The sequence below is a fragment of the Bradyrhizobium sp. Ses1 genome, from assembly GCF_059512365.1.
The window spans coordinates 114351-159291 of record NZ_JCAMOQ010000016.1 but is presented as its reverse complement, the minus strand read 5'-3'; the positions used below and the strand labels follow the sequence as shown (position 1 = coordinate 159291).

36 protein-coding genes and 1 pseudogene are annotated in these 44941 nt (G+C 60.8%); 22 read left to right on the top strand and 15 right to left on the bottom strand.

All coding sequences use genetic code 11. The annotated features are described in order from the left end of the window. Positions 1-537: 537 nt before the first annotated feature. The 5 genes from AC5ZG5_RS20280 to AC5ZG5_RS20260 all read right to left on the bottom strand — a co-directional run bounded on the left by AC5ZG5_RS20280 (position 538) and on the right by AC5ZG5_RS20260 (position 4114). Positions 538-738 carry an HGGxSTG domain-containing protein gene (locus AC5ZG5_RS20280; RefSeq protein ID WP_456643727.1) on the bottom strand — a complete coding sequence of 67 codons (201 nt, stop codon included), beginning with the start codon at positions 736-738 and terminating at the stop codon, positions 538-540. 146 nt (positions 739-884) lie between these two features. Beyond that, the gene (locus AC5ZG5_RS20275) at positions 885-1454 is read right to left on the bottom strand and encodes a peptidase S14 (protein WP_456643718.1); all 570 of its coding nucleotides are present in this window, start codon (positions 1452-1454) and stop codon (positions 885-887) included. 301 nt (positions 1455-1755) lie between these two features. Next, positions 1756-2415, bottom strand: coding sequence for an outer membrane protein (locus tag AC5ZG5_RS20270; RefSeq protein WP_028161675.1), 660 nt, complete (start codon positions 2413-2415; stop codon positions 1756-1758). Between the two features lie 472 nt (positions 2416-2887). Next, positions 2888-3154, bottom strand: coding sequence for an HGGxSTG domain-containing protein (locus AC5ZG5_RS20265; RefSeq protein WP_456643717.1), 267 nt, complete (start codon positions 3152-3154; stop codon positions 2888-2890). A 279-nt stretch (positions 3155-3433) separates the two neighbouring features. Then, positions 3434-4114 (bottom strand): MarR family winged helix-turn-helix transcriptional regulator, encoded by a 681-nt coding sequence (locus AC5ZG5_RS20260; RefSeq protein WP_456643716.1) that lies wholly within the window; start codon positions 4112-4114, stop codon positions 3434-3436. Positions 4115-4258: 144 nt separating this feature from the next. Here AC5ZG5_RS20260 and AC5ZG5_RS20255 point away from each other — a divergent pair, with 144 nt between their 5' ends. The 4 genes from AC5ZG5_RS20255 (at position 4259) to AC5ZG5_RS20240 (ending at position 7465) form a co-directional block, all read left to right on the top strand. After that, entirely contained in the window at positions 4259-5230 is a 972-nt protein-coding gene (locus AC5ZG5_RS20255) for a tripartite tricarboxylate transporter substrate binding protein (RefSeq protein ID WP_456643715.1), read from the top strand. 129 nt (positions 5231-5359) lie between these two features. After that, complete coding sequence (locus tag AC5ZG5_RS20250; RefSeq protein WP_456643714.1) at positions 5360-6598, top strand: aromatic ring-hydroxylating oxygenase subunit alpha; 1239 nt, start codon at positions 5360-5362, stop codon at positions 6596-6598. Beyond that, a complete protein-coding gene (locus tag AC5ZG5_RS20245) occupies positions 6591-7121 on the top strand; it encodes an aromatic-ring-hydroxylating dioxygenase subunit beta (protein ID WP_130222980.1) in 531 nt (176 codons plus the stop codon). The genes AC5ZG5_RS20250 and AC5ZG5_RS20245 overlap by 8 nt, the downstream gene beginning before the upstream one ends. An 11-nt stretch (positions 7122-7132) precedes the next feature. Continuing rightward, on the top strand, positions 7133-7465 hold the full coding sequence (locus tag AC5ZG5_RS20240; RefSeq protein WP_456643713.1) for a non-heme iron oxygenase ferredoxin subunit: 333 nt from the start codon (positions 7133-7135) through the stop codon (positions 7463-7465). A 112-nt stretch (positions 7466-7577) separates the two neighbouring features. Here the strand turns inward: AC5ZG5_RS20240 and AC5ZG5_RS20235 are convergent, their stop codons facing one another. After that, the gene (locus AC5ZG5_RS20235) at positions 7578-8264 is read right to left on the bottom strand and encodes a TetR/AcrR family transcriptional regulator (RefSeq protein ID WP_456643712.1); all 687 of its coding nucleotides are present in this window, start codon (positions 8262-8264) and stop codon (positions 7578-7580) included. Between the two features lie 179 nt (positions 8265-8443). Between AC5ZG5_RS20235 and AC5ZG5_RS20230 the strand changes: the two genes are divergently transcribed. From AC5ZG5_RS20230 to AC5ZG5_RS20180, 11 genes are all read left to right on the top strand, one after another. Then, entirely contained in the window at positions 8444-10165 is a 1722-nt protein-coding gene (locus AC5ZG5_RS20230) for a thiamine pyrophosphate-binding protein (protein WP_456643711.1), read from the top strand. Between the two features lie 2 nt (positions 10166-10167). After that, positions 10168-10962, top strand: coding sequence for an SDR family NAD(P)-dependent oxidoreductase (locus AC5ZG5_RS20225; RefSeq protein WP_456643710.1), 795 nt, complete (start codon positions 10168-10170; stop codon positions 10960-10962). After that, positions 10959-11906 carry a zinc-dependent alcohol dehydrogenase gene (locus AC5ZG5_RS20220; RefSeq protein WP_456643709.1) on the top strand — a complete coding sequence of 316 codons (948 nt, stop codon included), beginning with the start codon at positions 10959-10961 and terminating at the stop codon, positions 11904-11906. The genes AC5ZG5_RS20225 and AC5ZG5_RS20220 overlap by 4 nt, the downstream gene beginning before the upstream one ends. A 37-nt stretch (positions 11907-11943) precedes the next feature. After that, positions 11944-13095 (top strand): ABC transporter substrate-binding protein, encoded by a 1152-nt coding sequence (locus tag AC5ZG5_RS20215; RefSeq protein WP_456643708.1) that lies wholly within the window; start codon positions 11944-11946, stop codon positions 13093-13095. Between the two features lie 115 nt (positions 13096-13210). Then, complete coding sequence (locus AC5ZG5_RS20210) at positions 13211-14086, top strand: branched-chain amino acid ABC transporter permease (RefSeq protein WP_456643726.1); 876 nt, start codon at positions 13211-13213, stop codon at positions 14084-14086. Next, positions 14083-15021, top strand: coding sequence for a branched-chain amino acid ABC transporter permease (locus AC5ZG5_RS20205; protein WP_456643707.1), 939 nt, complete (start codon positions 14083-14085; stop codon positions 15019-15021). The genes AC5ZG5_RS20210 and AC5ZG5_RS20205 overlap by 4 nt, the downstream gene beginning before the upstream one ends. Continuing rightward, positions 15018-15779 carry an ABC transporter ATP-binding protein gene (locus tag AC5ZG5_RS20200; RefSeq protein ID WP_456643706.1) on the top strand — a complete coding sequence of 254 codons (762 nt, stop codon included), beginning with the start codon at positions 15018-15020 and terminating at the stop codon, positions 15777-15779. The genes AC5ZG5_RS20205 and AC5ZG5_RS20200 overlap by 4 nt, the downstream gene beginning before the upstream one ends. Before the next feature lie 50 nt (positions 15780-15829). After that, positions 15830-16531, top strand: a complete 702-nt coding sequence (locus AC5ZG5_RS20195; protein WP_456643725.1) for an ABC transporter ATP-binding protein — start codon at positions 15830-15832, stop codon at positions 16529-16531. A 101-nt stretch (positions 16532-16632) separates the two neighbouring features. Continuing rightward, entirely contained in the window at positions 16633-17085 is a 453-nt protein-coding gene (locus AC5ZG5_RS20190) for a nuclear transport factor 2 family protein (protein ID WP_456643705.1), read from the top strand. Positions 17086-17104: 19 nt separating this feature from the next. Continuing rightward, a complete protein-coding gene (locus tag AC5ZG5_RS20185; RefSeq protein WP_456643704.1) occupies positions 17105-18721 on the top strand; it encodes a linalool dehydratase/isomerase domain-containing protein in 1617 nt (538 codons plus the stop codon). 7 nt (positions 18722-18728) lie between these two features. Continuing rightward, positions 18729-19268: an SCO family protein gene (locus tag AC5ZG5_RS20180; protein ID WP_456643703.1), complete on the top strand. Its 540-nt coding sequence runs from the start codon at positions 18729-18731 to the stop codon at positions 19266-19268. On the opposite strand, the gene AC5ZG5_RS20175 is transcribed toward AC5ZG5_RS20180, so the two are convergent. Both AC5ZG5_RS20175 and AC5ZG5_RS20170 read right to left on the bottom strand, forming a co-directional pair. Then, positions 19265-19945: a TetR/AcrR family transcriptional regulator gene (locus AC5ZG5_RS20175; protein ID WP_456643702.1), complete on the bottom strand. Its 681-nt coding sequence runs from the start codon at positions 19943-19945 to the stop codon at positions 19265-19267. The genes AC5ZG5_RS20180 and AC5ZG5_RS20175 overlap by 4 nt on opposite strands. A 507-nt stretch (positions 19946-20452) precedes the next feature. After that, positions 20453-21040: a DUF308 domain-containing protein gene (locus tag AC5ZG5_RS20170; RefSeq protein WP_456643700.1), complete on the bottom strand. Its 588-nt coding sequence runs from the start codon at positions 21038-21040 to the stop codon at positions 20453-20455. 119 nt (positions 21041-21159) lie between these two features. On the opposite strand from AC5ZG5_RS20170, the gene AC5ZG5_RS20165 reads away from it, so the two are divergent. Further along, positions 21160-21744, top strand: coding sequence for a TetR/AcrR family transcriptional regulator (locus AC5ZG5_RS20165; protein WP_130223065.1), 585 nt, complete (start codon positions 21160-21162; stop codon positions 21742-21744). Between the two features lie 95 nt (positions 21745-21839). Here AC5ZG5_RS20165 and metG read toward each other — a convergent pair whose 3' ends face one another. Both metG and AC5ZG5_RS20155 read right to left on the bottom strand, forming a co-directional pair. Then, a complete protein-coding gene (metG, locus tag AC5ZG5_RS20160; RefSeq protein WP_456643699.1) occupies positions 21840-23513 on the bottom strand; it encodes a methionine--tRNA ligase in 1674 nt (557 codons plus the stop codon). Positions 23514-23982: 469 nt separating this feature from the next. Then, the gene (locus AC5ZG5_RS20155) at positions 23983-25125 is read right to left on the bottom strand and encodes a DUF3047 domain-containing protein (RefSeq protein WP_456643698.1); all 1143 of its coding nucleotides are present in this window, start codon (positions 25123-25125) and stop codon (positions 23983-23985) included. 446 nt (positions 25126-25571) lie between these two features. Here AC5ZG5_RS20155 and AC5ZG5_RS20150 point away from each other — a divergent pair, with 446 nt between their 5' ends. The 3 genes from AC5ZG5_RS20150 to AC5ZG5_RS20140 all read left to right on the top strand — a co-directional run bounded on the left by AC5ZG5_RS20150 (position 25572) and on the right by AC5ZG5_RS20140 (position 29191). Beyond that, positions 25572-26558 carry an AraC family transcriptional regulator gene (locus AC5ZG5_RS20150; RefSeq protein WP_456643697.1) on the top strand — a complete coding sequence of 329 codons (987 nt, stop codon included), beginning with the start codon at positions 25572-25574 and terminating at the stop codon, positions 26556-26558. Positions 26559-26740: 182 nt separating this feature from the next. Then, complete coding sequence (locus tag AC5ZG5_RS20145) at positions 26741-27343, top strand: hypothetical protein (protein WP_456643696.1); 603 nt, start codon at positions 26741-26743, stop codon at positions 27341-27343. Between the two features lie 207 nt (positions 27344-27550). After that, positions 27551-29191, top strand: coding sequence for a Na+/H+ antiporter (locus tag AC5ZG5_RS20140; protein WP_456643695.1), 1641 nt, complete (start codon positions 27551-27553; stop codon positions 29189-29191). 6 nt (positions 29192-29197) lie between these two features. On the opposite strand, the pseudogene AC5ZG5_RS20135 reads toward AC5ZG5_RS20140, so the two are convergent. Continuing rightward, positions 29198-34015 (bottom strand): annotated as a pseudogene (locus AC5ZG5_RS20135) (NAD-glutamate dehydrogenase). A 626-nt stretch (positions 34016-34641) separates the two neighbouring features. Here AC5ZG5_RS20135 and AC5ZG5_RS20130 point away from each other — a divergent pair. Continuing rightward, positions 34642-34983 carry a hypothetical protein gene (locus tag AC5ZG5_RS20130; protein ID WP_028161687.1) on the top strand — a complete coding sequence of 114 codons (342 nt, stop codon included), beginning with the start codon at positions 34642-34644 and terminating at the stop codon, positions 34981-34983. A gap of 99 nt (positions 34984-35082) precedes the next feature. Here the strand turns inward: AC5ZG5_RS20130 and AC5ZG5_RS20125 are convergent, their stop codons facing one another. Both AC5ZG5_RS20125 and AC5ZG5_RS20120 read right to left on the bottom strand, forming a co-directional pair. Continuing rightward, positions 35083-36666, bottom strand: coding sequence for a glucosamine inositolphosphorylceramide transferase family protein (locus tag AC5ZG5_RS20125; RefSeq protein ID WP_456643693.1), 1584 nt, complete (start codon positions 36664-36666; stop codon positions 35083-35085). Positions 36667-36705: 39 nt separating this feature from the next. After that, on the bottom strand, positions 36706-37893 hold the full coding sequence (locus AC5ZG5_RS20120) for a glycosyltransferase family 4 protein (RefSeq protein WP_456643692.1): 1188 nt from the start codon (positions 37891-37893) through the stop codon (positions 36706-36708). Positions 37894-38173: 280 nt separating this feature from the next. On the opposite strand from AC5ZG5_RS20120, the gene AC5ZG5_RS20115 reads away from it, so the two are divergent. Beyond that, positions 38174-40306: a GumC family protein gene (locus AC5ZG5_RS20115; RefSeq protein ID WP_456643691.1), complete on the top strand. Its 2133-nt coding sequence runs from the start codon at positions 38174-38176 to the stop codon at positions 40304-40306. A gap of 16 nt (positions 40307-40322) precedes the next feature. On the opposite strand, the gene AC5ZG5_RS20110 is transcribed toward AC5ZG5_RS20115, so the two are convergent. After that, positions 40323-41669: a lipopolysaccharide biosynthesis protein gene (locus tag AC5ZG5_RS20110; RefSeq protein WP_456643690.1), complete on the bottom strand. Its 1347-nt coding sequence runs from the start codon at positions 41667-41669 to the stop codon at positions 40323-40325. Positions 41670-42199: 530 nt separating this feature from the next. Here AC5ZG5_RS20110 and AC5ZG5_RS20105 point away from each other — a divergent pair. Beyond that, positions 42200-43420: an FAD-dependent oxidoreductase gene (locus tag AC5ZG5_RS20105; RefSeq protein ID WP_456643689.1), complete on the top strand. Its 1221-nt coding sequence runs from the start codon at positions 42200-42202 to the stop codon at positions 43418-43420. Between the two features lie 15 nt (positions 43421-43435). On the opposite strand, the gene AC5ZG5_RS20100 is transcribed toward AC5ZG5_RS20105, so the two are convergent. Further along, positions 43436-44143: a GNAT family N-acetyltransferase gene (locus tag AC5ZG5_RS20100; protein WP_456643688.1), complete on the bottom strand. Its 708-nt coding sequence runs from the start codon at positions 44141-44143 to the stop codon at positions 43436-43438. Positions 44144-44941 lie beyond the last annotated feature (798 nt).

Genomic DNA, 44941 nt, shown 5'->3' with positions numbered 1-44941 from the left:
CGCAAAGTCCTTCTCGCAAAAGAACTTTCGCTGATTCGCGCCCCGATGCGCCTCAACACCGTGAGAAATGCGGGCTAATCATCCCAACTTGCTGGTGTTCGATGAGCCGCGGCAGCAGTCTTCTTCGAAGGTCAGTTTCGAGGGCCTGCTGAAGCGCGCATCGGAGTCGAAGCGTCACAATCAGCAGGTTATTTTCTCTACTAGCGAAGACCTGGAAACGCTTCGGCAAATAACCGGAAAGATTGATTGTAGCGAGGTGATCTTTCCGGGTTACATCCTTCAGAAGCTTGAGTGAAGGCGACGGCGGCGTCCGTTTAGCTTCCGATTGTTCTTGTTTCTCCTTAGCAAGCGACCATGACTACGCATTGCATCCAGCATTACGTCGCGAAGTTCCAGGCCGGTCGCCTGGGACTTCTTGCTCTCTCACTGCACTAGCCTAGCTTTATTCGATATTTGCTTTTTTGCCCGGCACCTGGCGCTTTGTCAGCGCGCTCTTTGGGAAACAATCACTTCATCTCCTCCAGCAGCTTCCGCGCCTCACCCAGCAACTCCCGAATCTGCCTTCGCTCGGCGATCGCATTCCTGGTGAACAGGCTTGCGCGCGTTCTGGTTTGCCCTTGGCGCGCCGGATCCCTGGGCGCCCCCGTGCATGCGGCAGCGCTTTTTGCCGTGCGCCGCCGGCGAGCGGCGTGCGCCACTGCTGCGGGTTTTGGCGCCACAACGCGGGCTCGCCGGCATCGGGCCGGTATGTCTGATGTGATCGCTCATGGCTGTGCGTCGCGCTTGGCATCAGCGGAAGCTTGCCCTCGCTTGGAGCCCGAGGTCTTCGGCGGCTTCCGCGCCGCGGATGCCGGCCGATGCATCATCTGCTCTCGTCGCTTGCGTCATAACACCCCCGCGATTAGCCCGAGCTTCAGCGCCTCGTTCGCCTCGACGTACCAGTTCGATGGGGCGCGGCGGATGACTTCCTCAAGCGTCACGCTCGAACCGCTGATGAGGTTCTGAAACCCCTCGTTCTGGATATCGATCGAGCACTGAATTTCGTTGATGATCGCCTGCACGTTGGCAAGGCACAGGGTGAGCGGCCCGTCGATATTCAGGGTCCGCGTCAGTTTGCGCTCGTGGATCATGAGGCGGGAGCCGCGGGTCAGATAGCGATTCTCGCGGGCGAAGAAACTCATAAAGGTCGTCCCGGCTGAATAGATCGCAGCCTTGCCGAGGAATACCAAACGCCGCGCCGGCTCCATCTCGCTCGCATAGCGGATGTCCTCGCCCATCATGCGCGCTACCTCCGGATCGCCGCCAAGGGTCGAAAGTTCGATCACGACGAGATGCTGGCCTGCCGCATTGTCGAATTGCTGGCGGAAGCTGACATACATGCTGTAGTCGATCACCCCTGAGAGAGCGACGGCGGGATTCCGGAAGGCGGATGCCGGAAGGATATCGGCGGACATCCTGATCACCTCAATATCGAAGAAAACCAGCAGAAGATCGCGGCGCAGCACCCTGCAACGCGATCTGAGCCTCAAGGTTCCGTTGAAAGCCGGGAATCGATAACCCAGCCTTCTCATTCCAGTTCGAACAGGCGCCGCCGCTGTGGCTGCACGAAAAAATCAAGGCGCAATAAAGAGCTCCGCTATCCGAACGCTATAACGGGGCCGGTCTTGGGGGCGAGGCCTTGGCGGCCTCGCCTCATTCGCCGCAAAACAAAAGGCCGGCAGATGCCGACCTTTTGCCTTCGAGCTGTCGCTCGGGTTAGTACGTCACGAGGCCGGGGCCGCCCAAGTTGAAGCGGTAGTTCAGGCCCGCCTTGACGGTGTGTTCGTCGTTGCGGAAGCTGCCGACCGGCAACCCCGCCAAGAACACATCGACGTTGCCGAAGTCATAGTACTGGTATTCGAGCTTGGCGGACCAGTTCTGGGCGAACATGTATTCGAGGCCGGCACCGACGGTGTAGCCGTTGCGATCATTGTCGCCGTTGAAGCCATTGGTGAAGCGCGTGTCAGCCCAAGCATAACCGCCTTTGACGTACAGCAAAGCCGGTCCCCAGGTATAGCCTAGACGGCCGGTCACCGAGCCGAGGCCACGATTGGCGAAGCTGCTGTTGGTATCGAGAAAACTATAGTTGGCTTCGAGGCCGAATACCCAGTTCGGCGAGAACTGATAGTCAAAGCCAACCTGTCCACCACCCATGAACGTGCCGTCGTCGTTGTTCCCGAAGCTCGGATCGAGGACGTTGCTGTCACCACCGAAGGCTCCACCAATGTGACCACCGATATAGAATCCGGTCCAGTTGTAGACCGGAGCGACCGCGGGGGGCGGGGCCTTCGTGTAGGGACGGGCGGCAAGATCAGCGGCCGAAGCAGTACCCGCCAACATAAGCAGTGCGGCGGAAGTCAAAAGAGCGCGTTTCATACGTTTCTCCACTAGCAAGCTCTAACTTGCACGGGCTAACGCGCCCAACGCATTTTCGACAATCGGAACCACCCGACTTTTGACAAATCACCTGAAGTGTGGCGCTGTTGCATCATACCTGACAGAGGAAGCCGAGAAGCTCGTTGTACGCTGAAACGCGCTCGGACGATCGAACTATCCGCTGAATGGCGCCTGAAGCGGGCTCACACTGAGGTTAAGATCTGACGCACCCGAGCTTCAGGCGCGTGAAGGAACTGTTCTCGTGATTCAGTTCCGCCAGGTGCGATTAGCTGCAGCCGGGTATGCGAGGACCATCCGGACAGGCCATGGCTGGGAGATCGCGCGTGCGATTGCGGCGGAGCCGGTGCGCCCTGCCGCTACCAATCCCAATGACGAAGAGACCCTACCGATATGTCGGCAGGGTTCAAAGCGGATCCAGTGGAAGGCGCGATGATGAATCGTCGCCTGCAAGTCACTTCATCTCCTCCAGCAGCTTCCGCGCCTCCCCCAGCAACGCCTGAATCTGCCTTCGCTCGGCGATCGCATCCCTGGTGAACAGGCCGTGCTTGCGCGCGTTCTGGTTTGCCTTTGGCGCGCCGGAACCCGGTGCGCCGCCGTGCATGCGGCAGCGTTTTTTGCCGTGGACCGCCGGCGCGCGGCACGCGCCACTGCTGCGGGTTTTGGCGCCACAACGTGGGCTCGCCAGCATCGGGCCGGTATTTCTGATGTGATCGCTCATGCCTGTGCGTCCCGCTTGGCATCAGCGGAAGCATGCCCTCGCTTGGAGCCAGCGGCCTTCGGCGCCTTCCGCGCCGCGGATGCCGGGCGAGCGCGCGCGGTTCGGCCACGCGCAGGCCATCGTTCGCCCCGCGGAGCCGGTGCCATTTCAATTGTGGGTGAGGATGCGGGTGAGGATTCCTGGGCCGCAGGTCGCAACCGACGCGCCCGCTACTCGCGGACCGACGGGCGTTACAAGCTTGCGGAATGATCAAGGAATGCCCCTGATTTGCCCGACGTGTCAAGTTGCCATTCGAGCGCTAGCTGCCGCCTGCACCTTTGCATGGGGTTGTTTTCGATATTCGGGCTCTTTGGTCACGTCGAAATTCGAGGAGGGACATTCATCATCCTTGTCCATGAAGGCGATGCGGCTCTCCAAATGCTGAGCGGTGAGGATGAAGTCCTCAATCTGCTTTCGACTAAGGCCTCCGAGCAGCCTGTCGTGTCGCTTCACGATCTCGACGAAACATCGATCGTTGAGTTCTTCGCCTTGACGCGTCAAGGCAATGACGGTCCGCCGCCGAGAGCTTCCGGACACGTTCTTGATCGTGACGATCTTGCGGTCGGACAGAACGCGAAGCGCGCGACTGACGGCGGCCTTGTCCAGACTTCCAAGCGTCCAGATATCGTAGGCGCTCGAAGGCCCCTTTGCCGCAAGAAACGATATGATCCGCCAGTCCAGCCGCGTTATCCCGAACCGTTCATCGAAAAAGATCTGGGCCGATGCCCTCAAGCGGGTCATGAGGCGCGAAACGACAGTGGGAATGTAACGGTCGAAGTCGATGATGCGCCTATCGTGATCGATCGACGGCCCGAGGTCCCGGGGCTTCCGCTTCATCGTACTTGTCGCAGAGGACTTCTTCGCTTTTGCCATGACTATCGCCAATTTTCTGTCTGCGCCTTGGAGCGGCCGCGAGACCATGTCCCGGGTTCTGCTGGCCTGACGGCTCAACGTACCGGATCGGTCATTCTTGCAATAGGTGTAAAAGCAACTATGGTGCCTCGCGAAGTGCCCCGACCGAGAGGGCGTACGCGGCCGTGTGACGGCCCGAAGGTGAGGAACAGTATGATAGACCGTCGACGGCTTCTCGCTGTAATGTCGGCTTTCGCCGGGTTTTCCGGCGCCAAGGCATCGGCGCAGGATCGGTTTCCTTCGCACAACGTCCGTTTCATCGTGCCATTCACCGCTGGCGGGCCGACCGACGTCATCGCTCGAATCATTAGCGATGCAATGGCCGCAAAATGGTCCGTACCCGTGATCGTCGAGAACAAGCCGGGCGCGGGCACCTTGATCGGTACGGACGCCGTCGCCAAGTCGGCTCCGGACGGACACACCATCGGCGTGGTCATCACCGCCCATGTCATCAATCCTGCGGTGCGCGCCCAGATGCCGTTCGACACCGTGCGCGACCTGCGCGGGCTTACCCAACTGGCCGAGGCCCATATGGTGGTCGTGGCCAATCCCTCGTTCCCGGCCGACGACATTCCCGGCCTGGTGAAAGCCGCCCGTACGCAGAATGAGCCGCTGGCCTACGCCACGCCGGGGCCGGCGACCGCTACTCATATGGCAGCCGAACTGTTGCAGAAGATGGCCGATATCAAGATGCTGCACGTTCCCTACAACGGGAGCGCAAACGCCCTCACCGACGTGCTCGCCAACCGCGTGCCGTTGATGTTCGACGTGTGGCATTCCGTACAGCAGCACGTGCGGGAGAAGACCATCAAAGTCCTGGGCGTCACCAACGCCACTCGCATTCCCAATGCGCCGCAGTATGCCTGCATCGGCGAGACCTATCCCGGCTACGAGGCGAACTCGATGTTCGGGCTGGTGGTGCCGGCCAAGACTCCGGACCTGGCAGTCAACGCCTTGTCGAGCGACCTGATTGCGTTCGTCAAGTCGCCGGGCTTCGCTGCCAAGGCCGAGGCTTTCGGCATGCAGCCGGTCGGTTCGACCCCGCAGGACTTCGATCGCTTCGTGGTCGGTGAAATCGACAAATGGAAGAAGATCGCCTCCGATGCCAACATTCGGCTGAACTGACCGACGAAAAAGGAGCCGACAATGACTGTTCACCATCGTCCCGAATGCCTCGTCGATGACCGTCCCGCGGACAAGGCGTTTCATGTATCGCGCGATGCCTTTACCGATGCGGAGATCTTCGATCTGGAGATGAAGCACATCTTCGAGGCGACATGGTCGTTCGTCGGCCTCGAGTCCCAGATTCCGCGCCCGCACGACTATGTCACCACCTTTATCGGCCGTCAGCCGGTATTGCTGATGCGCGACGGGGAGGGCAGGATCGGATGCTTTCTGAACACCTGCCGACACCGCGCCACCGTCGTTTGCCCTTTTAAGCGAGGGCGGCAGAAGTTCCATGTCTGTCGCTATCACGGATGGGCTTACGACAGCGCGGGTAAGAATATCGCGGTGACCGACCGGGAGGATGGTCAGTACCCCGCCGGCTTCGACGGAGCTGATCGCGACCTCGTTCCGGTCGCGCGGCTGGACAGCTACCGCGGACTCATTTTCGCCAGCCTGTCGGCCGACGTGCCGTCGCTGCCGGAATACCTCGATGACGCCAGGACATTTATCGACCTCGTTGCCGACCAAAGCCCCGTAGGCCAGCTCGAGTTCGTGCCCGGCGACATCACTTACACTTTCGACGCCAACTGGAAGCTGCAGTTCGAGAACGGCCTCGACTATTATCATTTCGCATCGACGCACAGTTCATACGTCGATATTCTGGCGCAACGCGTCAAATCCGGCGATACCGTCGGATTCACGAGCGAGAAGCCGGACGAAGTTGAGGGACAAGGGAGCTTCAATTTCAAGAACGGCCACGCGGTCAACTGGTCGATCAAGCGACAGATGCGCTACGGGCGTGCGCTGGCTGCAGATCCGGCAGGCCTGGCTGAAGTAAAGAGCCGGGTCGGCGACATCAGATTGAAGTGGATGCTGCGGCAGCGCAACCTTACCATCTTTCCAAATTTGCAGATCATCGACATCAGCTCCGCGCAGCTGCGCACATGGAGGCCGCTGTCGGTCGACAAGACGGAGATGACCTCGCATTGCCTGGCACCGGTCGGCGAGAGCGCCGATGCGCGTCGTTTCCGTATCAGGGCATACGAGGATTTCTTCAATCCAAGCGGGCTTGCGACCTCCGACGACAACGTGATGTACGAATTCTGTCAGACCGGATACGCGGCGCAGGCCGGTGACACGCTTGGGCATTTGAGAGGTCTTGAACCCATGGGGGTGGCCGGCGATCACGTGAGCGAGCTTGGCATCTCGCCGCAAGAGTACGCATTCGGTAAACCCGGCTTCGGCGGTGAAACCAACTTCCATTCGGGCTACCGGGAATGGCGCCGGTTGCTGGAACTCGCGACCAAGGGGGCGAACAATGCCTGACGCTGCGCCCCTCAATCATCGTTCGGCATCACTTCACGATCATGCCGAGGTGGAGCGGCTGTTGTTCGTCGAGGCGCATCTTCTCGACGACAAGGCGTGGGACGCCTGGGCCGAGCTCTATCGCGCCGATGCCGTGTTCTGGGTGCCGTCGTGGCTCAACGAATACGATCTGGTGACCGATCCGGATACCCAGATATCCTTCATCTATCACACCTCCCGAGCCCAGTTGCAGGAGCGGATCGGCCGCATCCAGTCGCGCAAGTCGATCACGGCATTGCCGTTACCTCGTACCCTGCACGTTATTACGAACACAGTGTTGTCGGAGCGGGACGAATCTTTCGTCGAGGCGCGGTCCTCTTGGACAACGCACGTGTTCGATCCGCGAACGCGGCGGCAGCATCTGCATTTCGGGGTCTACGAGCATACGCTGGTTCGCAGCCCCGAGGGCTACCGCATCGCTCGCAAGAAGATTGTCATCATGAACGACTGCATTCCAACTGTCGTCGATTTTTACAGCATCTAGGAGGCGTTTACATGACCGTCGAAACGACGAACGGCACGTGGTGCGTGGCAGTGGCGGTGACGGATGTTGCGGTAGACGCGCCCGCTGCCTGCAGTGTGGGGCAGCATGAGATCGCGGTCTATTTGGTTGACGGAACATACTACGCGACGTCGAATATCTGCACGCATGCCTCGGCGCTGCTCACCGATGGCTTGATGGAGGGCTGCGAGATCGAGTGCCCGCTTCACAACGCTCGCTTCGATATACGGACCGGAGAAGCGCTGAGCAGCCCCGCCGAAGTTGACCTTGAAACGTTCATGACTCGCGTAGTCGGTACCAATGTCGAGGTGTTGATCCCAAGCTAAGAGTTCGCGTCGGAGAAAGTGGACGAGAATAGCGGACTTGGCGAAGGTACCTATTATCTATCTCGCAACGCCGCTTCGCTTGTCCAAGCCCACAAGGCATTTTGCGGCTGCATTATGCGCGATCCTGACAAGGCGGCCGCCGCCACGAGTCGATAAGGGAAGTGACGACGAATTCCGTCATTTTCAACGGGTCTGTCCAATTCATCGTGCGCGTGTAAATCGGAAACGCGACGATCCCGTGTACGGCCGCGATCAGGCTGTCAACCGCGCACTTGGCGTCGAGCGAGGAGGAGCCGCAGTCGGCGAGCAGATCCCTGACTATTCGATCGTAGAGAGAATAGGAGCGTGCCACGATCGCAGAGCGTCCGAAGGGGACTCCCGTTGCGTCCTTGACCGCAATCTTGTGTGGCGGAAGAGAGAACAGCATTTGATAATGGTCGAAATTGTCGAGCCAGTACCGCGCTACTCCAAGGAAGACTTTGATCACCCGTTGCTCGGGGTCTGGCTCGCTCGCGGCGATTCCCTCGAAGGCGACTACGGCCGACAGCATGTCCTCTTCGCGGATTGCAAGCAGCAGCGCGCGATGATCGTCAAAGTATTGGTAGATCGTTCCGGGCGAATAACCGGCTGCTGCCGCGATACTGCGCAGCGACACGTTTTTTGATCCCCGATCAGCCAAAAGCTTACGACCTGCTTTGATGAAGGCCGCTCGAAGCTCGTTCCTAGCCTTGTTCGTGTTGGCGCGGGCTCGCGGCTCTCGCCGGGCCTTCGCAAGCTTCGCTGGACGTGTCTTGCTCAAGTGGACCTCTGGATGTGCCGCCTCTTTTATCCGGTGAGGAAGCCTTGCCGCAACAAGCCGTGCCCAAATAAATAAACGCGTTCATTTTTGTGATTGACATTATTGAACGCGTTCAGATAGTTTTTCGAAAGCTTCGGCGGTCGGTGCGGCCGTCCAAAAAGAACGATGGGAGGCTCGCGGTGGCTCAAATTGATGGTGGGCAGGCTTTGGTCGCAACGCTGAAGCGGTTCGGCGTAGACACCATCTTCACCCTGCATGGCGGTCACCTCGACTGCGTCTATCAGGCGGCGGTGGCGGAAGGCTTCCGCATCATCGATCATCGACACGAACAGGCGGCGGGGATTGCCGCGACCGGATATGCGCGAACGACCGGAAAGGTCGGTGTGGCAATGGTTACCGCGGGTGGTGGCATCACGAACGTGGTCACGGCGGTCGCCAATGCCTATTCCGACTGCGTCGCAAGCGTGTTTCTCGGAGGGGCGCCGCCATTGCGAGACTTCGACGCACTGCCGGTCAACAGCGGCTACGACCAGTTATCGGTGATGGGGGGCATCACCAAATGGTCTCATCGTGTCACGCATGTCGAGAGGTTGCCAGACCTCCTCGGGCGGGCTTTCCACATCGCGCGAGAGGGGCGGCCCGGGCCGGTTTATCTCGATCTCCCGAGCGACGTGTTGTTCGCTCTGGTCGAAGAGGGCGATGTGGCTTATCCCGATGGCGAGGCGAGGGTATCGCGGCCCGCGCCGTCAACGGCCGCGGTGGCGGACGCGCTCGAATTGCTGCGAAGTGCCGAGCGTCCCGTCATACTCGCCGGTGGCGGCGTCGCTTATTCGGGAGGCGGCCCTCTACTGACGCGGTTTGCAGATTTGTCCGGCATCCCCGTCGCGACCAACAACAAGTCGCGTGGCGCGCTGGCGACCGACAATCCTCTCTGGGTGCGGGGTTTCGGAACGCTGGGCGCAGCCGCAGCCCGCGGAGCCGGGCAGCCCGATGTCGTGCTGCTGCTGGGCGCGCGGCTTGGTCTCTACACCGGAGGCCGTCGCAAGTCCGTCATTCCGGCTGACGCCAAGATCATTCAAGTTGATATTGCGGCTGAAGAGATCGGCCGCGTGCGCGGCGTGGAGCTCGGCATCGTGTCCGACTGCCGGGAAATGCTGGAGGCGCTGATCGCGCAAGCAGGCAATGGCCCGTGGCCCGACCGCCGCGAGTGGTTGGCCGGCCTCCGAGGGGATCATGCGCCGAGACCTCCGGCTCCAAGCCCGGGTGAGGGGCTCACCCCTGCATTGTTGGCTTCCACGCTCGCCTCGGCGGCTCCGGACGATGCGATCTTTGTGCTCGATGGTGGCGAAACGCCGGCCTGGTTCGATGGCTTCGCCGCAAGCAGCAAGCCCGATCGTTGGCTCGGTCATGGCTATATGGGGATCATGGGCGAAGGTATGCCGCTCGCCGTCGGCGCGCAGGTCGCCCATCCCGACAAGCGCGTGATCTGCTTCTGCGGCGACGGTGCCGTCGGGTTCAACTTCGCGGAATTCGACACGATGGTGCGTCACAATCTCCCGGTCGTAGTGGTCGTCAACAATGACCAGCAGTGGGGCATGTCCGCCCACGGCCAAGATCTGATCTATGGGCCTGGCAAGCGCGTCGCGTCGGACCTTGCCGCGACGCGCTACGATCTCGCGGCCGCCGGGTTCGGAGCGCACCCGGAATACGTAACCAGCTTCGAGCAACTGGGGCCGGCCTTAAAGCGTGCACTCGCCGCCAACCGGCCGGCCTGCATCAATGTAATGACCAAGCCGGTGATGAACCCGATCACTCAGCGCTTCATGGGACTTGCCGCGCAGGGCCTGCGCAGTCCCGAAGGCAAAGCGCGCGTTCCCTATGCCGACGTTTTGGAGGTGTGACGATGGCATCTAACCCTCGTTTGGATGGCAGAGTCGCAATGGTGGTCGGTGGGGGATCCGGCATGGGGCAGGCCGTCGCGCGCCGACTATCGCAAGATGGAGCGCGCGTTGCGGTGGTTGACCGCGACCTCGACGCAGCCAGAGTTACGGTAGGTATGTTGAAGGGCGAGGGGCTGGCCCTCGCCGCTGACGTGGTCAGTGAGGCCGCCGTCGCGAATGCGACAGATGCAATCGCGAAATCGTTCGGACGTCTGGATATCGGCATCAATGCTGCGGGAATCGGAATCAGCTTGGCGCTGACCGATCAGACGCTTGAGCAGTGGCAGCGCGTGCAAGACGTAAATCTCACCGGATTGTTTTTGTGCTGCAAATACCAGGCGCTGCAAATGAAGGTGCGGGGCGGAGTCATCGTGAACTTCATCTCCACCAATGCCGAGCAGCCAGGTGAAGGTCTGTCCGCCTACTGCGCCTCGAAAGCCGGCGCGGCGATGCTGACGCGAGTCGCGGCCATGGAATTGGCAGCGCACAAAATTCGCGTCGTTGGGATCGGGCCAGGGCTCACCGAAACACCAATGGTCAGTCGGCTGCTGTCGTTGCCACAGGCTCGCGCCGAGTTCGTCGACAATATCTTGCTGGGCCGTCCCGGTCAGCCCGATGAGGTGGCGGCTGTTGCGGCGTTTCTGGCGTCGGATGAAGCAAGCTATATCACCGGCGATACAATCTATGTCGACGGCGGTGCGCTTAACCGTCGCTATCCCAGCCTGGCTTCCCGGTCGGCTCCGAGGACCGCCTCATGAAGGCGCTAATCTACGCAGGCGACCACTCGGTGCGCTTCGCCGACATTCCTTCGCCGCGACCGGCCGCAGGCGAGGAGATCGTCGACGTCCTGGTCGCCGGGGTCTGCGGAACCGACCTCGGTGCGGTCCGAAGTGGCCGGCCAGCGCTACCGATCGGCTTGACCATCGGACACGAATTCGTCGGTCGCAGGCAGCGGGACGGTGCGCTCGTCGTCGCTAATCCGATCCTGTCCTGCGGAGAATGCCGTGCCTGCCGCGAGCGGTGTCGCCATCTCTGCGAGAAGCGTCAGGTCTTGGGTGTTCATCGCAATGGCGCGTTCGCCGAAAGCGTTTTGGTCCCGGCGCCTAGTCTCGTCGAAGTAAGCCAGCTAGACCTGACGCGGGCCGCAATGGTCGAACCGATCGCGACGGCGCTGCACGCGTGGCGGCTGTCGCCGATGCCGCGGCGCGACGTTGCCGTGCTGGGTGCCGGACCGATCGGCATGTCGCTGCTTCACGTGCTCAAGGAGAACGGAGTAGCGAACATTACCGTCACGGATATCGCCCCTGAGCGGCGGGCCATGGCATTACAATGCGGTGCCGATGTCGCCACTGAGACGGCGGAAGGCATCTACGATGCGGCCTTCGACACAGTCGGCGCCGTCACGACACGCCGAAATGCAGTCGAAAGTATTCGCCCGGGAGGCACAGCCATCCTGGTCGGTCTGCATTCTCCCGAATTTGCGGTCGCGGGCGGGCCTGTGGTTGCAGGTGAACGCACCATACGAGGCTCCTTCGCCTACTCGCACGACGAGTTCGTCGAATCGATAGGCCTCGCCAAAAGCCTCGACACACGCTGGATCGCTTCCGTTCCATTCCGTCGGAGTGCGGACGTATTCGCCGCACTTTTGATGGGAGCCGGAGATCCGGCCAGCGTCAAAGTGCACTTCAGCATCGCGGACTAAGCCGACGGAAGATCGGAACCAATCGGGGGAAGGAAAAATGAAGAGACTGTTTAAGAATCTGTTAGCGGCGATGGCTGTGGTTGCCGCGTCGCATGCTGTAAACGCGGCGGACGATCCCATCAAGATCGGCATTCTGCTGTCGACGACAGGAGTCGTTGGCTTCATCGGCGATCCCGAACAGAAGGCCGTTGAGCTATATGTCAAGAAGATCAACGATGGCGGCGGGGTGCTCGGACGCAAAGTCGAACTCGTATCGTACGACGACGCATCCGAACCTGCTCGGTCGAGCTCACTGACCAAGCGGTTGATCGAGTCGGACCGTGTGGACCTCATCATCGGAGGAACTATCACGCCGAGCGCAATGGCAATGATACCGCTGGTCGAACGGGCTGAGATTCCCTACATTTCGGTCGGCGGAGGGCTGCCGATCGTCGATCCCGTGAAGAAGTGGGTGTTCAAGACACCACACACCGATCGTCAGGTCGCTCAGCGCATTCTTCAGGACATGAAGGCGAAGGGCTACACGAAGATCGGCCTTCTGTCCGAAACGGCCGGCTTCGGGCAATCCGGCCGCAAGGAAATCCTGGAGAATGCCGCGAGCTACGGCATCACGGTGGTTGCCGACGAGAAGTATGGTCCGAAGGACACCGACATTACACCGCAGCTAACGACGATCAAGAATGCGCCAGGAGTTGAGGCTCTGTTGATCTTCTGCGGCGCCGGCACCAGTCCGGCGATGGCGGTCAAGAACAAGGCAAGACTGGATATCAAGCTGCCGCTCTACCTGCCGCATGCCGTCGTCAATCAGGAATTCTTGAACCTGACGGGGAGCGCTTCCGAAGGCGCGCGGATGCCGACGGCTGGCTTCGTCGTTCCGGATGGCGTCGCAGCCGACGATCCACAGAAGCCCGTGATCGACGGCTTCTACGCCGGCTACAAGGAGATGTACAAGGAAACGCCGTCGCCATTCGCCGGCAATTCGTACGACGCCATTGTCATCGCAGTCGACGCGATCCGCCGTGCAGGCTCGACCGACAAGGCAAAGGTACGCCAAGCGATCGAGGAAACACGCAAGCTCCCAGGCCTTAATGGCGTGTTCACGATGTCCGAGACGGACCATCTGGGTCTCGCGTTGACGTCCTTGCGGATGCACGTCGTCAAACACGGAAAATTCGTGCCGGAAAACTAGTTCGATCCGCGAAACGGCTCGCCGACATCCCCTGATGACGGGATGCCGCGGCGTCGACGCAGCGGCCGATGTGTGCGCGCTGAAGAACGCCTCTTCAGCGCCTACGGAGCAACCAATGCTATCGCAATTCCTTCAGTTCCTACTGGCCGGCCTGACCGTGGGGGCGACCTACGCACTCGCGGCTCTCGGCTACACCCTCGTCTATAACGCGAGCGGAATGATCAATTTCGCCCAGGGTGAATTCATCATGCTGGGCGCGATGACGGCCTCGGCGTTGGTCGCAGCCGGCTTTCCCTTGTCGAGTTCGCTTGCCATCGCTATCGCGTTCACCACGCTCGTCGGCTTCGCTATGGCCAAATTCGCTGTTGAACCGGCACGTACGACTTCGATGACTTCGCTGATAATCATCACGCTTGGAGCCGGCCAGGTAATCCGAGGCGCTGTCGAAATCGGGCTAGGCAAGGGGAACCATGCCTTGCCCGGGCTTTCCGATGACCGCCCTCTGAATGTCCTTGGCGCTGCGCTGGCTCCGCAGGCGCTTTGGATCATGGGGATTTCACTCGTCATCGTGATTGCCCTGTTCTGGTATTTCAACGCGACTATGCACGGCAAGGCTCTGGTCGCCACCTCACACAATCCACTGGCCGCTCAGCTCGTTGGCATCAACACGATGGGAGTGCTGACGCTTTCGTTCGCCCTGTCGGCGGCGCTAGGTGCGATCGGGGGCGTGCTGCTCGCCCCGCTCACTTTCACCAGCTACAGCGCCGGCACCATGCTTGGACTCAAAGGCTTCGTCGCCGCCGCCTTCGGTGGCCTCGGTAGTTCGGTCGGAGCGGTCGTGGGCGGATTAGCCCTCGGCGTGATCGAGGCGATGACGGCCGCGTACATTTCCGCCGCCTATAAGGACGCGGTCGCCTTCGTCCTGATCATCCTGCTTTTCTTTCTCGCACCGCACGGCCTATTCGGTGCCAAGACCTCGGATCGCGTATGAATATCTCACCACGCTTCGCCGGGCTCGGAGTCTTGGTTGCTGGGCTCGCGATCTTTCCCCTGCTGGGACCCAACGCCTTCGTCTACGATATGGCGATCCGAACGATCATCAACGCGGTCGTCGTGATCGGGTTGAACCTGCTGTTCGGCTACACCGGACAGATCAGTCTCGGCCATGCCGGCTTTCTGGGCCTCGGCACATACGCTTCCGCGATCTTGACGACGCATGCCGGCTTGCCGCCGCATGTCGCGCTCGGAATGGGCGCAGCAGGTACCGGTGTCCTGGCCTTCGTGATCGCACGGCCGATCTTGAGCCTGAAGGGCCACCACCTGGCGATGGCAACGCTCGGCATGGGCATCATCGTCTCCATCGTGCTCAACAACGAGATGCAATATACGGGCGGGTCGGACGGTATGTCCGTTCCGGCATTGGCGATCGGCCAATGGCAACTGAGAGGTGACCGCAACTGGTATCTTCTGGTCTCCACTCTGTTGCTGATCGCCGTCTGGGCGGCGACAAACCTCGTGCACTCGCCCGCTGGACGCGCCCTACAGGCGATCCGTGGCTCGGAAGTAGCCGCCCGTGTCGCCGGCGTCGACGTCACCAACGTGAAGGTAAAGGTATTCGTACTTTCCGCCATTGTAGCGAGCGTCATGGGGAGCCTCGAGGGGCACTATCTGGAATTCGCGACGCCCGATAGCGCGGGCTTCGTGCGTTCGATTACGCTGATGGCGATGGTAATCGTGGGCGGTATGGCATCTATCGCGGGCTCCTTGATCGGCGCGGTCATGCTGACCGTGCTTCCGCAGGCTCTTTCAGCCTTCGAGGGCGGCGAGACAGTGGTGTTCGGCATCATACTGGTCGCAACCATGATCTTCATGCCCAATGGCCTCGTGCCGACGGTGCGCGATCTGGTGGCGAGGGTCCAGACATGAACTCGCTCGAGGTCAGAAATCTATCGAAGCGGTTCGGCGGTGTTACGGCGGTCGACGATCTGTCGTTCACGGTCGAACCCGGATCCATCTACTCGATCATCGGGCCCAACGGAGCCGGCAAGACGACGGTCGTCAACTTGCTGTCGGGAATCTATGTACCTACTGCGGGCACGATCACCATGATAGGTGAGCCTACCTCGGGTCGATCGCCGGACAAGCTCGCCAGACTGGGTCTTAGCCGCACGTTTCAGAACCTCCAGATATGCATGAACATGAACGCCATCTCCAACGTGATGATCGGCGGCCATATCCGTTTGGATCCAGGCTTCGTGAGTGCGCTGTTGCATTTGCCGCATATCCGCAAGCAAGATGCGGATTTGCGCGCAGAAGCGGACGCACTGATGGCCTTCGTTGGTTTGTCCCAGTACCGGAAAGCGCAGGCATCGCAAATGCCGTATGGGGCGTTGAAACGCCTTGAAATAGCGCGGGCGCTGGCTGCGAAGCCGCAGATACTGCTTCTCGACGAGCCGGCCGCCGGGCTCAATCACGTCGAAACGGAAGAAATCTCCGTCTTAATCGAACGCATCGCGGCGACAGGAGTGACCATCGTTCTCGTCGAGCACGACATGAAGCTGGTGATGCGGGTATCGACGCGCATTTTGGTCCTCGACTACGGCAGGAAGCTTGCCGAAGGCCGACCGGAAGACGTGCGGGCTGATCCGCAGGTCATTGCGGCTTATCTCGGAGCTGCCGCATGAGCGTTATTCATCAGTTGGCATCCGCCATGCCCTCCACAGAAGACGAGCCGCTGCTCGAAGTTAGCGGGCTCCAAGCTCGATACGGACCGATCGAAGCGCTTCATGGACTCGATTTCGCCGTGGCGAGGGGACAATTGGTCGCGCTGGTGGGTGCCAACGGCGCCGGCAAGACGACGCTCCTGCGCGTCCTCTCCGGCGTGCATCGTGCGGCAACCGGGACGATCCGCTTCGAGGGCGCCGACATTTCGCGGCTTGCGTCCCACAAGCGCGTGGCACTCGGCATCTGCCAGGCTCCGGAGGGGCGCCAAGTCTTCGGTCCGATGTCCGTCGAGGACAACATCCGTCTCGGTGCCTATCGCCGGCAGAACGGTCAAATCGACCAGCGCATGGAGCAGGCCTATTCGCTCTGTCCTGTGCTGAAGGTGAAGCGCAAGTTGCCGGCCGGAACGCTTTCGGGCGGTCAGCAACAGATGCTTGCGATCGCGCGCGCCCTGATGGGCGAGCCAAAGCTGCTGCTGCTCGACGAACCGTCGCTCGGACTTGCGCCGCTTCTCGCGGCGGAGATCTTACGCGTGGTGGATCGGCTGCGACAGGATGGCATAACCATTCTCCTGGTCGAGCAGAATGCGCGCGCTGCATTGGCGATCGCCGACGTCGGTTACGTCGTAGAGACCGGCCGGATCGTCAAGTCGGGATCCGGACCCGACTTGCTGCAGAGCGATGACGTGAAGCGCGCATATCTCGGAATGTAGTGTAGAGGCTCAGGTGATAGACATCGACCATCGTATCATCAAAGCGGGACTCAGGTCGTTCTCCAAGCACCAAGGATGATGAAAAAGGGAGAAAATTCGGCGTGACCAGATTGGACAAACAGACGCTGGAGAATGTCGGCCGGTCCTGGGTGGAGGGATGGAACAAGCACGACGCCGACGAGTTCGCGCGCCTCTTCAGAGAAGATGGTGAGTACATGGATACGGCCTTCGGCGCGTTGCGTCGCGGCCGCGACTTCATGAGGCGTCATCATCAACTCTGGCATCGCGCCATTTCCGGCTTTCGAATGGTCCCCGAGAGAATCATAGCCGGTGATTCTGTTGTGGTGGTTCAAGCAGTCGGTCAGGGGACCTTCGACGGCGAGAGCCTCGGCGGAGGCAAAGTAGTCGCAACGGGCAAGACCTTTCGTGCTCGTCTGTGCGCCGTATTGGCCATCGCAGACGATGGCAAAATAGCCAGGTGCTCGGAATACTACGACAGAAGCCTGATGCCTGATGGTCGGCAGGCCCCATTTCGCGATCTCGACCACATCTAGGAACCGAAGGAGCGATAACATGCCGGCTTCGAAGCTAGCAAAGGTCAATCGGAAGGCGCCCGACGTTTCGCGGTTTCCTGTCCTCGATCCGCTGCAACTCGGCCATTTGCGTCATATTCAGAATCTTGCCAGTCAGCCCGACGGCGAATGGTCCAAAATGGGTATCCCGGACCCTGGGCAGGAATGGCTGGACTCCTATCGCTATCAGCTTGCGCAGATGGCTTATGCGATCGGCTTGGCCCATTATCACCGATTGCCGGCGGCGCCCGCAGCATTTCGCGGCACTTTCGACAGGCTGATCCGCAAGATGCTGCGCCGCGAGGTCTGGGGGTACTGGAAGGACACGAGCCAGTCGGGGCTGTACGTCAATCCGGACATCAAAGAGCTGCGACAGGGATGGACCGATCCGGTGGTCCGCGAGAACATTATGTATAGCGGACATTTGTCGGCCATGGTGGGCATGTATGGCATGCTGTTCAACGACGACAGCTACGATCAGCCCGCCGCATTGACCTTCGTGCATAACCCGATCTTCTGGGGGATGGGGCCTGAAAAGTTCGAGTATAGTCGCAGCTCACTCAACGAGGTCATCTACTGGCAGATGGTCGAAAACGGCTGGCTGGGCGTAGCCTGCGAACCGAATTGTATCTTCATCGTCTGCAATCAATTTCCCATGCTTGGTTTCCGTTTCTCGGACGTGCGCAAAGGGACCTCGGTGGCCGACGAAGCAACGCGGAGCTACCGCGCGGCTTGGGACAAGAAAGGCATCTTCTCGGCGGAAGGTTGGTTTCACGGTTGGTGGCGCGTCGAGCAAGATGATTTCGTGCCGCCGAAAAGCGTCGGTTGGACAGCATGGGGCGGTGCAGTCATGAACACATGGAACCGCGATTTCGTACACGGCATCTATCGGGATCAATTGCGGGGAGTCCTGAAGTACGGTCGTGACGGCCTAGTATCGCTTTACCCGAACTCCGTGGTGCCGCAAGTGCGCAAGGCGCTCGACAACGGTCGTTCGGTCGATGGCATCGAGGATCGCGCCTATCCATGGCCAATGCCGGATTTTGGTTACGTCGCCATGCTGCTCTCCGAAATGGGGGATAGCGACCTGAAAGGTCTGCTCGCGCATGCCGACCGACACATGTCGCCGACCTGGAGCGACGGCGGCCTCTACTATCCGCGCAGCGATCAATCCTATGATGAGGATGGCAACCTCATCCGTATGGATCGGCTCACCGGCAACGCGATGCTGGCCTACGCTCGTCTCAACGTGCCGGACGGGCTTTGGGCTCTTTATAACAAGCCTTGGAACGGTGAGCATTTTGCTCTTCCGGCCCTGCGGCGGATCACGTCCGCTGTCGACGTAACGCGCGCAGTGTACGATCAAGTTGAGAGATGTCTGGTCGCGACGCTTCAACCGAGAGACGCAGGTGCGCTAGATGTTGACCTTGACATTGGACCACTGGCGCCGAATGCGAGTTGGACCCTCTTCATCGACGACGTCGCTGTCTCCGACAGTCGCGACGGGGCGCTCGTGAGTGCGGATTCCGTGCACGTCGCAGCGCGCGACCAGACTCTTGCCGTGGGCCTCCGGCTGGAGAAGCCGACCACGCTCATTCTTGAGATTGGCGATGTCTGACTGTTGTATGGGAGAATCGGGCAGCGGTCAGACCGCCCGGGTCGGAGGTTCCTTCGATCTGATCGATCATTACGGCAACCCCGTAACCGATGGTAGCTATCGCGGCCAATTCATGTTGCTGTTCTTCGGTTTCACCCATTGCCGGGCCGTGTGCCCGGCGGCTCTTTCATGTCTATCGCGGGTCATCGACCGACTCGGGCCGTTGGCCACGCACCTCCGACCGCTCTACATCACGGTCGATCCGGAGCGCGATACTCCGGCTGTCATGAAGGCCTTCCTGGAAGGCAAATTCCCGCATTTCACCGGCTTGACCGGCTCGCGGGACAACATCGAGCACGTCAAAAGGCTCTATAAGGTCTTCGCGAGGCGCGCGGCGGATCCGGATGACGCGGCCGGGTATCAAATGCCCCATACCGCTTTCACGTATCTGGTCGGACCTGACGGCAAGTATATCACGCATTTCACCGATCCGAGCGACGAGGACGAATTGGTTCAACGTATCGGCAGGCACATCCGCTGCACATCTGCTATTTGCGGAAATGTCTAGCGTTCGTGCCGAAGCCAGGTGGAGAGGAGGGCATCGAGCACCTCTTCCGCCATCTTGATCGGGCTGGACCATTCGAGAGTGTGGGTGTGCAGGGTGAAAGCGACGATTCCGTGGGTCGCGGCGATCAGAGTGTCGGTCGCCACGCGTGGCGAGCATGGGGGCGTAGCGTATGGAGCAAACAGGTCGTCTACGAGCTGCCGATAGAGTGAGTAGGACCGGAGCACTACAGCCGAACGTCCGAACGGCGACCGGCCCGGCTTGGCGGACTGTTCAGGACGAATTGAGAACAGGACCCTGAACTCTTCGGGTCGTTTCAGCCAGTGCCGGATGGCAGCGAGGAAGACCGTCCGCAACCGCTGTTTCGGGTCGGCAACCCGCTTCGCTATCCTTTCCAGATTGTCCACCACGCGGGACATGTCCTGTTCGCGTACCGCGATGAATAGCTCGTGCTGATCCCTAAAATACTTGTAGACCGTCCCTGGTGAGTAACCGGCCTTGGCTGCAATCTTGCGCAAAGAGACTGTCGATGGATCCTCGACAGCAAACAAGTGCCGTCCGACAGCGATCAGATTATCTCTGACATCCTTTTTCTGTTCGTCAGTCCGCGCCCGCGCGCCTGGCGCAGGCCGTCTCCCGAGGACAGGTCTATTTTCGTTGGTCGATTGTTCGCGCTTCATGTTTGGGCTCTTGCAGCAGGGTCTCGGCTCGCAATCAGGAGCTTGCTCGATTTACCTGTAGAAGCGATCTTTGCAAATGGCAGTTCGGCGCCGATTTGCCTCGAAGCGCCGACCAAAACAGCCCGCTGGACGCAGCGGACCATCGTTCGGCTCCGTTTGACATCACTTGCGAGCGTGGAAGGCGGAATAGGACGATCAAGTATTGCGAGAAGTTCGTCGACGGATTTGAAAAAAACTTTGCCAAGGCTGTACAATGGGACGATGGCAAGCTGATCGTGAGGGGCGGCTGATGCAGTTGGTGGCTCGGCGAATTCGATCCGCGTTCGATCAGATTGTCTCACAGCGTAATCCCGCGCCCGCTTCGCACCGAGAGCTGAAGGCTGACCGATAAAGCCTTTTTTCGACGGGCATCCGCTCCTCGGAAACAAACCCATGAGCCGACGCCTACTCGGCGCGCTGCCCGTTACGCGTCGAGCAACGCTCCGTTTCCCGTTAGGGCGACCGTCCCTACGCGGCGGTATGGATCGTTCCGCGACGAGCGTCCCTTACCGTCAGCCAGATCGCCGAAATTAGGAAGTAGAAGGCGCCAAAGGCAGCGTAGGGTGCGATGTCGGCGATGCTCGGCACGTTCGCGCCGCCCGCTGCGTGAATGAAGAACACTCCAGCCAGGGCGGATTGCGCGCCGCTCAGAATCATCGCCCATTGTGCTCCATAGGATTTCCAGCGGCGGACGCCCGTCGCGAGTTGGAATGCGCCGGACAGAACGGCCCACACACCGAAGACGGCCAGAACGGCGTTCATGCTTTGCGTAAGCGCGGCGGCGACACCGAACATCGTGAGTGTACTGACCACGAGATTGAGCGTCTGGCTCGGGTTGCCGACGAGGCCGCCGTTGCTCGCCGCATCCACATAGTTCGCGGCCGCGTCCCAAGCCGGGTAGACAATCAACATGACCGCAGCGACTTGCGGAACGTGGCGTCCAAGGGTGAAGGCGAGAGCTACCCAGATCAGCGAAAAGGCCGCGCGAACATAGTAATATCCCTTCAACCAACCAGACGCCGAGACGGTCGGAACTTGCGATCGTTGACTTTGCATGTTTGATAACTCCGCTATTTGTCTTCCTACTAGTAGGTAGGATAACGACTGTCAATAGCCGCAAACCACGCCGCTTTCAGCGATTGACAGTCTACCAACTAGAAGGTAGTGACACCAGCATGAGTAACCTATCCACCACCGCAGACGACATCCTGGCTTGCGCGCGGACCCTGATCATAGCCGGTGGCTACAACGGCTTCAGCTACGCCGACATTGCGGAGGTTGTCGGCATTCGCAAGCCAAGCATTCATCATCATTTCCCGACCAAAGCGGATTTGGTGCGTACGCTGATCGCTCAATACCGGGAGGAGGCCGTCGCCGGTATCGCACACCTGGAACGACAGGCTTCCGATCCGCTCGAACTGCTTCGGAGCTATACGGGTTATTGGGCGGCCTGCATCAGAGACGCCAGCGCGCCATTCTGTGTGTGCGCTCTCTTGGCGAGCGAACTTCCCGTTCTCCCGGCGGAAGTGGCCCTCGAAGTAAGAGCCCATTTCCGGGCGCTCTCAGCTTGGCTGACCTCGGTCCTCGCGCGTGGCCAGCGAGAGGGAAGATTTGCGCTGACTGATGCTCCCCGAATTGAGGCGGAGGCCTTCATGGCGACCGTTCACGGAGCAATGCTGTCGGCGCGTGCCTATGACGATCCCAAGATATTCGGCGCTGTCACCGATCGGCTGATCGATCGACTTTGTAACAGACAGTGAGAGCCGGTTTGAGCTCTCGCGACGAAGCGGCTGCTTAGCATTCACCAGGGCGCACTTCGTGGACCGGGGGGTAAAGCCGCCCGATCGCGCACGCTCTATCCGCCGAATTTCTGACGCTGCGAAGCTGCCCACTCGGCCCCGAGCTTCGCGAACAGTGGTCCGGGATGGCTAATCCGGCGACCGGCCGGAATTCGGGTCAGGTGATCCGTCGAAGGGAACGCTGGCACCGCTTCCAAGTCGCCGATCGCTTCGAGCGCCTTTTCCGCAGCATCCGGAACGATCGGCCAGGCGGCGCGCGCGCAAATGCCGATGAGATTCACGGCGGTTCTAATCACCAAAGCGGCCTCGTCCGGATCTGAAGCGATAAGCGACCAGGGTGCTTTTGCGACGAGGTAGGCGTTCGCCGTCTTCCATATCGTGCGTACGGCATCCGCGGTGCCCCGCAGGGCCAGAGCTTCCTGGCGCTCGCGCAACTGACCGACTAAGGCCTCGATCCGGGCGGAGAGTTCGCCATCGACCGGATCGGAAACGCCGCCTGGGACCACGCCGTCGTATCGCGAGACCACGAAGCTCAAGACGCGCTGCACGAAGTTGCCGAACGTGTCGGCAAGATCGTGATCGACGTCAGTCGCGAACCGGGAGAATGAAAAATCGACGTCGGATGTTTCCGGCGCGTTGGCCGTCAGCCACCATCGCCATCGGTCCGCCGGCAGCAATTCAAGTGCCTGATCGAGAAAGATGCCGCGACCCGAACTGGTCGAGAACTTGCCGCCCTCATAGTTCAGCCAGTTCACGCCCTTGATAACGTCGACGGTGGTCCAGGGCTCGCGGGACCCCAGCAGGGTGCAAGGGAAGCTGACGGCATGAAACGGTATGTTGTCCTTTCCCAGGAATTGCACATATCGAACGTCCGACGCGTCCAGCCACCACGATCTCCAATCCCTCCGCTCGGGGTCGGCATCCGACCACTCCTGGGTCGCTGCGATGTACGCGATCGGCGCATCGAACCAAACGTAGAAGACCTTCCCATCGTAGCCCGGTTTCGGGACCGGTATTCCCCATGAAAGATCCCGGGTGATGCAGCGATCGCGGATGCCTTCGTCTAACCACTTGTTGGCGATCGAAGTCACCAACGGCGGCCAGCCCGAACGCGAGGATAGCCATTCGCGTAGATCGGCTTCAATGGTGGTTTGTCGGAGAAAAAGATGGCGTGTCTTGCGCACTTCCAGATCGGTGGCGCCGGATATCGCCGAGCGCGGCGCGATCAGATCCGTCGGATCGAGCTGTTGCGCGCAGACTTCGCATTGATCGCCGCGAGCGCGGCTCGATCCGCAATGCGGGCAGGTGCCGACGACGTAACGATCGGGCAGGAAGCGATCGTCCGTCGCACTGAACACCTGATTGAGCGTGCGCTCCTCGATGAAGCCGTTCCTATCGAGTTGCGAGAAAAAGTGCTGCGTCAAGGAATGATTGCGGCGCGACGACGACCTTCCGAAGTGGTCGAAGGATAGATGAAGTCGACGATAGAGGTCGCGCTGAACGAAATGCTGATGCTCGCAGTAGGAGGCGACATCGCAGCGTGCTTCCGCCGCGGCGAGTTCCGCCGGCGTGCCGTGTTCGTCGGTGCCGCAAATGAAGAGAACATCCGCGCCGGTCTGTCGTCTGAATCTGGCGTGGACGTCCGCGGGGAGCAGCGAACCCGCAAAATTCCCGAGATGCTTGACGCCGTTTATGTAGGGTAACGCGCTTGTTATCAGATACTTCGTCATGACGCACTCCGTGTGGCCGAGAGGACGCGGACACTAAAAAGCCCTCCGCAGGATGGGAGGGCTCGGGTCCGCTTCGTCCGAACGGCGCGTGTGCGCGCTTAATCCCTCCAGCAAATCTCCTGCGGGACGGGCATTCGCATCTCGAATTTCGCGAAGAGGAAGGTCATGTGCTACCTTGTATCTTGGCGACCATATAATTTCGAATCTTTTCCTGCGCAAGCGGCGATGCTTGACCGATCGGCCCGGCATGCCTGCACTGCGTTGGCCTCGATGATCTCGAGTTTCTGCCGGCGGGCGATGCCTTGCTCACGCGAACAGTGCCCGATATGCCGTCGTCGTGCGCTTCAGCAGGACGCCCTGCCGCTCGAACGACAGGGCCTGCTGGTCGAGCCTCGGGCCTTAAGCGCTTTTCCACGTCCTAAGAACTGCTAGCGGCGAGCCGATTGAACCGGTTCACTCCCGCGTTGTCTCAGAGCTTCAGGGTTCCGGCGCCCGGTTGCGAGATCTGCATGTCGGCGAAACGGCACGAGCCGCTGCGGCGCTGGAAGAGAGAGACGCCCAGCAGCCAGATGTTGACGACGGTTCTGGCAGGGCCGCCGATGTGCTCCTTGTAGTCCGCGTAGATGTCGCGCTCGTCGCTGACCCACTTGCCGAGATCGGCGAAACCGCTGCGGACCGCCATGTGCGACTCGAGCGGTGTCCAGCGCGGGATCGGGCAGCGGAACGCGGTGCCGATCGGCAGGCTCGAACTCCAGAAGTAGGTGAGGTCCTGGCCGTCGTCGAACTCCGCGGCGATGGAGAGGTAGTCGTGCGAGGTGAGCTGGTTTTCCGGTAGCCGCGACGGCAGCTCCTCGACGATCCAGCGCCAGCTCAGTTTGGTCTGCGGCTTCAGTTCGATGCCGACGGGGCGCTGCAGAATACCGGCGTTCTTCAGCGGCTCGACGGCAATCGAGCCATTGCCGATATCATTGAAGATGACCGGGCCGCCGCCCAGCATGAAGAAGTTGCGCCAGCCCGCGGGCAGCTTGCGGGGCGACTGGAGCCGCGCCAGTTCCGCGGCAACGATGCCGTCGACGTCGCCGTGGCTGAGCAGGCTCGTCAGGCCGGCGAGTGCGTTGCCGCGCCAGACCAGCGCCACGCCGTAGATGTGCGCGTCCGCCTTGGCGTACTCGTCCTTCGGCACCGCCAATTCGCCATCCGTATCCTTGAACTCGACGAGCGATCGCGCCATTTCGAGGGCACCGTCGGCGGCGGCCGTCATCGTCCCGGTGTTGCTCATCGGATTGAACATGGGGCGGGCGCCCCGGGTGCGTACGTGAAACGCAACGCCAGGCTCGACCCACAGATCCTGTTCGCGGGCGAGCCACACGCGGCCGCCGAGCAGGAACGTCACTTCCTGCCCCTTGGCGAGGGTGATCCCGAGGTCCTTCCACGGTAACTCGCTGCCGGAGAGATCGAAGACGCGGGCCTCGCGGAGCTCGGGGGATTTGGCCCTGGCGATGAGCGCCGTCATGCCGTCGATGAGCTCCGCGCGGTCGAGAAAGCTAGTGGCCCCCATGGCCCTGCGATCGAGGACGAGCGTGGCAAGCGGAGCCGTCAGGCCCAGGGCCATGAGCCTTTTCAGCATGTAACAGCGATTGAGTCCGCCTGCACCGTGAGAGCAGCCGGCATGGTGAGGCAATGTGCACATATGTTCCTCCCTGGCTCTTCTTTCGCGTGGTTGTGGCGCGGAGATCCTGCACGCGCGGCAATAGCTCAGAGAGGAAGGGTGGGCTCGGGATGGTTGCCCGACGATCGCCGGGAATATTACCCGAGGTGACGGAGCGGGTCGGCGTGGACGGACTAACGAAGTTTCGTCTCTTGTGTCCGCAACGCGGTGAACGTGGTCATTGCCCAGCCGTGCTATTTGCGGATGGGCATTGTGTTCTGTGCTCAAGTTGCGGAAGAATTGGTCTAAACAGAGCGTTCGAATGATCGCGCGATCTTGGTCCGTTGCAGCGTGCCTTTGATCTTGGAGCAGAAGCGCCGCCCGCGCGTCTTGCCGATGATGGGGTTGAAATGAGCGATTCGGGACGGCTTGCGCCGCTCACTGTGTCGACTGATGAGTTTCCGGAAACCAAGCGCCTTGCGATGTGGCGCGAGATCTATGGCCGCAACATTGCGAATGTCGATATCGAACCAATCGACGACGCTCCGTTCCAGGCGAGCGTGACGTTTCAGGCCTTGCCTGGGGTCGGGATTGTTTCCGGATCCCGCTCCGCAGCCCATTATCACATCACCCGAGAACATCTCGCAAAATCGAAGGATCTCGTCGGCCTCTCCGTTCTGATCAGCGGCGCATCGACCACCTCGCAGTTCGGCCGGGAGATCGTGGGCCGTGCCGGAAGTGGTGTCGTTCTCTCGGCCACCGATCCATCGGTGAGCACCATGCATTGTCATGGCAGTTTTCTCACGATCGCGCTCCCGCGACCAGATCTCGCCGCCCTGGTCCCGGATCTCGGTGCTGTATATGCACGCCAGATTCCGCCGGACAACGATGCGCTGCGGCTGCTGATCCGGTATGTCGAGGCGCTGCGGCAGGGAGGGCCGGCCGAAGCACCGGGTCTCACGCGAACCGCCGCAACCCACGTTATCGACCTCGCCGCGCTCGCAATCGGTGCGACCCAAGACTTCGTCGAGGCAGCCAGGGGCCGTGGACTGCGCGCCGCGCGGCTCGAGGCCATCAAGGCAGATATTGAGGACAATCTTGGCCGGCCTGACCTGGATATTGGCGCTATCGCGCAGCGTCAGGGAATCTCGCCGAGCTATATCCGCAAGCTTTTCGAGGCCGAGGGAACATCGTTTTCAGCTTTCGTGCTCGAACAGCGCCTTGCTCGCGCGTATCGCATGCTCAAAGACCTGCGGTTTGCCGACAGAGCCATCAGCGCAATCGCCTTTCAGGTCGGATTTGGTGATCTGTCCTATTTCAACCGAACCTTCCGCCGGGCCTATGGTCTCACTCCTTCCGATGTACGTGCCATGGCCGTGCGAGCGGGACTGCGGTAGTTACCGGATCCCCGCGCAACCGCGCCGGATCCGCGCGACGAACCACCGCACGATGCGCGCCCTGACCGCTAGCGACTTATTAATCTCCCGTTGCTTAGGTCCAGACCTTCGCATGTCGAATCCGCAGTTACGAGTGATGCGGTCCCCCAAGCCGCCTGCCAGCCTGCGACTTGGAGAGCTTGATGTTAAATACCGCCGCATTTTCCCTGGTCCTCTTCAGCTGGGTGAAGGAGATCGGGGAGATCCTGCTTCTGATAGGGTTGAGCGGTGAGGTTGCTCTTCTGGTTCTCGGGATTTCGAAAGGCGCCTGGGAGCGAGGACTGGCGATCACATTTGCCGCTCTCGTCCTGGTCGGCGTCGCTCTGGCATATTGGGCCGACAGCCCGCGGACGTTCGGCCCCGCATCCCAACAGCGGATTGCCAATGCCCTCAAGGAATTTCGTGGCACTCCGTTCGATTTCTCGGTCGAGCTTGACCCCGAAGCTGTTGCCTTGATGGAAGATGTCGGAAAGGCGCTTGATGTCGCTGGTTGGAAGAGACAGGCGGTTGCACAAGGCTCTGGATACATCCCGCCAGGAAAGCCTGCGGCCGGCATCGTCGTGTTCAAGGGCGTCGAAGTGCAGATCGCCGAATCGCGACACTCGGATTGGGGAGCGGAGGGCAAGCCAGCGGCTGTCCTTCTGCGCGCCATGCGCAACGAGGGATTGACCGCAATCGCGAAACAAGTCCCGGACAATCAAGAAAGCGCCGACGCGATCCATATCAAGATCGGCGCCAAGCCATAATAATCACCGGCGGTGGTCGGCCCGCCGACCGTTCATCAGGAAGTTCATCCAGAACCTGAGGACCGAGATAGTAAATTGCCATACCTGTAATTGGAACGCGAGGACAGACCCGGGTGGAGGTGGGGCGCGGGATGGATGGTGGAATGATTCGGGTGGCGTCGCTATGATGCCCGGTAAATCCCGGACACTACGCATGCGAGAGAGAGCGTGGAGACCGTTACCGTTGCTTTGATTCTGCTGCTGGCGGTGGTCGTCAGCGGCGGAGTTGCCCGCATGTTGCCGATATCGCTTCCCCTGCCGCTCGTTCAGATCGTCATCGGCGTGCTGATTGCTGCCGTGGCCGACCTCGGCGTCCAATTGAAACCGGACATTTTCTTCCTGCTGTTCCTGCCTCCACTGCTGTTTCTGGACGGCTGGCGCATCCCCAAGGAAGGACTATTTCGCGACAAGGGGACGATCCTGGAGTTGGCGTTCGGCCTCGTCGTATTCACGGTCGTCGGTGTCGGATATTTCGTCAATTGGATCATTCCGGCGATGCCTCTCGCGGTCGCCTTCGCGCTCGCCGCAGTCATTTCTCCCACCGATCCGATTGCCGTTTCCGCGATTGCAGCACGCATACCAATTCCTCGCCGGCTGATGCACATCCTCGAAGGGGAATCGTTGCTCAACGACGCATCGGGCCTGGTCTGCATGCGGTTTGCCGTTGCTGCCGCTCTGACCGGTTCATTTTCGGCTTTCGCCGCGTTCGGAACGTTCCTTTGGCTCGCGACCGGTGGCATCGCCATCGGCGTCGTTGTGACATGGGCGGTGACCGTCGCGAAGAATTGGGTCTCGCGCCATTTTGGCGAAGAGACGGGCTCGCAGATCCTGATCAGTTTACTGATTCCGTTCGGCGCCTATCTCCTGGCCGAATACGTGCATTGTTCGGGCATTCTTGCAGCCGTCGCCGCCGGGATCACCATGAGCTACGTCGAGCAGAGCGGGCAGGCATTACCTGCGACCCGCATTCGCCGCAGTGCCGTCTGGGACCTGGTGCAATTCACCGCGAACGGCGTGATCTTCGTCCTGCTTGGCGAACAGCTCCCGCAGCTCTTCGATGGCGCGGCGAGAGTGGTCCAGGAGACCGGGCATCATGCGCCGCTCTGGCTCCTCGTCTATGTGGTCGCGATCAATCTCGCTCTGGCTGCATTGCGGTTCGTCTGGGTCTGGACGTCCCTACGATTTACGTTGTTTCGCGCGCATCTGAAGGGCGAGAAGCCCTATATTCCGAGCTGGCGCCTGATCGCGGCGACCTCGATTGCCGGCGTGCGCGGCGCCATTACTCTTGCAGGCGTGCTGACACTGCCGTTGACGATGAACGATGGTTCGCCGTTTCCGGCACGCGATCTCGCGATCTTTCTCGCCGCAGGCGTCATCATCGTATCTTTGGTCGCTGCCAGCATGACGCTGCCGTTCTTGCTGAGGGATCTGGAGCTTCCACCCGAGCCATCGCATCAGGCCGAAGAAGATCGCGCGCGCATCGCTGCGGCGGAAGCCGCGATCCGGGCGATCGAGCAGGCCCAGCACGACATGGGTGAAGGGCAAATCGACGCCGATCTCTATACCGATGCCGGCGTTCGCGTCATGGCGCTATATCGCCAGCGTATCGACGGGCGTTCCAAGGTCGGGCAGGAAGCCGAACTAGCGCAGAAAATCGACGACGTCGAACGCCGCCTCCGTCTTATCGGACTCCGCGCCGAACGGGCCGAACTGTATCGCATCGCGCGTAGCCGGCAGCTCTCGGACGAGATTGCCCGCAAGCTGGTCAGGGAAGTCGATCTCCTGGAATCCCGCTTCCCGACAGCTTGAGCCCGCTCAGCTCTTGACCATATCCCCCAGCATGTTTGCCGCGACCGTCAGCTTGGCGAGCGTCAGGCCGCTGGCTGCGATTTCCTCGACCGAGCGGCGGATGCGCGTGGCTTCAGGATGAGCGGCGAGCCAGTCGCCCGCGGCTTGCTGACCGCATTGGCCGGTTGCCAGCATGTCCGCAGCCAGTCTTCTTTCGGCGGCGGCGATCTGGTCGACGGCGCGATCAATGGCGAGACGTTCGTAATTGTCGTTTGCCGACACGCTGCGCGCGGCGGCGATGAGGCGATCGAGGCGGAAATTGGCCTCGGCGGCGAAGAAGGTCGTAGCGGCGTCGCCGATGGTCCGGCCGGTGCGCTCCGCGACGGTTACGATATCCGGTGCCGAGACCAGGGCGTCGAGATCAGCGAGCTCGATCGCGAGCTCGCCCGGGACGCCGGCATCGATCAGGTCCTGCCGCCGCTTGCTGCGCCCGGCCTGCACGTCGTCCGGCAGGGTCTTATCCAATCCGGCGGCGATTTCGCGGATGCTCGGGCCGAAGCGGGCGATGACCGCGTCCAGACCCGATTTGAAATCGACGTTGCGCACGTACCAGAGCATACGTGAGACCAGCAGATCTTGAATCGCCGCGTAGAGGCCGAGTTGCACTTGCCCGGCGATGCGAGTATCCAGCCCATCGATCGCGTCATTGAGCCGCTTCAGGCCGTAGCACTCGTCAACCGCCACGAAGGCCATGACAATCGTCGACACATCGGCATCCGTCTCGTCGATCAGGCGCACGACACAGGCCGGGCCGCCGCGATTGACAAAAGCATTGGCGAGATTGGTTGCGATAATCTCCCGGCGAAGGCGATGCTGTTCCACTGCAGCGGGGAATTTGTCCTGAACCTCGCGCGGGAAGTATTCGGATAGTTCGCGGGCGAGATATGGATCATCAGGCACGCGGGTGACGAGCAGATCGTCGTAAAGTGTCAGCTTGGCGTAAGCGAGCAGAACGGCCAGCTCTGGCCGAGTCAAGGATTGGCCGCGCCGGGCGCGTTCGGCAATCGCCGCATCGTCTGGCAGGAATTCCACGGCGCGGCTGAGCAGGCCACGCTGCTCGAGCGATTGCATCAGCCGCGTGAGGAAGCCGGTCTCGGCGAGGCCCTTGCGTTCGGCCAGCGAAAGCGCCAGCGTCTGCAGATAATTGTTGCGCAACACCAGGGCGCCGACCTCATCGGTCATCGCGGCAAGCAGCATGTTGCGGTCGTTCGGACTGAGGCGTCCCTCGCGTTCGGGGCGCGCCAGTGCAATCTTGATATTGACCTCGACATCGGAGGTGTTGACCCCGGCCGAATTGTCGATGGCGTCGGTGTTGAGCTTGACGCCTTTCTGCGCGGCTTCGATGCGGCCACGCTGCGTAACGCCGAGATTGGCCCCTTCGCCGATCACCCGCGCGCGGATATCAGCGCCGGTGACACGGATCGGATCGTTGGCGCGATCGCCGACCTGGTCGTCGCTTTCCCCTGATGCGCGGATATAGGTGCCGATGCCGCCAAACCAGAGAAGGTCGACGCGTGCCTTGAGGATCGCCGTGATCACCTCGAAAGGCGTGGCCTGCGGCTTGTCGAGATCAAGCAAGGTCCGCACTTCCACTGCCAACGGGATTGCCTTGAGCGAACGCGAGAATACCCCGCCGCCGGGCGAGATCTTTGACTTGTCGTAGTCCTGCCAACTCGATCGCGGCAGGTCGAACAGGCGTTGGCGCTCGGCGTGGCTGGCGGCGAGATCGGGTGAGGGGTCGATGAAAATATCGCGGTGGTCGAAAGCCGCAACGAGCCTGGTCGCCGGCGAGAGCAGCATGCCATTGCCGAAGACGTCTCCGGACATGTCGCCGACGCCGACAGCGGTGAAGGGCTTGGTCTGGATATCCGTGCCGAGTTCGCGGAAATGGCGCTTGACCGCTTCCCACGCGCCGCGTGCCGTGATGCCCATTTTCTTGTGATCATAGCCCTGGCTGCCGCCGGAGGCGAAAGCATCGCCGAGCCAATGTCCCTTCTCCGTCGAGATCGCGTTGGCGATGTCGGAAAAGGTCGCGGTGCCCTTGTCGGCTGCGACAACGAGATAGGGGTCGTCGCCATCGTGCCGCACGGTGTCTTCGGGCGGCACGATGGTGTCGCCGTCGAGATTGTCGGTGAGTTCAAGCAGCGAGCGAACGAAGATGCGGTAGGCTTCGGTGCCTTCCGCCATCCAGGCCTCCCGATTGGAAGGCGGTGGCAGACGTTTGGGCACGAAGCCGCCCTTGGCGCCGACCGGCACGATGACGGCGTTCTTGACCTGCTGCGCCTTGACCAGACCGAGGATCTCGGTGCGGAAATCCTGCGGCCGGTCGGACCAGCGTAGTCCGCCGCGCGCGACCTTGCCAAAACGCAGATGAATGCCCTCGACACGCGGCGAATAGACGAAGATCTCGTAGAGCGGCTGGGGTGCAGGCAGCTCCTCAATCTTGCGCGCGTCGAATTTAACGGAGATCACCGGCCGCGGATGCCCGTCCGGACCGAGCTGCCATAGATTGGTGCGGATGGCGGCCTGCACCAGATTGGTGAAACGGCGGAGGATACGGTCTTCATCCAATGAGGCGACGGATTTGAGCTGCTCTTCAATCTCGGCGAGCAGGGCCGTCTCGCGCGCCGAGCGCTAGGCATCGGTCGCGGTGAGGCGTGGGTCGAAGCGAGCCTGGAACAGAGCGACGATGCTGGTGGTGATCGCGGTGTTCTTGCGCAGAGTCTCCCACATGTAGTCCTGAGTGAACGGGACGCGGATCTGATGCAGGTAGCGGGAGAGGGCGCGGATGGCCGAGACTTCGCGCCAGCTCAGGACCGTGCGCAGGATCAGCGCGTTGTATCCGTCGGATTCCGCGCGATCGCCCACTACCGCCATGATCGAGGCTTCCAGACGTCGGGCGAATTCCGCGGTGATGACGATCGGCTTGCCATCATTGGTCTCGATCGTCATGTCGTGCAGCCAAACCGGTGCAGGTGAGGGTGTGGCGCTCGGCCTGATCTCATAGGTGCGCTCGTTCACGACGCGCAGGCCGTGGTTTTCGATCACCGGCACCCGATACGACAGCGACAAGGGCGCGCCGCGCGAAAAGACCTTGAGGCCGAAGCGCGTCGGATCGTCGCCGTCGATGCGGTGAACCGAAAGTGCCACGGAGCGAGCGGCAGTGAGCTTTTCGATGATGGCGATATCGGCAATCGCCTGAGAGGTGTCGAAGACCTCGGTATAGCCGCCGGTAAAGGCTCGTGCATAACGATTGGCGATCAGGCGGGCTCGCATGCCGTCGGCGGTGGTCGCAAGCGCGGCTTTCAGCTTGTCAGCCCATGTTGCGGCGATGGCGCTGATTCCGGATTCGAGCGTGGCGCGCTCGATGACAGGCGTATCGCCCTCAAAGCGCGCAATGATGTAGTGGATGCGGGCAAGCGACCCTTCAGGGAAAGCTGCGTAGGAGGCTGCCACTTGCCCGTTATAGACCCGCGCCAGGAAGCCTGCGACGCGTGTACGGACGTCGGTGTCGTATTTGTCACGCGGAATGAAGGCGAGGATGGAGACGAAACGGTTGAATTTATCCGCGCGCGCCAGCGCGCGCACGCGGGGACGCTCATAGAGCGTCAGGATCTCCATCACGAAATTGTAGAGAGTCTCGACGTCGACCTGGACCAGCTCGTCGCGCGGATATTCTTCAAGGATATGCAGGAGCGCCTTGCCCGAATGGCTGTCCGGCTCGAAGCCGGCGCGTTCGAGCACCTGCGCCACCTTGTGGCGGACATAGGGAATCTGCCGCACCGAACGGGTATAGGCGGCCGAGGTGAACAGGCCGACGAGGCGCAATTCGCCGTCGAGCCGGCCGTCGGGCGTAAAGAGCTTGATGCCCACATAATCCATCCGGACGCGGCGATGGACGCGGCTGCTCACATTGGCCTTGATGACGATGAGCAGGGTAGGCTCTCGCATGAATGCGCGGATCTCCGACGTCATCACCACCATTTCGGCGCCGCGGCGCAGCACCTTCACATCGGGATCGCGCAGGATGCCGAGGCCTTCGCCGGTGGTGATGCCGTCCGGCGCGTCGCTATCCGGCGCGAAGCGGTATTCGCGCAGGCCGAGAAAAGTGAAATTGTCGGCGCACAGCCATTGCAGGAACTGGGTGGCTTCGGCGACCTCGTCGATCGGCATCGGCGGCGGATTGGAGCTGAAGGTCTTGATCGCCTGCTCGACGCGAGCGCGCATGGCGCGCCAGTCGGTGACGCAGGCGCGCACGTCGCTCAGCGTCTTGGTGAGGCCGTCGATCAGCTTCTGGCGGTCAGCCTCGGCGTCCAGGCGTGCGATGTGGAAGTGAATGAGGCTTTCGCGCTCGCCGTTTACCCCCTCGGGGAGCGTCTCGCCGTAGAAATGCAGCAGCTTGCCCTGCTCGTTGCGTTCCACGGCAATGATCGGATGGGCGACCAGCGTGACCTCGACGCCCTGCTCGGCGAGCTCCGCCATCGTGGAATCGAACAGGAAGGGCATGTTGTCGTTGAGTATTTCCAGCACGGAGATCTCGCGCCCGTCTGGCATCATCGGATTGATAACGCGGATGTCGGCACGATCAGCGGTACGCCGCTGCACATGTTCCCAGGCTTGTTCTGCCAAAAAGGCCAGCGACACGGCATCGTAGTTGGCGAGGTCTTCGATGTTGCTGTGGCCAAACAGAAGCTCGGCAAAGGCTCGTGGCGTCTTGCCCGGCTGCACGCTCCCGCCGGCCTCGTGGATCAGGGTTGCTCGGGCCTTGTCGTCACGCCACGCCATTAACGTCCTCCATTTCCCGCGCCGGCCGACCGCAGTCGCGATCGCCTGCCTGATTTCGGAGTGCACCTCTTCGAGCGCCGTCGTCTTGATCTCAGTTGATTGCGTAAGCCAAATCCTTGGCCGGAGCCTCGATAGCTCCTGATGTCCGATGTTATATCATCTTCGCGGGAGCAAGGGGTGAGCTGTCGTCAGCGCACCGATGGGCATTGCGGTGCAGCGTGAAGCCGAAATCGGTGCCGTCGACTCTCGCGGGCAGTCTGGAAAGCACAGGAATTTCAATCGCGTATGAATTCGCTGTTGATGGCGACCTGCGGGTCGCAGGCAAGGCGTCGGCTGGCTTCACTGCGCCCGCAGGCCTGGCGCACCGACGCGTCCGTTTTCCGATCGTTGTCACGCGCTACCGCTCGAGGAGGGGCGAACGGATGCTGAAGAACGCGATGTGTTGTTGTCAGCGGTCGCGACCTGAAGGATTGCGCAATGAGGCCGTAAGTAATGTCATCATCCACTTCGCGAAAGGGACTTGTTCATGGAGATGAACCGCAGCTAAACGGCTGGGTATTATGTCGCAGCCCGGAACGTGGCGCTCCTTGTGGGATTGAACTTCACACACGAAATGGAGTGCGACCATGAAGAGGTTAGCGATCACGTTGGCGGTCGGGGCTGCAGCGCTGATTGGTAGTTCGGCCGCAAATGCGGCGGATCGGCAGGCGGCGGCGAAGGCGGGCAGCTATGAGAGCCGGTCCACCGATCTGAGCGCTCGTGGAAGGGGCCATCACCACCATCACTACGGAATGCACCGTCATCACCACCACTACGGCTACCACCGCTACGGCTATCATCGCTATGGCTACCACCGCCATGGCTATTATCGCCCATACTACAACAGCTATGGATATCAGCGGCCGTACTACGGCGGCGGACCAGGTGTCACCTTCAGCTTCGGTACCGGCGGTTATCGCGGCTGGTAGCGGAGAAAGAAAGCCCGCGACGCGCGGGCTTTCTTCTTACATCTGGCTGACTTGATAAGCGCGAACCGTATCGGTGATCATCGCCGACCAGCGCAAAGACTAATCGGCGGCCAGAACGCTGTTAGGGGCGCTTCGCGATCGGGCTGGCTCCCGTCGAGCTGCATCACTCCCAGAGGATGCCGAAACGGCCGGTGCAGGTCCGTCCACGAAAGCCATGATCTTCGGCTGCACCCGCGATCCGTCTATCACCTCGAGCTGGCCGCAGCGGTTCAGCGTGTGCAGCTTCCTGCCTGGCCATGCAGGCCCTGGCTTAAGGGAGTGCCGAACGACCTGTCTGAACGTGGTCGGCGACAGTTCGAGAACTTCGGCAAGACCGAGCGCTGCGCCATATCCGTCGGAGCAATCCTGGACCGGCCGCCACAGGCTTCCATTGATGGTCACAAAGTTGCCCGCCGGCCGCGCGCTTGCGCGGTCCATCAGAACCGGATTGCTCGCATGTGGCAGCCAGGGTCCGAAGAGTTGCTCGGCATAAAAGATCGCCAACGTATCGGAATAGCCTCCGGTGCCGTCGCGCCAGGCGCCGAACAGATAGTACATGCCGTTGTGCCGCGTGATGGTCACGTCGGCCAGTTCAAGCCCTGACAGCAGCGTGCAGTGACGCTCCCATTTGTCCGGGAACCGAACGCATTTGTAAACCGCGACGTCCCGATGCTCTGTGCTCTCCGGGATCATCCAGAGTTCGCCATTGTCCTCGATCAGAAAGGGATAGGACAGATGCCATGGCTCTTCCAGCACGGGGACGACGTTTGCGACCGGACCGGTGCGGTCGAACTCGACCGCGGAAATGATGCCCTTGCCCACCCGGTGATCGAGATCTTCGAAGAAAACGAATGTCCTTCCCTTCCATTTGACGGGGAAGGGATCGGCGTAGAAATGATCTCCGGGATCCCCGAGCACTTTCCAGTCGGGCCCGGATAGATCTCCGGATCGCCACACGTCGGCATTTTCACTGTAGCGCCATCCGATGTGCCAATGAGGCGCATAGCAGCAAAGGCGATATATTTCTTTCGCGATCGATACGGCCAGGCCGCGCAGAACATAGGTGGCCGCCGGTCGTGGGGTGCTTTTGCTGGCTGACGAAGCCAGCTCCGGAACTAGTCTTGGCGCTCCTGACAGGATCGCTGTCAGCATGGTCAGGGTTCGCGCCATGACTGTTTCGAGCGCACCGCTCAAGCCGACTGCAATTTCTCCGGACGGATGACCGCGATCGAGCACCCTGCCGTCGAGTTCATTGACGATTTCGATAATCGGCAAGTCACCCGCGAGTATGGCTGCCAGCGCTGCAGTTTCCCCTGGTATCCCATTGAACTGCGGGCGCAGATATAGCCGGGCGGAGCAGTCCGGATCGCGGCCGGCGCGTGTAAAGTCGACAATCACGTCGGCCTTGCCGGCCTGGGCCTGCGACCGTTCCGGGATGACTTTCAGTTTGTCGGCGCCGCTGCGCTGGCCCCTCCGCAATACCATCCGTTCAAGTTCGAACAGCGCCTCCAAGCCAGCAGGCCGAGATTCCGAAGTTGTTGTCCACGCGATTTGAACCGGGACATCCCGGCCGCCGACGGACAGCGCCTCGCGGGACATCCACCGCCGTGCATGCTCGCGTTCGCAGCGAAATTCGATAATCATGTCCGGCCCATCTGCGCTCATGTGCCTAATGCGTGCCGATCAAACAGCCTGGCTGAGAATTTGGACGTATTCCTCCACCATGCTGTCTACCGAATAGCGCGACCTCAGGCCCTTGGCGTTTTGCCGCAGTTCGTCGCGCAACGTTCTGTTTGTTAAAATTGCGGAAACGGCGGCGGATAATTCCGCATTGTCCGAGGCATCGACAAAGAGCGCCGTGGGTTTTCCTTCAAACGACAGCACCTCTCGCAGAACGGGGAGATCGTTCACGACCGAAGGAACACCTGCGTTTGCAGCTTCGACCGCGGCGAGGCCAAAGGTTTCAGCTTGCGTCGGGAACACGAACACGTCGAGGCAGGCGAGAAAGTCGGCCATCCGCCGCGGCGGAATCTCGCCGACAAGATGCAATCTGTCGGATACTTTCAACTCGTCTGCCAACAGCCTTAGCCGTTCCTCGTCGGCGCCTTGGCCGGCCAGCGCGAGATGCCAGGACGGTTCACTGCCTAAGAGGCGTATTGCCGCATCGAGCCGTTTGTGGGGGTGCAATCTTGCAGCGCAACCGAGCAGCACGCGATCCGGCGGCAGTTTGAACTGTTGCCGCGCGACATCCTTCGGCAGATCAAGCGATTTGTCGTCGAAGCCGTGTGGGACATGCTTCATGCGCAATCGATAAGGGGCGGGGTAACGCGCGTACTCACGCTCCATCTCCCGCGAGTTGAGCGTTATGCAATTGTAGAAGCCGACGCTGCCCATGACGATGTCGGCGGCGCGGACCGGCCAGCTCATCGACATCGCCGATGAAACCTGGTTGGCGATAACCGGAGCGCGACTGACGAGGCGCGATACGCCTCCGCCGATCACATTGCCAAAATGCTGGAACGTGAGGACGACATCGGGTCTGATGGCCCTGATATGGCCGCCGAGCGTCCACAGCATGTGGAGCAGCGCCAGCGGATTTCCTGGCCGGTTCTGCGCGCAATAGAACGTGTTCGGCGGCTCGTCGAAGGAATCTGACTTGCGGAAGAAGAAGAGATTGAAGACCTCATAGCCGCGCGCCGTCAGGCCGGCACCAAGCAGCCTTGTGATCTCCTGAGCACCGGCGTTCTCCGCCTGGGTCTGCACCAGAACGACACGTCGCTTTGGCTTGATGCTGTTTGACCGATCGCGTGACGCTGCCGACGATCGTATCGGTGCCTCGCGCAATTCTGTGCTTGGCTGGTAACGGAACACGGATTCCTCAACGGTTGAGGGAGTGGGGATTCTTCCCCGATTTTCGCAATGCCTATCACGCGATGCTCGGTCCTACACCGGCCAGCGCACAATGGGGTTAATGCAGCGCATCTCGCTCACAGGGGAGATGTCGTTGCATCCGCGCGCAACATAGAGCCAGTTCGTTAACTAATTGGTTACGGCGTTGGCGAGAGAGGGTAACCGCCGATTAACCATAGATATTTACGTTGGGGGCAGGGCCACTGAACAGTGTCTGCCAGTTGAATTCGAGTCAAAACCCATGATGTTCGGTAGCCGCGCAGGCCCGAGACGTTCCGGTCAGACGGAGCCCACGGCGGCGTCGTGGGAGGCTCCGCGTCCGCCGCCTGGCACCGGACCCGCGGAACGCGTTAAGGGATTGCTAACCTTCTCCGGCATGCTTTCCTTTCTGCGGGAAAACGGTCGACGCATCTTGATGCTCGCGCTGGCCATCTTCGCCATTGGTGTCATCGCTCTGTTGCTGATTCCGGTTCGGTATGCGGCCACAGCGCTGGTCGTTGTCGATCCCCGAGAGCAGCGCGTGACCACGGATCAGGACGTGTTGCCGGGTATCGGCCAGGATGCCGCCGCGCTTCAGAGCCTGGTTGAAATCGCCAAGTCCGATGGCTTCCTCCGCCCGCTTATCGAGCAGCTCAAGGTTCGAGAGGATGAAGACATCGCCGGCGGTCAATCCGACACCACGCGTCTGCTCGAAAGATTCCGCAACCGGCTCGATATTTCCCGCCGTGGGCTCACCTACGTTATCGGCTTCAAATTCACTTCGAACCGTCCGGAGCGAGCGGCTTACTACGCCAACGCCATAGCTGAGGCGTTCGTCGCTAACCAGGGCCGTGTCCGCACTGAGGCGACCGACGAAGCAGCCGATTGGCTCAGTGGCCGGCTCAAGACGTTGAATGACCGGCTGAGGACATCAGAGGATGCCGTTGCCGCCTTCAAGCTCGAGCACAGGATCGTCAATGCCGGCAAGGACGCCACGACCCAGCAATTGCGCGTTACCGATCTGACGCAGCAGGTTTCAGCCGCTCGCGCTCGTACCGAAGAAGCAAGGGCTCGCTACGAGCAGGCGCAACGCGACCTCAAAGCGAATGTCGATGGGCCGGTTCGACAAGACCTGCTGAGTGCCCTGCGAGCTCAGAGGTCGGCGCTCAACGACCAGATCGCGCAGAAACGCGCGGTGTTCGGCGATCGCCATCCTGACCTCGTCATATCATACAGCCAGTTGAACGATCTCAACAGGCAGATTGAGATCGAGCGGAAGAAGAACATCGAAACTGCAAAGTCTGAATATGAGGCCCAACGCGAGCAACAGAGATCGCTGGAAGATCAGTTGAAGGCGGTCGAATCGCAGATACTGGTCGACGGCCAGGCGCTCGTCAGACTGCAGGAGCTGCAGCGCGACGCGGAAGCCAATAGGAATATCTACGAGCAATTTCTGTCGCGGTCCAAGACCACCAACGAGCAGCGCCTGCTGCAGAGCTCGCAGACCAAGATCGCTTCGCTTGCCATTCCACCGCTTCGTCCGACCCGGCCGCCGCTCGCATTGCTCCTCGCCGTGCTTGCGATTGCCTCGATATTGATATCGACGGCGGCAGTTGCCGTACCGGACATTAAGAACATTCTAGAGAAGCCCACTGCGAAGGTTCGCCGGGCAAATTCACCTTCGCTCCAGCCCGAATTGCCCCAGGCGGCATCACCACCCCAGCCCGAATTGCTGCCGAAGCTGCCGGTCTGGGCCCGCATTCCCGACCTGCCGGCACGGGAATTCACCAGAAGCGTCTGGCAAAAGCCGATTGCGGCAGCCGCCGAGCTCGATCTGAGTGCCTACCTGCGCTCGCTGATCGGGAAAATCGACGAGTTGCCGGGATCCGGTGGCAAGGTAGCCCTCGTGATGTCGACCGAGAACGGCGCGGGAGGCAGCACTGTCGCACGATCGCTCAATCGGTCGGCCGTGAACAAGGGGATGCTGAGTGTTCTGATCGAGCTGCAATCGGATCTGTCCGCTGCAAAGCCGGTTGCGGCCGACCGGCAGGAGCAGGGCATCACCAAGACAGATCTTCGCTCTGTCAGTGTGCTCTTGAGTGCCGGCACGCAAACAGGCGCGCTCCCTGCCGACGACATTCGCAAGGAGTTCGATCTGATCGTCGTCGACGCATCGTCTCTTGCTGCACAACCCGACGTGAGGACGCTGGCGGCCCATGCCGATCTGATCGTCGTGGTCGTTCGCGACGGAGCTGCCGCTCCGGCGGCAATTCAGCGGGCTGCGGCTGGCTTGTCGAAGTCCGGCGCGGTGCCGATGGGGCTTGTCGTCAATCGCGTATCCATCAGTTCCGTCATTGCTCAATCTCAGCGCGAGACCTTGGGACTGGCGGGCTGAGTTACCTCTAATCCTTCTAATCCTTCGAGTCTGCGGCACGAACCGGATACGGTTCGGCTTTCGAGGACAAGCGGCGAGAAAGTACCAGGATCGAAGCATCAACGCCGGTGCGGCGGCGGCACAGGACGTTGAGGGCGATGGTGGCGACCGCCAGCGAAACAGTGGCCGAAATCGCGGCGCCGAGCACGCCGAGCCAGGGAATTAGAACGAGGAATCCGATCAGCCGCAGCACGACGTTCCCGGCGATGACGGGAACATAGTCACCCTCATGGCCGGTCACCTGCAGGATGGCTGCGGACGGACCACCAGCTGCCTGAAAAGCCGTTCCGAGCGCAAGCACGATCAGTACCCATTGCTGGGCTGCGAAATGAGGTCCGAACAGGCCGAGAAGATGGGGTGCGCCGATCCAGACAAGGACGAGCCCGGCGATGACGCAAAGCGCGGTCACCTCCGCCATGAGCTGCAGCGTGTGGCTGAACTCTTGATGATTTTTACTGAAGTAGAGCGAGGGCAGGCGGCGCGCTCCGAAACTATAAAGTGCGGCAGAGAGCATGGCGAAGATGTTCGCCAGACGGGAGGCGGCAAAATAGATGCCGGCCGTGGCCGGATCCAGCATCCAGTAAATCAGGATCACGTCGAAGTACTGATTGGCCGCTTCAAGAATGGAAGAAACCCAGTAGCGAAGCGCGCTCGATCTCCAGCGTGAGTTCTCCGAGCGCGGCGGCACATCGCGCAAATTCGGCAGAGCGCGTGCGATCGAAAGGACCTGAACGACGAGCCCCATGGCCATGGCGACCGCCATCACGGTAAGCAACTGTTCGGGATCGAGTCGCGCATGGCCGAACAATATCGCTACTAAAAACAGCACGACGACGACCCGCCAGAAAAACTCCCGATTGCCTTCCCCCATCAGAATGCTGATGAGCGATCGTGCAATCTGGCTGCCGAGCATCAGCCCTGCATTCACGGCCGTAAAGGCGGATACGGCCAGGATCAGCAGCCACGTATCGCCCCGCACGCTCGCGCCCGCCGCGATCGCGGCAATGACGACCATCATCCCAATGGAGGAGATCTTCAGGCTCGATAGCAGCACACCTTTGGCGAGATCGGCCTGTTCGCGCACCTGGTACTCGTTCAAGAAACGAACCAGGAGCAGTTCCTGGCCGACCAGCCCCACGACGGATGCGATCTGAGCGACGGAAAGCCACATCGCGAAAGCGCCGAACGCATCCGGCGACATGGTTCGTGCTGCCAGCGAGAACAGCGCAAACGCAAGGCCGCCGCTGCCAACCTTCAGAAGGATGGTCCCGGCGACACCGCGCGTCACGTCGCGTCGCATCAATTGGAGAATGGATTCGATCATGCGAAGTACAAGGCATCTTTCCTTTCAAGATGCTCGTAGCAGACAATGGCCCAGTGCCTAACACGCACGCGAGCCGAGAGTGTTAATGTTCGGCACCTAAGATTTCGTTCTCCCCACCCGGTAAATGCACCGGCGCAAACTTGCCCTCTCCGGCGGACCTGCGGCCTTGCTCTATTGTGGAACGCCGCTGTCCCGACTGTCTTCAGACAGGGCAAACGATGGTTTCCCAGGATCGCCGCTGCGGCGGCACGAAGATGATTGCCGAAGCCAAATCTGCACAGCCACCGGCCGTTTGCACGTAAATGACCTGCTGACCTGACGATAAACAATGGTTCACCCTAGTGCTGAGTAAGCGGGAAATAGATTCCACGATACTCTTTGAGCAAGGCGCGTGCCGGGACGTCGCCAGATCTGGACTAGGCCGCGGGCGTTAACTGCGATGCTCAAAAATGATCGTGCCGGTTCGGCGAAGTGGATATCAGGCGAGAAAATTGCAGTTCGGCCGGTATCAATCGTCAGAGCCGGCAAACATGATGGTGAATGAGGTGATACAACCGATCGCGGAAGAGGGACGTGAAACCATCACCACGGACGTAGCGATTGTCGGCGGCGGGCTGGCGGGATCGCTCGCGGCGGCAGTCCTCGCCAGGGCTGGCTACCAGGTCGTCCTGATCGACAAGCGAGCGGTTTATCCGGAAGAATTCCGCGTCGAGAAGATCGCCGGCCGACAAGTCGATGTCTTTCGCAGGCTGGGTTTCATCCGCGAACTCGAGGCGGTCGCGTGCGCATACGACCGCGTGATTAATATCAGAGAAGGCCGGGTGGTCGACGTCAGTGCCGGCCAAACCTACGGCCTTCCCTATGCGGACCTCGTTGGCCTGGCACGACGTCTGATGCCGGGTCATTCCGGCTTCATTGTCGACCAGGTGACCGCTGTGAGCTGCAGCGATGACGTTCAGCATCTCGTTTTGGCGTCCGGAGCGCGCGTCACTGCGCGTCTCGTTGTCCTGGCGACGGGTATGGCCGGAGCTCTTGGATACGGCCTCGGAATCACGCGGCGCATTCTCGCCGAGCGTCATTCGGTTTCGTTCGGCTTCACGATTGCCCGTCCGGACAATTTGCCGTTTGAATTCGAGGCGCTCACCTGCTATGGCGAACGGGCCATCGACGGCGTCGACTATCTCAGTTTGTTTCCGGTGCGGGGTGGCATGCGGGCAAACCTGTTCATGTTTCGCGATTCGACCGATCCGATCATGCGCGAGCTGAGGCGGCAGACCGGATCAACGTTGCTGCGGCTCATGCCGGGATTGCAGTCCTATCTCGGAGATTTCAGCGTCATCGGTCAGGTGCAGAATTGGGTGATGGACCTGTCTGTCGCCGAAGGCCATCTGCAGCCGGGCGTCGTGCTGATTGGCGACGCGTTTCAAACCAACTGTCCTGCAGCCGGCACCGGAGTGAGCCGTCTTCTGGTGGATGTCGAGCGTCTTTGCGTGGAATATGTGCCGCGCTGGTTCGAAACCGGCGGCATGGGCAAGGACAAGATATCGGAGTTCTACTCCGATCCGGACAAAGTGGCTGCCGACCAACACTCCCTGCAAATGGCGCGTTTTCGGCAGGCACTGACGTCGAGCAGCGACATAAGATGGAACGTGCGGCGCAGGGTGCATTTTCTTCGTCGCAATATCACCTATCGGGTCGACGGTATCAGGCCGGGATGGATCGCACGTGTCCGTGGCGCGCTTCGTGCCTAGTGAGCAGGTTTAAGCTCAGGTACGGACCGGCCGCAGCTTGAATTCGGCCATCCGCTTGGCGGCCAGTTTGATCCAGGGCGCCTGTCGTAACGCGAACAGAGCAAGGGAGCCGGCGACGCTACCCGCCTGAGTCACGCTCGACAACGGCGAGGGCTGGCCGCCAAACATCTTCTTGTACGGTTCGTCGCCAATGGTGAAGTCCAGGATCTGATCCCCGCGCTCGATGCAATCCCTGGCGACTTGTTCGAACATCAGCGCGCCAATGGATTGGCTCTTGTATCCCGTGATGTCGAATGCGCTCATAATGACGAGGAAACGGCCGCGGTGGCACAATCCCAGCACTGCCGCAATCAGGTTGCCGTCCATTTTCATAGTGTAGAGACGAACAAAGGCCCTGAGGCCGCGGAGCGCCACGGTGGAATAGAAGTCGAAATATTCGGGACGCTGCAACAGGTCGCCATCGCCCTGGGCTCGAAACCGCGGGCCTCGAAAGTTCTTCATCATCTCCATCGCGGCCATGATGGATGCATCGTCGTCGCAGCATGAAAAGCTCAACGCGCCCTTCTTTTGTAGCTGACGCAGCTTCTTTGCGAGTTCTTTCTGATAGGAGCGGCTCAGCGCGCCCGCCCGCCATTGCTCGAACGGGGCGACTAGCGCTGTCGCGTAGGCATTCATCTCCATGACCGTACGGCGAGGCGCTGCAAGAAGGTTCTCGATCGGCATTCTTCCATCAGGAAGCTTGCACATACGCAAGAAGTCGAACGGCCTGACAAGCCTGCGGAGCGTCAGGCAGGCATCCTCGTCCTGGAGCAGTTCGGAAAATATCTCGGCCGTGCACACAGGGGTCAGATAATCGGACACGCGGAGGTCAGCGAATTCAACCGTCCGCATCGGCCCACGCGGCACCCGCATCAAAGGCAGCACCATCGCCAGTTTTCCGGTCGCGCGACGGCGGACCGTGACGATCAGGGGTTTTGCTGCCGCGACGGGCGCGAGCTTGCGATATAGCGTGTCCAGCCACACCGGATGCTGGAACGCCGTGGCGTCCGAGCCAGCAAACAGTTCGGCGTATTCTTGAGACAAAAAATCAAATGCGTTTTCGATGCAGACATCGAACGCGTCGCTATTATTCTTGTTCATACGTGCGACAGACAAACCGGACTTTTTCGAAAATGCCGGCCGAGCCGGAGCTGCGACCTTCTAGCACACGCAGATTGGCGGAGACACGGGCCGAGTGCGATCTGTATTAATGTATCGTGGTTGCCGCCCGCTGCGCGGACTCCTACCAAATGTCTTGATCGCGGGCCGACCTTGCCACCGCCGCGCGACGTGTAACGTTTTGTTATGGTTAGCGAGCGCTCCACACCTTTGCGAATAGTTAACCAGTTCGCGCAGCGTCGAACCGTCGCGCGGACTCGGGGGCGCCGATGGACTGCATATTGCAGTTGGAGTGGACAACGATAGAGATCTCCAACTGAAGTGCTTGAATCATGATGAAAGAGCTGATTTCCGGCCCGATTT

Excerpts from the sequence above, each read along its gene's own strand:
- AC5ZG5_RS20280 (WP_456643727.1), bottom strand. The coding sequence starts at position 738 with ATGCCGGCGAGCCCGCGTTGTGGCGCCAAAACCCGCAGCAGTGGCGCA.
- AC5ZG5_RS20275 (WP_456643718.1), bottom strand. The coding sequence starts at position 1,454 with ATGTCCGCCGATATCCTTCCGGCATCCGCCTTCCGGAATCCCGCCGTC.
- AC5ZG5_RS20270 (WP_028161675.1), bottom strand. The coding sequence starts at position 2,415 with ATGAAACGCGCTCTTTTGACTTCCGCCGCACTGCTTATGTTGGCGGGT.
- AC5ZG5_RS20265 (WP_456643717.1), bottom strand. The coding sequence starts at position 3,154 with ATGAGCGATCACATCAGAAATACCGGCCCGATGCTGGCGAGCCCACGT.
- AC5ZG5_RS20260 (WP_456643716.1), bottom strand. The coding sequence starts at position 4,114 with ATGGTCTCGCGGCCGCTCCAAGGCGCAGACAGAAAATTGGCGATAGTC.
- AC5ZG5_RS20255 (WP_456643715.1), top strand. The coding sequence starts at position 4,259 with ATGATAGACCGTCGACGGCTTCTCGCTGTAATGTCGGCTTTCGCCGGG.
- AC5ZG5_RS20250 (WP_456643714.1), top strand. The coding sequence starts at position 5,360 with ATGAAGCACATCTTCGAGGCGACATGGTCGTTCGTCGGCCTCGAGTCC.
- AC5ZG5_RS20245 (WP_130222980.1), top strand. The coding sequence starts at position 6,591 with ATGCCTGACGCTGCGCCCCTCAATCATCGTTCGGCATCACTTCACGAT.
- AC5ZG5_RS20240 (WP_456643713.1), top strand. The coding sequence starts at position 7,133 with ATGACCGTCGAAACGACGAACGGCACGTGGTGCGTGGCAGTGGCGGTG.
- AC5ZG5_RS20225 (WP_456643710.1), top strand. The coding sequence starts at position 10,168 with ATGGCATCTAACCCTCGTTTGGATGGCAGAGTCGCAATGGTGGTCGGT.
- AC5ZG5_RS20220 (WP_456643709.1), top strand. The coding sequence starts at position 10,959 with ATGAAGGCGCTAATCTACGCAGGCGACCACTCGGTGCGCTTCGCCGAC.
- AC5ZG5_RS20215 (WP_456643708.1), top strand. The coding sequence starts at position 11,944 with ATGAAGAGACTGTTTAAGAATCTGTTAGCGGCGATGGCTGTGGTTGCC.
- AC5ZG5_RS20210 (WP_456643726.1), top strand. The coding sequence starts at position 13,211 with ATGCTATCGCAATTCCTTCAGTTCCTACTGGCCGGCCTGACCGTGGGG.
- AC5ZG5_RS20205 (WP_456643707.1), top strand. The coding sequence starts at position 14,083 with ATGAATATCTCACCACGCTTCGCCGGGCTCGGAGTCTTGGTTGCTGGG.
- AC5ZG5_RS20200 (WP_456643706.1), top strand. The coding sequence starts at position 15,018 with ATGAACTCGCTCGAGGTCAGAAATCTATCGAAGCGGTTCGGCGGTGTT.
- AC5ZG5_RS20185 (WP_456643704.1), top strand. The coding sequence starts at position 17,105 with ATGCCGGCTTCGAAGCTAGCAAAGGTCAATCGGAAGGCGCCCGACGTT.
- AC5ZG5_RS20180 (WP_456643703.1), top strand. The coding sequence starts at position 18,729 with ATGGGAGAATCGGGCAGCGGTCAGACCGCCCGGGTCGGAGGTTCCTTC.
- AC5ZG5_RS20175 (WP_456643702.1), bottom strand. The coding sequence starts at position 19,945 with ATGAAGCGCGAACAATCGACCAACGAAAATAGACCTGTCCTCGGGAGA.
- AC5ZG5_RS20170 (WP_456643700.1), bottom strand. The coding sequence starts at position 21,040 with ATGCAAAGTCAACGATCGCAAGTTCCGACCGTCTCGGCGTCTGGTTGG.
- AC5ZG5_RS20165 (WP_130223065.1), top strand. The coding sequence starts at position 21,160 with ATGAGTAACCTATCCACCACCGCAGACGACATCCTGGCTTGCGCGCGG.
- metG (WP_456643699.1), bottom strand. The coding sequence starts at position 23,513 with ATGACGAAGTATCTGATAACAAGCGCGTTACCCTACATAAACGGCGTC.
- AC5ZG5_RS20155 (WP_456643698.1), bottom strand. The coding sequence starts at position 25,125 with ATGGCCCTGGGCCTGACGGCTCCGCTTGCCACGCTCGTCCTCGATCGC.
- AC5ZG5_RS20150 (WP_456643697.1), top strand. The coding sequence starts at position 25,572 with ATGAGCGATTCGGGACGGCTTGCGCCGCTCACTGTGTCGACTGATGAG.
- AC5ZG5_RS20145 (WP_456643696.1), top strand. The coding sequence starts at position 26,741 with ATGTTAAATACCGCCGCATTTTCCCTGGTCCTCTTCAGCTGGGTGAAG.
- AC5ZG5_RS20130 (WP_028161687.1), top strand. The coding sequence starts at position 34,642 with ATGAAGAGGTTAGCGATCACGTTGGCGGTCGGGGCTGCAGCGCTGATT.
- AC5ZG5_RS20125 (WP_456643693.1), bottom strand. The coding sequence starts at position 36,666 with ATGATTATCGAATTTCGCTGCGAACGCGAGCATGCACGGCGGTGGATG.
- AC5ZG5_RS20115 (WP_456643691.1), top strand. The coding sequence starts at position 38,174 with ATGATGTTCGGTAGCCGCGCAGGCCCGAGACGTTCCGGTCAGACGGAG.
- AC5ZG5_RS20110 (WP_456643690.1), bottom strand. The coding sequence starts at position 41,669 with ATGATCGAATCCATTCTCCAATTGATGCGACGCGACGTGACGCGCGGT.
- AC5ZG5_RS20105 (WP_456643689.1), top strand. The coding sequence starts at position 42,200 with ATGATGGTGAATGAGGTGATACAACCGATCGCGGAAGAGGGACGTGAA.
- AC5ZG5_RS20100 (WP_456643688.1), bottom strand. The coding sequence starts at position 44,143 with ATGCCGATCGAGAACCTTCTTGCAGCGCCTCGCCGTACGGTCATGGAG.